At 62.8% G+C, this 55,522-nt stretch carries 53 protein-coding genes and 2 tRNA genes (2 of these 55 running past the window's edge); 35 read left to right on the top strand and 20 right to left on the bottom strand.

The annotated features are described in order from the left end of the window. The 3 genes in view from MK745_RS10540 to MK745_RS10530 are tightly spaced (at most 19 nt apart) and all read left to right on the top strand, a layout consistent with a single transcriptional unit that may run on beyond the window. A protein-coding gene (locus MK745_RS10540; RefSeq protein ID WP_243613252.1) for a DUF2061 domain-containing protein crosses the window boundary here: on the top strand, window positions 1–60 show its 3' portion. The gene continues 147 nt to the left of window position 1, outside the view; 60 of the gene's 207 nt are visible here — the last part of the coding sequence; its start codon lies off the left edge, out of view; the stop codon is at window positions 58–60. Then, on the top strand, window positions 53–970 hold the full coding sequence (locus MK745_RS10535; RefSeq protein ID WP_243613251.1) for a fatty acid desaturase: 918 nt from the start codon (window positions 53–55) through the stop codon (window positions 968–970). The genes MK745_RS10540 and MK745_RS10535 overlap by 8 nt, the downstream gene beginning before the upstream one ends. 19 nt (window positions 971–989) lie before the next feature. Further along, window positions 990–1,889, top strand: coding sequence for a DMT family transporter (locus MK745_RS10530; RefSeq protein ID WP_243613250.1), 900 nt, complete (start codon window positions 990–992; stop codon window positions 1,887–1,889). Between the two features lie 65 nt (window positions 1,890–1,954). Here the strand turns inward: MK745_RS10530 and MK745_RS10525 are convergent, their stop codons facing one another. Both MK745_RS10525 and MK745_RS10520 read right to left on the bottom strand, forming a co-directional pair. Beyond that, window positions 1,955–2,659, bottom strand: a complete 705-nt coding sequence (locus tag MK745_RS10525; RefSeq protein WP_243613249.1) for an NUDIX hydrolase — start codon at window positions 2,657–2,659, stop codon at window positions 1,955–1,957. A gap of 41 nt (window positions 2,660–2,700) precedes the next feature. After that, window positions 2,701–3,087: a DUF983 domain-containing protein gene (locus MK745_RS10520; RefSeq protein ID WP_243613248.1), complete on the bottom strand. Its 387-nt coding sequence runs from the start codon at window positions 3,085–3,087 to the stop codon at window positions 2,701–2,703. A gap of 248 nt (window positions 3,088–3,335) precedes the next feature. On the opposite strand from MK745_RS10520, the gene MK745_RS10515 reads away from it, so the two are divergent. The 4 genes from MK745_RS10515 (at window position 3,336) to MK745_RS10500 (ending at window position 5,437) form a co-directional block, all read left to right on the top strand. Further along, complete coding sequence (locus tag MK745_RS10515; RefSeq protein ID WP_243613247.1) at window positions 3,336–3,899, top strand: EF-hand domain-containing protein; 564 nt, start codon at window positions 3,336–3,338, stop codon at window positions 3,897–3,899. Window positions 3,900–3,976: 77 nt separating this feature from the next. Then, window positions 3,977–4,561 carry an RNA polymerase sigma factor gene (locus tag MK745_RS10510; RefSeq protein ID WP_243613246.1) on the top strand — a complete coding sequence of 195 codons (585 nt, stop codon included), beginning with the start codon at window positions 3,977–3,979 and terminating at the stop codon, window positions 4,559–4,561. Beyond that, complete coding sequence (locus MK745_RS10505; protein WP_243613245.1) at window positions 4,554–4,931, top strand: dihydroorotate dehydrogenase; 378 nt, start codon at window positions 4,554–4,556, stop codon at window positions 4,929–4,931. Before MK745_RS10510 ends, MK745_RS10505 begins: the two co-directional genes overlap by 8 nt. Beyond that, window positions 4,928–5,437 (top strand): periplasmic heavy metal sensor, encoded by a 510-nt coding sequence (locus MK745_RS10500; RefSeq protein WP_243613244.1) that lies wholly within the window; start codon window positions 4,928–4,930, stop codon window positions 5,435–5,437. The genes MK745_RS10505 and MK745_RS10500 overlap by 4 nt, the downstream gene beginning before the upstream one ends. Before the next feature lie 22 nt (window positions 5,438–5,459). On the opposite strand, the gene MK745_RS10495 is transcribed toward MK745_RS10500, so the two are convergent. After that, window positions 5,460–6,872 (bottom strand): diguanylate cyclase, encoded by a 1,413-nt coding sequence (locus MK745_RS10495; RefSeq protein WP_243613243.1) that lies wholly within the window; start codon window positions 6,870–6,872, stop codon window positions 5,460–5,462. An 81-nt stretch (window positions 6,873–6,953) separates the two neighbouring features. Between MK745_RS10495 and MK745_RS10490 the strand changes: the two genes are divergently transcribed. The 6 genes from MK745_RS10490 to MK745_RS10465 all read left to right on the top strand — a co-directional run bounded on the left by MK745_RS10490 (window position 6,954) and on the right by MK745_RS10465 (window position 13,227). Further along, window positions 6,954–7,238 (top strand): DUF3572 domain-containing protein, encoded by a 285-nt coding sequence (locus tag MK745_RS10490; RefSeq protein ID WP_243613242.1) that lies wholly within the window; start codon window positions 6,954–6,956, stop codon window positions 7,236–7,238. A gap of 57 nt (window positions 7,239–7,295) precedes the next feature. Continuing rightward, entirely contained in the window at window positions 7,296–7,985 is a 690-nt protein-coding gene (locus tag MK745_RS10485) for an HAD-IA family hydrolase (protein WP_243613241.1), read from the top strand. A 208-nt stretch (window positions 7,986–8,193) separates the two neighbouring features. Continuing rightward, window positions 8,194–9,756 carry a trimethylamine methyltransferase family protein gene (locus tag MK745_RS10480; RefSeq protein WP_243613240.1) on the top strand — a complete coding sequence of 521 codons (1,563 nt, stop codon included), beginning with the start codon at window positions 8,194–8,196 and terminating at the stop codon, window positions 9,754–9,756. Between the two features lie 66 nt (window positions 9,757–9,822). Beyond that, window positions 9,823–11,583 carry a DUF4153 domain-containing protein gene (locus tag MK745_RS10475; protein ID WP_243613239.1) on the top strand — a complete coding sequence of 587 codons (1,761 nt, stop codon included), beginning with the start codon at window positions 9,823–9,825 and terminating at the stop codon, window positions 11,581–11,583. Window positions 11,584–11,644: 61 nt separating this feature from the next. After that, a complete protein-coding gene (locus MK745_RS10470; RefSeq protein WP_243613238.1) occupies window positions 11,645–12,253 on the top strand; it encodes a heme NO-binding domain-containing protein in 609 nt (202 codons plus the stop codon). Then, entirely contained in the window at window positions 12,250–13,227 is a 978-nt protein-coding gene (locus tag MK745_RS10465; RefSeq protein ID WP_243613237.1) for a GGDEF domain-containing protein, read from the top strand. The genes MK745_RS10470 and MK745_RS10465 overlap by 4 nt, the downstream gene beginning before the upstream one ends. Here MK745_RS10465 and MK745_RS10460 read toward each other — a convergent pair. After that, a complete protein-coding gene (locus MK745_RS10460) occupies window positions 13,224–14,129 on the bottom strand; it encodes a LysR family transcriptional regulator (RefSeq protein WP_243613236.1) in 906 nt (301 codons plus the stop codon). The genes MK745_RS10465 and MK745_RS10460 overlap by 4 nt on opposite strands. Window positions 14,130–14,296: 167 nt before the next feature. Here MK745_RS10460 and xdhA point away from each other — a divergent pair, with 167 nt between their 5' ends. The 4 genes from xdhA to MK745_RS10440 all read left to right on the top strand — a co-directional run bounded on the left by xdhA (window position 14,297) and on the right by MK745_RS10440 (window position 20,563). Continuing rightward, complete coding sequence (xdhA, locus tag MK745_RS10455; RefSeq protein ID WP_243613235.1) at window positions 14,297–15,739, top strand: xanthine dehydrogenase small subunit; 1,443 nt, start codon at window positions 14,297–14,299, stop codon at window positions 15,737–15,739. After that, window positions 15,736–18,036 (top strand): xanthine dehydrogenase molybdopterin binding subunit, encoded by a 2,301-nt coding sequence (xdhB, locus tag MK745_RS10450; protein ID WP_243613234.1) that lies wholly within the window; start codon window positions 15,736–15,738, stop codon window positions 18,034–18,036. The genes xdhA and xdhB overlap by 4 nt, the downstream gene beginning before the upstream one ends. After that, a complete protein-coding gene (xdhC, locus tag MK745_RS10445) occupies window positions 18,033–18,836 on the top strand; it encodes a xanthine dehydrogenase accessory protein XdhC (RefSeq protein ID WP_243613233.1) in 804 nt (267 codons plus the stop codon). Before xdhB ends, xdhC begins: the two co-directional genes overlap by 4 nt. A gap of 62 nt (window positions 18,837–18,898) precedes the next feature. After that, window positions 18,899–20,563: a thiamine pyrophosphate-binding protein gene (locus tag MK745_RS10440; protein ID WP_243613232.1), complete on the top strand. Its 1,665-nt coding sequence runs from the start codon at window positions 18,899–18,901 to the stop codon at window positions 20,561–20,563. A 3-nt stretch (window positions 20,564–20,566) separates the two neighbouring features. Here MK745_RS10440 and MK745_RS10435 read toward each other — a convergent pair whose 3' ends face one another. Beyond that, complete coding sequence (locus MK745_RS10435; RefSeq protein WP_279391778.1) at window positions 20,567–21,448, bottom strand: LysR family transcriptional regulator; 882 nt, start codon at window positions 21,446–21,448, stop codon at window positions 20,567–20,569. A 120-nt stretch (window positions 21,449–21,568) separates the two neighbouring features. Here MK745_RS10435 and MK745_RS10430 point away from each other — a divergent pair, with 120 nt between their 5' ends. The 9 genes from MK745_RS10430 (at window position 21,569) to glpK (ending at window position 31,239) form a co-directional block, all read left to right on the top strand. After that, window positions 21,569–21,967, top strand: a complete 399-nt coding sequence (locus MK745_RS10430) for a (R)-mandelonitrile lyase (protein WP_243613230.1) — start codon at window positions 21,569–21,571, stop codon at window positions 21,965–21,967. Further along, a complete protein-coding gene (locus tag MK745_RS10425; protein ID WP_243613229.1) occupies window positions 21,957–22,406 on the top strand; it encodes a cyclophilin-like fold protein in 450 nt (149 codons plus the stop codon). The genes MK745_RS10430 and MK745_RS10425 overlap by 11 nt, the downstream gene beginning before the upstream one ends. Window positions 22,407–22,523: 117 nt before the next feature. Further along, window positions 22,524–23,264: an SDR family oxidoreductase gene (locus MK745_RS10420; RefSeq protein ID WP_243613228.1), complete on the top strand. Its 741-nt coding sequence runs from the start codon at window positions 22,524–22,526 to the stop codon at window positions 23,262–23,264. A gap of 116 nt (window positions 23,265–23,380) precedes the next feature. Further along, a tRNA-Gly gene (locus MK745_RS10415) sits at window positions 23,381–23,454 on the top strand. Window positions 23,455–23,544: 90 nt separating this feature from the next. After that, window positions 23,545–25,344, top strand: coding sequence for an ABC transporter transmembrane domain-containing protein (locus tag MK745_RS10410; protein WP_243613227.1), 1,800 nt, complete (start codon window positions 23,545–23,547; stop codon window positions 25,342–25,344). A 66-nt stretch (window positions 25,345–25,410) separates the two neighbouring features. Further along, a complete protein-coding gene (gene lysM / locus MK745_RS10405; protein WP_243613226.1) occupies window positions 25,411–25,830 on the top strand; it encodes a peptidoglycan-binding protein LysM in 420 nt (139 codons plus the stop codon). Between the two features lie 243 nt (window positions 25,831–26,073). Beyond that, a complete protein-coding gene (locus tag MK745_RS10400; protein ID WP_243613225.1) occupies window positions 26,074–27,969 on the top strand; it encodes an acyl-CoA synthetase in 1,896 nt (631 codons plus the stop codon). A gap of 170 nt (window positions 27,970–28,139) precedes the next feature. Then, window positions 28,140–29,687: a glycerol-3-phosphate dehydrogenase gene (glpD, locus tag MK745_RS10395; RefSeq protein ID WP_243613224.1), complete on the top strand. Its 1,548-nt coding sequence runs from the start codon at window positions 28,140–28,142 to the stop codon at window positions 29,685–29,687. A gap of 73 nt (window positions 29,688–29,760) precedes the next feature. Next, entirely contained in the window at window positions 29,761–31,239 is a 1,479-nt protein-coding gene (gene glpK / locus MK745_RS10390; protein WP_243613223.1) for a glycerol kinase GlpK, read from the top strand. Between the two features lie 32 nt (window positions 31,240–31,271). Here the strand turns inward: glpK and MK745_RS10385 are convergent, their stop codons facing one another. After that, window positions 31,272–32,390 carry a glycerate kinase type-2 family protein gene (locus MK745_RS10385; protein ID WP_243613222.1) on the bottom strand — a complete coding sequence of 373 codons (1,119 nt, stop codon included), beginning with the start codon at window positions 32,388–32,390 and terminating at the stop codon, window positions 31,272–31,274. Between the two features lie 135 nt (window positions 32,391–32,525). Between MK745_RS10385 and MK745_RS10380 the strand changes: the two genes are divergently transcribed. Beyond that, a complete protein-coding gene (locus MK745_RS10380; RefSeq protein ID WP_243613221.1) occupies window positions 32,526–33,047 on the top strand; it encodes an alkylphosphonate utilization protein in 522 nt (173 codons plus the stop codon). 6 nt (window positions 33,048–33,053) lie between these two features. Here MK745_RS10380 and dtd read toward each other — a convergent pair whose 3' ends face one another. The 4 genes from dtd to metF form a co-directional block, all read right to left on the bottom strand. Next, the gene (gene dtd / locus MK745_RS10375; protein WP_243613220.1) at window positions 33,054–33,494 is read right to left on the bottom strand and encodes a D-aminoacyl-tRNA deacylase; all 441 of its coding nucleotides are present in this window, start codon (window positions 33,492–33,494) and stop codon (window positions 33,054–33,056) included. Beyond that, window positions 33,482–34,399, bottom strand: a complete 918-nt coding sequence (locus MK745_RS10370) for a carbohydrate kinase family protein (RefSeq protein ID WP_243613219.1) — start codon at window positions 34,397–34,399, stop codon at window positions 33,482–33,484. The genes dtd and MK745_RS10370 overlap by 13 nt, the downstream gene beginning before the upstream one ends. A 68-nt stretch (window positions 34,400–34,467) precedes the next feature. Then, window positions 34,468–34,953 carry a PaaI family thioesterase gene (locus MK745_RS10365; RefSeq protein WP_243613271.1) on the bottom strand — a complete coding sequence of 162 codons (486 nt, stop codon included), beginning with the start codon at window positions 34,951–34,953 and terminating at the stop codon, window positions 34,468–34,470. Window positions 34,954–35,034: 81 nt separating this feature from the next. Next, complete coding sequence (gene metF / locus MK745_RS10360; protein WP_243613218.1) at window positions 35,035–35,901, bottom strand: methylenetetrahydrofolate reductase [NAD(P)H]; 867 nt, start codon at window positions 35,899–35,901, stop codon at window positions 35,035–35,037. Between the two features lie 97 nt (window positions 35,902–35,998). Here metF and MK745_RS10355 point away from each other — a divergent pair, with 97 nt between their 5' ends. Continuing rightward, entirely contained in the window at window positions 35,999–36,904 is a 906-nt protein-coding gene (locus MK745_RS10355; RefSeq protein WP_243613270.1) for a LysR family transcriptional regulator, read from the top strand. Window positions 36,905–36,907: 3 nt separating this feature from the next. Here MK745_RS10355 and MK745_RS10350 read toward each other — a convergent pair whose 3' ends face one another. Beyond that, window positions 36,908–37,948 carry an NADP-dependent oxidoreductase gene (locus MK745_RS10350; RefSeq protein WP_243613217.1) on the bottom strand — a complete coding sequence of 347 codons (1,041 nt, stop codon included), beginning with the start codon at window positions 37,946–37,948 and terminating at the stop codon, window positions 36,908–36,910. Window positions 37,949–38,101: 153 nt separating this feature from the next. On the opposite strand from MK745_RS10350, the gene MK745_RS10345 reads away from it, so the two are divergent. Continuing rightward, window positions 38,102–38,893 (top strand): inositol monophosphatase family protein, encoded by a 792-nt coding sequence (locus MK745_RS10345; RefSeq protein WP_243613216.1) that lies wholly within the window; start codon window positions 38,102–38,104, stop codon window positions 38,891–38,893. Between the two features lie 92 nt (window positions 38,894–38,985). Here the strand turns inward: MK745_RS10345 and MK745_RS10340 are convergent, their stop codons facing one another. The 3 genes from MK745_RS10340 to putA are packed head-to-tail and all read right to left on the bottom strand — an operon-like array spanning window position 38,986 to window position 43,535. Beyond that, the gene (locus tag MK745_RS10340; RefSeq protein ID WP_243613215.1) at window positions 38,986–39,351 is read right to left on the bottom strand and encodes a GFA family protein; all 366 of its coding nucleotides are present in this window, start codon (window positions 39,349–39,351) and stop codon (window positions 38,986–38,988) included. Next, window positions 39,348–40,088: a rhomboid family intramembrane serine protease gene (locus MK745_RS10335; protein ID WP_243613214.1), complete on the bottom strand. Its 741-nt coding sequence runs from the start codon at window positions 40,086–40,088 to the stop codon at window positions 39,348–39,350. The genes MK745_RS10340 and MK745_RS10335 overlap by 4 nt, the downstream gene beginning before the upstream one ends. Window positions 40,089–40,118: 30 nt before the next feature. Next, the gene (gene putA, locus MK745_RS10330; RefSeq protein WP_243613213.1) at window positions 40,119–43,535 is read right to left on the bottom strand and encodes a bifunctional proline dehydrogenase/L-glutamate gamma-semialdehyde dehydrogenase PutA; all 3,417 of its coding nucleotides are present in this window, start codon (window positions 43,533–43,535) and stop codon (window positions 40,119–40,121) included. A 105-nt stretch (window positions 43,536–43,640) separates the two neighbouring features. On the opposite strand from putA, the gene MK745_RS10325 reads away from it, so the two are divergent. Further along, a complete protein-coding gene (locus MK745_RS10325) occupies window positions 43,641–44,117 on the top strand; it encodes an Lrp/AsnC ligand binding domain-containing protein (protein ID WP_243613212.1) in 477 nt (158 codons plus the stop codon). Between the two features lie 98 nt (window positions 44,118–44,215). Beyond that, window positions 44,216–44,301, top strand: a tRNA-Leu gene (locus tag MK745_RS10320). A gap of 14 nt (window positions 44,302–44,315) precedes the next feature. Here MK745_RS10320 and MK745_RS10315 read toward each other — a convergent pair. The 3 genes from MK745_RS10315 to MK745_RS10305 all read right to left on the bottom strand — a co-directional run bounded on the left by MK745_RS10315 (window position 44,316) and on the right by MK745_RS10305 (window position 48,631). Continuing rightward, window positions 44,316–45,536, bottom strand: coding sequence for an amidohydrolase (locus MK745_RS10315; protein ID WP_243613211.1), 1,221 nt, complete (start codon window positions 45,534–45,536; stop codon window positions 44,316–44,318). Next, window positions 45,517–47,229 (bottom strand): methionine--tRNA ligase, encoded by a 1,713-nt coding sequence (gene metG, locus MK745_RS10310; protein ID WP_243613210.1) that lies wholly within the window; start codon window positions 47,227–47,229, stop codon window positions 45,517–45,519. The genes MK745_RS10315 and metG overlap by 20 nt, the downstream gene beginning before the upstream one ends. 175 nt (window positions 47,230–47,404) lie before the next feature. Next, window positions 47,405–48,631, bottom strand: coding sequence for an MFS transporter (locus MK745_RS10305; protein WP_243613209.1), 1,227 nt, complete (start codon window positions 48,629–48,631; stop codon window positions 47,405–47,407). Window positions 48,632–48,861: 230 nt separating this feature from the next. Here MK745_RS10305 and speB point away from each other — a divergent pair, with 230 nt between their 5' ends. Genes speB through MK745_RS10290 form a run of 3 tightly spaced genes read left to right on the top strand, consistent with a single transcriptional unit; the run spans window position 48,862 to window position 51,424 of the window. Continuing rightward, window positions 48,862–49,821: an agmatinase gene (gene speB / locus MK745_RS10300; protein ID WP_243613208.1), complete on the top strand. Its 960-nt coding sequence runs from the start codon at window positions 48,862–48,864 to the stop codon at window positions 49,819–49,821. 26 nt (window positions 49,822–49,847) lie between these two features. Beyond that, complete coding sequence (locus MK745_RS10295; protein WP_243613207.1) at window positions 49,848–50,891, top strand: aldo/keto reductase; 1,044 nt, start codon at window positions 49,848–49,850, stop codon at window positions 50,889–50,891. A gap of 50 nt (window positions 50,892–50,941) precedes the next feature. Beyond that, on the top strand, window positions 50,942–51,424 hold the full coding sequence (locus MK745_RS10290) for a hypothetical protein (protein ID WP_243613206.1): 483 nt from the start codon (window positions 50,942–50,944) through the stop codon (window positions 51,422–51,424). On the opposite strand, the gene MK745_RS10285 is transcribed toward MK745_RS10290, so the two are convergent. The 3 genes from MK745_RS10285 to MK745_RS10275 are packed head-to-tail and all read right to left on the bottom strand — an operon-like array spanning window position 51,421 to window position 54,358. Beyond that, window positions 51,421–51,984, bottom strand: a complete 564-nt coding sequence (locus tag MK745_RS10285) for a TadE/TadG family type IV pilus assembly protein (RefSeq protein ID WP_243613205.1) — start codon at window positions 51,982–51,984, stop codon at window positions 51,421–51,423. The two genes, MK745_RS10290 and MK745_RS10285, sit on opposite strands and share 4 nt — an antisense overlap. A gap of 5 nt (window positions 51,985–51,989) precedes the next feature. Beyond that, window positions 51,990–52,514: a TadE/TadG family type IV pilus assembly protein gene (locus tag MK745_RS10280; RefSeq protein WP_243613204.1), complete on the bottom strand. Its 525-nt coding sequence runs from the start codon at window positions 52,512–52,514 to the stop codon at window positions 51,990–51,992. Further along, window positions 52,511–54,358: a TadE/TadG family type IV pilus assembly protein gene (locus MK745_RS10275; protein ID WP_243613203.1), complete on the bottom strand. Its 1,848-nt coding sequence runs from the start codon at window positions 54,356–54,358 to the stop codon at window positions 52,511–52,513. Before MK745_RS10275 ends, MK745_RS10280 begins: the two co-directional genes overlap by 4 nt. A gap of 326 nt (window positions 54,359–54,684) precedes the next feature. Here MK745_RS10275 and MK745_RS10270 point away from each other — a divergent pair, with 326 nt between their 5' ends. Beyond that, window positions 54,685–55,522: the 5' portion of a Glu/Leu/Phe/Val family dehydrogenase gene (locus tag MK745_RS10270; RefSeq protein ID WP_243613202.1), read on the top strand. It continues 593 nt past the right edge of the window; only the first 838 of its 1,431 coding nucleotides appear in the window; the start codon lies at window positions 54,685–54,687; its stop codon lies off the right edge, out of view.

The raw sequence follows: 55,522 nt of genomic DNA, 5'->3' as shown, positions 1-55,522 counted from the left end.
TGCTACGTCCTTTATGAGCGCGTCTGGGCCGGGATCGGCTGGGGGCGGCGGCATGTCTGATACCCGCGCCCTGCGCCACGCGCGCCCTTTGGTGGAATGGCCGACCGTGGCGATGCTCTTGCTGTGCTATGCACTCTTCGCGCTCGGCACGATTTGGGCGGCGGCGTGGTTCCTGCCGCTTGGCATGGCGATCACGATCCTTGGCATTGCCCTGCAATCCTCGCTCAGCCACGAAGTCCTGCATGGCCATCCGTTCCGCGCCCAATGGCTCAACGATCTGATGGTGTTTCCGGCGCTGGGCCTCTTTGTGCCCTATTACCGGTTCCGTGACACGCATCTTGCGCATCATGACGACACGATCCTGACCGACCCTTATGACGACCCCGAGAGCAACTATCTCGACCCGGACATCTGGGCGAAATTGCCGGGGTGGCACAAGGCGCTTCTGCGGTTCAACAACCTGCTGATCGGACGGCTTCTTATTGGTCCGGCGCTTGGACAGGCGGCGTTCATGGCCGCGGATTGGCGTGCGATCCGGGGCGGGGATAAGGCGGTCCTGCATGCCTGGGTTTGGCATGTCCCGGCGCTGGCGCTGGCGCTTTGGTTCGTGCTGGCGGTCTCGGCGATGCCGCTCTGGGCCTATGTGATCTCGGCCTATGCGGCCTTCTCGGTCCTTAAGATCCGCACCTTCCTTGAGCATCAGGCGCATGAGCGCGCGCGGGGGCGCACCGTTATCATCGAGGATCACGGGCCGCTGGCGTGGATCTTCCTCTACAATAGCCTGCATGTCGTGCATCACATGCACCCGAAAGTGCCGTGGTATCACCTGCCCAAGCTCTTCGAGGCGCATCGCGAACGGTATCTTGCGCGCAACGAGGCCTATTATTTCCGCTCTTACCGCGAGATTTTCGCCAAGTTCTTCCTGCGCGCGAAAGACCCGGTGCCGCATCCGCTCTGGCCGAAAGAGTGAACCTGTGCTCTAAGAGCGCATGGATCTCTGGATTGTCATTTCCATCGCCGCCGCATTGTTCCAAACGGTGCGCTTCATGCTGCAGAAGCAGCTCAGCCTCGTGCAGCTCTCGGCGGCGGGGGCGACCTTCGCGCGGTTTGTCTATTCCGCGCCAATCCTGTGCGCTCTGCTGGCCGTTTGGCTCGGGTTGGGGGAGGCGCGTGTCGCGCTCCCGACGGCGGGGTTCTGGGCCTATGGCGCGATTGGTGGCGCGGCGCAGATTACGGCGACGGTCCTGACCGTCCTTCTTTTCAAGCGGCGCAATTTCGCGGTCGGCGTGACCTTTATCAAGGTCGAGGTGGTGATGACGGCGCTTGTCGGCATGGTGGTGCTTGGCGACAAGGTGAGCCTGCCGGGGCTTGCGGCGATCCTGATCGGTGTCGCGGGCGTGCTTGTCCTGTCGGGACCACAGGTCGAAGGCAACATCCTCAGCCGCCTGATCACGCCCTCGGCAGCGCTTGGTCTTGCGGCGGGGGCCCTTTTCGGGGTCTCTGCGGTGTCCTATCGCGGCGCGAGCCTTCTGGTTGCGGCGGAAGACCCGTTCCTGCGTGCGCTTGTGACCTTGGCGGCGGTGACGACGATGCAGACACTTGCCATGGCGGTCTGGCTCGTCTGGCGCGAGGCGGGCGAGATCGGCCGGGTTTTTGGCGCATGGACGCGGGCAGGGTGGATCGGCCTCACCTCGATGGCGGGGTCTTTCTGCTGGTTCACGGCCTTCACCTTGCAGAATGCGGCCTACGTCAAAGCTGTGGGGCAGGTGGAATTGATCTTTGCAGTGCTCGGATCGGTGTTGTTTTTCCGCGAGCGCATCACGCGCCGGGAATGGATCGGCATGACGCTCTTGAGCGCAAGTATTCTTGGGCTAGTACTTTTGCTTTGAACGCCCGCCATGGTTTCTTTTTGGCGAAAATACCTCGGGGGTTTGGGGGCAGCGCCCCCAACCTCTCAGTCGGCGCGCCAGTCGGGCATCTTGCCCTTCAACTGCAAGAAAAGGCTTTCTTCGTCACTGTTCTTGAAGAAGGGCACGGTTTGCGGCGGCTCGGTGCTATGGGCGCGGGCTTCGACCTCGGCGAGCACCACCTCGGTGATGAAAGGCAGGTCGAAATCGCGCGCTTTCTGAAGCGGGATCCATTGCAGGTGTGAGAGCTCGTCACAGGCAGAAGAGAAATCATCCGGGTCGCTGGCAAGCTCTTCTGCGTCGAGCAAGAAGAACCGCGCATCGAAGCGGCGCGGACGGCCCGGCGGGGTGATCGCACGAAAGACGAATTGCAGCCCGTGGGCGGCGGGCAGGTGGCCGGTTGCGGCGAAGGTGGCCCAATCATCGGGGGGCGTGCCGTCCCATGTGCCGGGTTGGCCGAGAATCTGGCCGGTTTCTTCCCAGAGCTCGCGCACGGCGGCAACGGCAAGCGGATGGGCGAGCGCCGGGTCGCTATCCTCGGTCAGGCGTTCGCGGCAAAGCGTCGGCATCGGTGCGGCAAGGGGAATCGTAGCATCGGCGGCATCGACAGCGCCGCCGGGAAATACGAACTTGTTGGGCATGAAGGCCGCCGAGGCGCCGCGTTGTCCCATGAGGATATGCGGGTCGCTCATGCGGTCGCGCAGCACGATCACCGTGGCTGCGTTGCGGATTGCGGTCTTGTCTATTGTCATGCCTCTCCCCCTCGGTCGGTCCAAAGGGGCCGGTCTTTGGCCTAGCTCTTGTCGAACCCGTGCATGCGCCGCGCCCATTGGAACGCGACCACCACCCCTTTTAGTCTGGGGAGAAGGTAGAGCGAGAGTGCGACGCAGCCAACCGCAAAAATGGTAAACATGATAAGCGGCTCGGGGCGGAACTGAACAAAGACGATATGCAGGAGCGGCGCCATCAGGTGGCCCACGATCAGGATCGTGAGATAGGCCGGGCCGTCATCGGCGCGCTGGGGGGTCAGGTCTTCGCGACAGACAGAGCAGCTTTCGCGGACCTTGAGATAGCCTTTGAGAAGCGGACCGTTGCCGCAGTTGGGGCATTTGCGTTGCCAGCCCTTGTAGAGAGCCGGGCCGAGGGGGCGCTCCGGCTGAGATGCAATCGTGTTCGACATGACGTGTCCTCGCTTGATCCGGAGAAAATGCGCCTCGTGGGCGCGCATTGAAAGGGGGCAAAAGCACCTTGCGTCCCGATGTCGCAAAAGATGTGGCTTAGTGCACCCTTTTTCTGACGGCTGCAAAGCGGGGCGGGGCCAGGGATGAAAAAAATGCGACGGAAAGGCGGGGGCGGCGCGTTTCATGGTCAGGAAGCAGGACGAAGAGGCCGGTTTCCGGCAGATGTAACACAATTGGAGATACTCCTATGAAACGTGCAAAGCTTATGAGTGGTGTTCTGGCAGCGGCGCTGATGATGGGCGGGGCTGCAGCCTATGCCGAAGGCAAGATGGGGCATGGTATGCATGGCCCGCGTCCGATGATGAATTTCGAAGAAATCGACGCCAATGCCGACGGCAAGATCACCAAGGAAGAGATCGCGGCCATCGGTGCGACACAGTTCGGCAAGGCCGATGCGGATGGCGACGGGTTCCTCAGCCTTGAAGAAATGAACGCCCGCGGCCTCGAGATGGCCAAGGCGCGCATCGAGGCGCGCTCGGCGAAGATGCTCGAGCGGATGGATGCCGACAAGGACGGCAAGCTCTCGATGGACGAGATGCAGGCCATGAAGGACAAAGGACCGCGCGGCAAGATGATGGACCGGATGTTTGATCGAGCCGATGCTGACGATGACGGCGCCATCAGCCAGGACGAGTTCGACGCAGCCCAGGCCCGCATGCAGGAGCGCATGCAGGACGGCAAGGGCGGTCACAAGGGATGGCACAAGAAAGACCGTGGCAATTGCGACGGCAGCGGCAAAGCCAACCAATAAGATATGGCTTCCGGCGCGGCAGGGGCTGTCGCGCCGGGATTGCCGGGCAGGGGGTTTCAGGCTAGGCCGATGGGATGATGACGATGCCGCTTGATGCAGAGACCGAAGTCGGAGACGACGCGCTATTGGTGCTCTATGCCAATGGCGATGCGCGTGCGGCGCGGCTTCTGACCCTGCGGTTGACGCCGCGGGTCTTTGCGCAGGCGTTCCGGATGCTTGGCGACCGGGCCGAGGCCGAGGACGTGGCACAAGAGGCGTTGATGCGGCTCTGGAAGATCGCGCCGGAGTGGCGGCAGGGCGAGGCGAAGGTCACGACATGGCTTTACCGCGTCACGGCCAATCTCTGCACCGACCGGCTACGGAAGCGGCGTTCGGTCGGGATCGACGAAATTCCCGAGCCGGAAGACGATGCGGTCGGGCCAGCAGAGGCGTTGCAGGACAAGGCGCGACTCGACGCATTGCAGGCGGCGCTCAACGATTTGCCGGAACGGCAGAGACAGGCCGTGATCCTGCGCCATATCGAGGGGTTGGGAAATCCCGAGATTGCGGAGATCATGGAGATCACCGTCGAGGCGGTGGAAAGCCTCACGGCACGGGGCAAGCGCGCGTTGGCCGCCGGATTGGCGGGACGCAAGGAAGAACTGGGGTATGAACATGGCTGATAAGAGCATGACGGAGCGCGATCTCGACGCCCTGCTTGCGGCGGCGGCGCAAGATACGGCGCAGGCGCCCTCGGCAGATTTCATGGCGCGGGTGCTGGCGGATGCGGAGGCGATGCAGCCGCAACCGGCGGCGATCGTGGCAGAGCCTGCGCCCCGGCGCGGGATGCTGGCGGGGATCGTGGCGGCGCTTGGCGGTTGGCCCTCGATTGGTGGGTTGGCCACGGCGACGGTGGCCGGTCTCTGGATCGGGTTCAGCGCGACACCGACAGTGCTTCCAAATGGGCTTGCCGGATTGGTGAGCGGTGGCAACACGGATTACCTGGCCTATCTCGACACGAGCTATGCCTTTCTCGAGGAGGACGCGCAATGAGCGAGGATAAGACGGCAAATCAAGCCCCCGAGACGGGCGGTGCAAAGCCCCGGATGCGGCGCGGTGTGCGGATCGTGTTGATCCTGTCGCTGGCCTTTAACCTGTTGATCCTTGGCCTTGCGGTTGGGGCGGTGCTTTCAGGCGGACCGAAAGGGCACCGGGACATGCGGATGCCAGCGCATGTGCGCGCGCTTGATCATGCGGATCGCCGGGCCATCGGCCGGGGCATTCGGGCCGCCTATCAGGAGGGACGGTTCGAGCACGGCTCAACCCGTAGCCAATCGCAAGCGCTTGCCGATTTGATCGCGGCGCCCGAGGTTGATCGCGCGGCGCTGGCGGGGCTTCTCAATGCGATGGAAACCGCCAAGCGGACCCGCTACGAGGTGGCGCGGGATGTCTGGCTTGACCGGGTCGAAGGCATGAGTGCGACGGATCGGGCGGCCTATGCCGCGCGGCTGCGTGCGGTGCTGGCCGAGACGCGCAAGGACAAGCCGAAGCGGGATTGAGGATCCCGCAGGACATGGCAAATCAAGCGGCGGGCGGGCTCAGGGTGACTTGATCCCGCCCGGTTGCCTTTGCACCGTAGAGCGCCTGATCGGCGCGGTCGAGCAGGGTGCGCACCATAGCGTCGCCGCGGTCCTCGCCGCTTACGGCGCAGCGGAAATCGCAGGACATGGCAAGGCCGATGCTGACCGTGACGGGGATACGCAGGTCGCGCGACTGGATGTGGATCGGATCCCGCCGCAGCGTGTCACAGAGCCGCGTCGCCATGGCGCGCGCGGTGGCGCGGTCGGTGGCAGGCATCACGACGAGGAACTCCTCGCCGCCGATCCGGGCGAGAAGATCGCCGGGGCGCAGACAGTCGCGCAGACGGTGGGCGACCTCGGACAGAACCGTATCACCAGCGGCGTGGCCATAGCGGTCATTCACCGTTTTGAAATGATCGAGATCGGCAACCATGACCGCGAAATCACGTTGATCGCGTTGGGAAATTTCGGCCACGCGGGCGAGGTGCGGCAAGGCATAGCGGCGGTTGAACAGCCCCGTGAGGGGATCGGTCACCGCCGCTTCGAGCCCGTCCTGCACGCGTTTCTGAAGCCGATCCGCAAGGCGCTTGCGCTCGACAAGTCGTTCGAGGCGCAGGGCAACCTCTTCGGCGTCGAAGCCATCGGCCATCACGTCGCCCGCGCCAAGGTCGAGCGCATCGGTAAAGAGATCGCGACAGGCGGGCGGCAGCACGACGAGCACTGCCGCGCGGCGGGTCGCGGCGCGGGCGCGCAACTCGGCCAGAAGGCGCAGCCCGTCCTCGGGTGCGTCGGGCGAGGGCGCGATGACGAGGGCATCGGGCGGCGTCTGTTGCGACAGAGCGCGCAGAAGATTGGCGATCGGCTCGGTGGCGACGGAATAGGGCAGGACCGGCTTCAGAAGTGCGTTCCAGCGCACGCCCGTCGCCGGATCCGCGGCGGCGAGAACGATGCGGGCATCGGGACGAAAGGGGATGGTTTCGGCCTCGGCAAAGCCAAGCGCGGCGGTGGCTTCTTCGCGCAGGTGCAGGCCCTCGACGCTATCGCGGGTGCGGATCAGGGCGCGGATGCGGGCCATCAGTTCGGCCTCGTCAGCGGGTTTGGCGACAAGATCGTCGGCGCCAGCCCGCAAGGCAGCCTTGCGCATCTCGGGGGTGGCGTGGGTGCTCATCATCAGGATCGGCACCGGCGCGCCGGACTGGGCCTTGCGCAGGGCGCGGCAGAGTGCGAGGCCCTTGCCGTCTTCGCTCCAATCGGCCCCGAGGAGGATCAGGTCCGGGCGATCTTCTTCGAGGCGCAGGAGCGCTTCGGGCAGGGCGGCGGCCTGAGACACGGTATAGAACGCGCTCGACAGCTTGACCTTGAGAACGATGCGCGTCGTGGGCAGCGACTCGACGATGAGAATTTTTCCGGGCATGGGGCACCCTGGCAACTTGCAAAGAGGTTGATTCACTTTGTATTCGCATTGGTTAAGAAAAGATTTCGAAAGTGGTAAGAAATGAACCTTTCAAAGGATGCGGCAGAGACGTTGGCGCTTCAGGCCTTGGGCTGGCTGGTCAACAATGACGAGTTGATGCCGGTTTTCCTTGGCGCGACGGGGGCGTCGGTCGATGATCTCAAGGATCAGGCGGGGGATCCGGATTTTCTTGCTTCGGTGCTCGAGTTTCTCACCATGGATGACGCTTGGGTTGTGGCCTTTTGCGACAGTGTGCGCGAGGATTACATGACCCCGATGATGGCGCGGCAAGTGCTGCTTGGGGAAAGCGGGCGGCATTGGACCTGACACGGGTCTGTTGCAATGGTGCGGTAGTCAGGACGACGGAATAAAGGGCAGAGCGCGATGCGAGTAGACGGACTCCTGTTTGATAAGGACGGCACGCTGTTCGATTTCGGCGCGACATGGAACTCGTGGGCGGCGGGCATGATCCGCGACTTTGCCGACGGGGACGCGGTGATGGCGGCACGGATTGCGGCAGAGCTTGATTTCGACCTCCCTTCAGAAAAGTTCCTGCCGGAAAGCGTCGTCATCGCCGGGACCAACCGCGAGGCGGCCGAGGCCGTGGCGCGGGCGGTGCCGGGGCAGGATGTCGAGGAAATGGAGCTCCGTCTGATGCATGCCGCGGCGGATGCGCCGTTGGCTCCGGCTGTGGCGCTGGCGCCGTTTCTCGACGGGCTTGCGGGGTTGGGGCTGCGGCTCGGCGTGATGACCAACGACACGGAATATGCCGCACGGGCGCATCTTGGCGAGGCGGGCGTGGCGGAGAAATTCCACTTCATTGCCGGGTTTGATAGCGGGTTTGGCGCCAAACCCGCGCCGGGGCCTTTGCTTGCCTTTGCCGACGCGGTGCAGATCGATCCGGCCCGTGTCGCCATGGTGGGCGACAGCACCCATGATCTGATCGCCGGGCGCGCGGCGGGGATGCAGACCATTGCCGTGCTCACAGGGGTTGCGGGCGCAGACGAACTCGCGCCCTTTGCCGACGTGGTGTTCCCCGATATCGGCCATATCGCGGGCTGGCTCGCGGAGTGATTTCCAGATAGCTCAGCGGTTTTCAAACCGCTTGGGACGGGATTTCGAAATCCTGTGTGCAAAGTCTTTCGAAAGGCTTTGGCCCTGTCGCGATGTGTGAAACCCGCCGCGTCATCACCCAAAAACGACGAGATGTGTCGTTGAGGGCAAACTTGCGTCGCGATTCGTGCTGTTTGCTGGAGGCCAGAGCACGAGAGGGATGCAGAGAATGACCGAAACGGGTGGACGCAGACGCCGCGGCGGAGGCCGGGCCGGAAACACCGCACGACGCACGAGCGCGGGTGTGATCGAGCAGATGCCATGGCGCCAGCCGGTCAACATCGACCGTCCAACGGAACCTCTGCGCGAAGAAGGGGTGCAGGCGATCCACGAGGGCGCGATGCGCATCCTCGAGGAGATCGGTATTGAGTTCTACAATGCCGAGGCGCGCGATATCCTTCGGGAGGCGGGCTGTATCGTCGAGGGCGACAACGTGCGCATGGGGCGCGATTTCGTCATGGAGATGATCGCAAAGGCGCCGTCTGAGTGGACGCTCACCCCGCGCAACCCGGATCGCAAGATCACCTTGGGCGGCAATCACATGGCCTTTGGCAATGTCTCGTCGCCGCCCAACTACTGGGACATGTCGATCGGCCGCAAGATGCCGGGCACCCGCGAGCAATGTGCGAACCTGCTGAAGCTGACGCAGTATTTCAACTGTATCCATTTCGCGGGCGGCTACCCGGTCGAGCCGCAGGATATCCATGCCAGCATCCGGCACCTCGACGTGCTTTATGACAAGCTCACACTCACGGACAAGGTTGCGCATACCTATTCGCTCGGCAAAGAGCGGGTCGAGGATGCGATGGAGATGGTGCGGATCGCGGGCGGGCTAAGCCACGAGGAGTTCGAGGCCACCCCGCGTATGTACACCAACATCAACTCCACCTCGCCGCTCAAGCATGACGAGCCGATGATGGATGGCTGGATGCGCCTTGCGCGGCGCGGGCAGGGCCTTGTGGTGACGCCGTTCACGCTCGCGGGTGCGATGGCGCCGGTGACCATGTCGGGCGCCGTGGCGCAGTCACTGGCCGAGGGGCTTTGTGCGGTGGCCCTAGCGCAGTATATCCGGCCCGGCGCGCCTTGTGCGATTGGCACTTTTACATCGAATGTGGACATGAAGAGCGGCGCGCCTGCCTTTGGTACGCCGGAATACATGCGCGCCACGCAGATGACCGGGCAGATGGCGCGGTTCTACGGCCTGCCGATGCGGGCCAGCGGTGTTTGCGCGGCGAACGTGCCGGACGGGCAGGCCATGTGGGAGACCTCCAACAGCCTTTGGAGCGCGGTGCAGTCGGGGGCCAACATGGTCTATCACGCAGCAGGCTGGCTTGAAGGAGGGCTGATCGCCAGCCCGGAGAAATTCATCATGGATTGCGAAGTCCTGCAGATGATCCAGCGCTATATGGACCCGACGCTTTGTGCCACAGGGCCGGACGAGATCGCCTTTGATGCGATCAAGGATGTGGGCAATGCGGGCCATTTCTTTGGCATCCAGCACACGCAGGACCGCTATACCACTGCCTTCTATCAACCGTTCGTGTCGGATTGGCGCAACTTCGAGGCCTGGGACGCGGCGGGCGCTGTCTGGACCCCGGAGCGCGCGCATCGTCTGTTCCGTGAGATCATCGAGTCGTTCGAGGCGCCGCCGATGGACGAGGCGATCCGCGAAGAGCTTGCCGCTTTCGTGGCGCGACGCAAGGAAGAGGGCGGTGCGCCGACCGATTTCTAAGAGCGGATTTACATTGCACCCGGCCCAATCCTTTCTAGACTGGGGCCACAGTCTGGGAGAGAGATCATGGCAGCAGCGACCAGCAACGGATTGAGCGGGCGGGCCATCATGGCAGGGGTCGGTGCCCTTGTCGGGATCGCCATGTGGTTCCTGTTCGAGGTGGCCGGCGAGGTGGTGAGCAACCCACAGGCCTTTGTCATTCTGGCCTCGTTCGTGGCCGGGGGCGCGGCGGTGCTTTTGGCGATGGCGGGGCCTTTGTCGCTTGGTCGGGCCGCCTTTGGCGCTATGCTCCTCGCGGCGCCATCGGCCTTGGCGCTTGGCTGGGCCAGTTCTGGGTTCGAGGAACTCGAGACCTTCATCCGCAACGGTCTTGCGCTTGTGGCTTGGGGCGTGATCCTGTTCGTGGGCACGCCGTTCCTGATTGTGGCGCTGCGCAAGGATGGTGATTGGCGCAGCTATCCCGAGCTTTTCGATTGTTCCTGGCGGATCGTGGTGCGCTATGCGGCGGCGTGGCTTTTCGTCGGGCTCTTCTGGGGCATTCTGCTCTTGTCGAATGCGCTCTTGGAGATCGTCGATATCACGGTGATCGACGACCTGATCGATATCGAGCCGATGCCGCATATCTTGACCGGCGCGATGCTCGGCCTTGCGATCCGCGTTGTGCACGAGATGCGCGATTATCTCTCGCCCTTCATGCTTTTGCGTCTCTTGCGGCTTCTGGTGCCGGTGGTCCTTGTGGTGGTGGGGATTTTCGTCGCGGCCCTGCCGTTCCGACCGTTTGACGGGCTTTTCGGGCAGCTTTCGCCTGCGGCGACGCTTCTTGTCGTGGCGCTGGGCGCGGTGTCGCTTGTCAGTGTGGCGGTGGACAAGGATGAGGACCACGCGGTGAAGCTTGGCTTTATGCGGCTGGCGACGGAGGGGCTTGCGCTCTTGCTGCCGATCATCGCGGGGCTGGCGGCCTATGCGGTCTGGCTGCGCGCGGCGCAATATGGCTGGACGCCGGAGCGGATCGCGGCGGCGCTCGCGTCGGGAATGGTGACGCTTTACGGGCTGCTTTATGCGGTCTCGGTCCTGTGGCGTGGGGCATGGATGCAGCATGTGCGGGTGGTGAACCTTGCCATGGCGCTTTTGGTGCTTTTGCTTGGCTTTGCCTGGCTCACGCCGCTGATCAATGCGGAACGGATTTCGACCCGCAATCAGGTCGCGCGGTATCTTGACGGCAAGGTGTCGGCGGCCGAGCTTGCGGTCTGGGAGATGCAGCATAGCTGGGGTCGGGCCGGGGTCGCGGGCATTGCAGAACTGAAGGCGCTGGAGGGTGAGGACCACGCCGATCTGCAGCGCGCCATCGAGCTATCCGAGACTTCGGAGTATCGTCACGTCTTTGAGCGGCGCACGACAGATACCGGGCGAGACGCGCGGATCGAACGGCTTGCCGGGCTTCTCACCGTGCTGCCCGAGGGGCGCGAAATCACGCCGCAGATGCTTGCCGAACTGCCCAATCACCGGCTCGAGGACTGGCTCATGGCCTGTGACCGCGAGCCGGAGCCGGGCTGTGTCGTGGTGCTTGGCGATTTCAGCACCCGTGCGCCGCAGACGGGCGGCATCGCCTTCTTGCCGGGGCGGAGTGATCGCTATGACGCGGTGGCGCTGCGCTTTGTGCAGGGGCAGGTCATGCTTGGCTCATACCTGCGCGACGCCGAAACCGGCATGGCGCTGCGCCTGACGCGCGAGGATGTGGCGCGGGTGCTCGAAGGGGGGTACCGGATCGCGCCGAGCAGCCGCAAGTCGCTCTGGATCGGGGACATGGAAATCAATCCCGACAATTGAAGATATAGAGGGATCCTTAACGCCCTGACCGTCATAGTGCCCCGCAGTTTTGGGGAGTGTCATGCACGGTCTGATCAACAAGGCGATAGAGGGGTTTGTCTGCGACAGCTTCGGCGCGGAACGCTGGCAGGCGATCTGCCGTGCGGCGCGGCTTGAGGAGTCCGAGTTCGAGGCAATGCTGCATTACGAGGATGCGGTGACGGGGCGTCTTCTCAACGCGACGGCGGCGGAGTTGGGGGTTTTGCGCGAAGCCGTGCTTGAGGATATCGGCACCTATCTCGTGTCGCATCCCAATGTCGAAGCCCTGCGCCGATTGCTGCGGTTCGGCGGCGAGAGCTTTGTCGAGTTCCTGCATTCTCTGGATGAACTGCCGGAACGTGCCCGGCTCGCGGTTGATGATCTAGGCTTGCCGACGTTGGAATTGCGCGACTTGGAAGAGGGGCGTTTCGCGCTTCTGAGTCGCTTTCCTTGGCCGGGGTTTGGCCATGTGATGATCGGTGTGCTTCGGACACTGGCGGATGACTATGGGGCGCTGGTCTTTCTTGAACATCGCGGCGTCGAAAAGGCGGGACCGGGCGAAACGCTCGAGACGATCGAGGTCACAGTGGTTGAAGCGGCCTTTGCCGCCGGGCGACGGTTCGACCTTGGCGCGCGGGCAGGATCGCCATGACCGTGCCCATGCAAGATATGCGCGCCGTGCTCGATCTTTTCTGTCCCATGCATGTGATGCTTGGGCCGCGGGGCGAGATCCTGCATATGGGCGCGACCTTTGCCAAGCTTGCGGGCGGGTCTGCGGCAGAGGGGCGCGGGTTTCTCGATCTGTTCGAGGTGTTGCGCCCGCGCGGGGCAGAGACCATGGAGGCCCTCCTGCGCCTTGGTGGGCAAAAGATGAGCCTGCGCCTGCGCGATGATGCGCGCGCGTCCTTCAAGGGGATTCTTGCGCCGGTCGGAGCGGGGGCAGCGATCAACCTGTCCTTTGGCATCTCGATCATGGACGGGGTGCGCGATTTCGGCCTGAGCGGGTCTGATTTTGCCGCCACGGACCTTGCCATCGAGATGCTCTACCTGATTGAGGCGAAATCGGTCGCAATGGGGGCCTCGCGAAAGCTCAACCAGCGGCTTCAAGGGGCCAAGATCGCGGCCGAGGAACAGGCCTTTACCGATACGCTCACCGGGCTAAAGAACCGCCGCGCGGTCGATCATGTTCTGGCCCGCCAGATCGAACGGGGCGGGGCCTTTGCCGTGATGCAGATCGACCTCGATTTCTTCAAGGCGGTGAATGACACCTACGGCCACCCGGCAGGCGATCACGTATTGCAACAGGTGGCGCGGATACTTGTCGATGAGACCCGGCGCGGCGATTGCGTGGCGCGCGTGGGCGGCGATGAGTTCGTGCTCATCTTTGACGGGGTGCGGGGGCGCGAGGAGCTTGCCAGTATCGCCAGGCGCCTTATCTCGCGCATCGAAGAACCTATCGCATGGCGCGAGGGGGCGAAGCTTGGCATTTCGGCCTCGGTCGGAATCGCCATTGGCCCCTACGCGAAGGAAAAGGCAGACACGGCGCTGTTTGACCGTGTCGACAAGGCGCTCTATGCCGCGAAACACGCCGGACGGGCGCAGTTCCGCTTTGCCGACGCCCCCTAGAGCGAGAGCGAGGCGCGCGCGCGGTCGGCGATAAAGTCGAGAAACAGGCGCATCTTGGGGTCTTGCAGGGTGCGATGCGCAAAGAGACATCCAAAGCGCGCAGGCAGGGGCGGGGTGTCGGGCAGCACCTCGACGAGATCCCCTGCGGCCAGCGCGGTGGCCACGTCAAAGCGCGGGCGGTTGGCAATGCCGCGCCCGTCGCGCGCCCAGTCGGTCAGCACGTCGCCATCATCGGCATCAAACCGCCCCCGCACGTCGAGCTTTTGTGGCCCGTCCTTGGTTTGCAGGGTCCAGAAGTACTCTGGCGAGCGCGGGTAGCGGAGCAGAAGGCAATTATGCGCATCCCTGAGAAGATCCTCAGGGTGCGCGGGCGTGCCGTGCTGCGCGAGGTAGCCGGGGCTTGCGACGAGGACACGGGGACAGTCGAGGATCAGCCGCAGCTTGAGGTCGCTATCGGGGAAGTCGCCAAGGTTGAAGGCAAGGTCGATACTGTCCTCGAACATGTCGATGCGCCGGTCGGTCAGGCGCAGGCGCACGTCGATGCCCGGGTAAAGGTCGGTGAAATCGGGGATATGGGGCGCGATGGCCCGCCGTCCGATGCCAAGCGGCGCGGCAACCCGGATCGTACCGCGCGGATTGTCGGAAAACCCCGCCGCGACGGCCTCTGCCTCGTCGAGCGCGGCAATGACGCGGCGGGCATGGGTATAGAATTCGCGGCCCACTTCCGTTGGCGAAAGGCGGCGTGTGGTGCGATTGAACAGGCGCACGCCAAGATGCGCCTCAAGCTCCTTGATCCGCTTACTCGCAACCGCGGGCGTCAGGCGCAGATCGCGCCCCCCCGCCGTGATCGAGCCAAGCTCGACAACACGCAGGAAAACCCGCAGACTTTCAAGATAAGGCATCAGCGACTCCTCTTGCCTCTTTTCGTGGCGTTTCGAGGATAGACGCGCTTCATTATCAATGAAACGTTGAAATTCATTCACCAATTCATCGCTACCCGTTTCCGGCGCGCTTAGGCTAGGCTTTCGTAGGTCAAAGACACGCACCCAGCGCGCGATAGCGAGGCATCATGACAGCACCGACACCACGCACCCACATCCGTTTCAGGCTGAACGACCGCGAGGTCCGCGAAGAGGCGGTCGCGGCAAGCGATACGCTACTTGATTTTCTGCGGCTCGAAAAGCGGCTCACCGGGACCAAGGAGGGTTGTGCCGAAGGTGATTGCGGGGCCTGCACGGTGTTGGTCGGGCGGCTTGTCGGCGGCGATCTCGTCTATGAGCCGGTCAATGCCTGTATCCGGTTCCTCGCCTCGCTCGATGGCTGTCACGTGGTGACGATCGAGCATTTGCGGGGGGCGAATGGCGCGTTGCATCCGGTTCAAAAGGCGATGGTCGATCACCACGGGAGCCAGTGCGGGTTCTGCACGCCGGGGATCGTCATGGCGCTCTATGCGCTTTGGATGCGGGTGCCTCGCCCGACGCGCCGCGAGGTCGAGGTCGCGCTTCAGGGGAACCTGTGTCGCTGCACCGGGTATCGTCCAATCATTGATGCGGCCATGTCGGTCGAGGCGGATGGCGAGGATTTCCTTGCCGCCGAGCGCGACGCGGTGACGGCAGAGCTTGAGGGATGGCACGAGGGGACACGGGTCGAAGTGGCGCGCGATGGAAGCCGAGCGATCCTGCCGGGCGACGTCGATGACCTTGCCGCGGTGCTTGAGGCAGAGCCAGAGGCGCGGGTGATCGCCGGGGCGACGGATGTGGGGCTTTGGGTGACAAAGCATCTGCGGGCGCTGCCTGTGGCGGTGTTCATCGGGCATCTCGAGGGGCTGAAAGAGATCGAGGAGAGCGATGCGGCGGTGCGTATCGGCTCCGGGGTGACATATGCGGAGGCCGAGGGCGCGATGGGCGCGGCCTTCCCGCATCTGGCGCCGTATTTCGAGCGGATCGCGGGCTGGCAGGTGCGCAGTATGGGCACGATTGGTGGCAATATCGCCAATGGCTCGCCCATCGGAGACATGCCGCCGGTGCTCATCGCCATGGGCGCGACGATCACCTTGCGCAAAGGCGCGGCGCGGCGCGAGATCGCGCTTGAGGATTTCTTTGTCGATTACGGCAAGCAGGACCGTGCGCCGGGCGAATTCGTCGAGGCGATCACGGTGCCGAAGACGCGCGGATTGCACGCGGCCTACAAGGTTTCGAAACGGCGGGATGAGGATATTTCCACGGTCGCGGCAGGTGTCTATGTGCACGTCGAAGACGGTCAGATCACGGCGGCGCGGATCGCCTATGGCGGTATGGCTGCAGTGCCGAAACGGGCGATGGCGGCAGAGGCGGCGCTCGTCGGACAGCCCTTTGGCGCGGCGGCGTTCGAGGCGGCGGCAGGTGCGCTCGCGGGCGAGTTCACACCGCTGAGCGATATGCGGGCGAGCGCGGAATACCGGATGCGGGTTGCAGAGAACCTCTTGCGCCGGTTCTGGATCGAACAAGGCACGGACGGGGAGGCGGCGGCATGAGCAACGTCAAGGGGATCGCCGGGCAAGACCTCCGGCACGAGTCGGCCATCAAACAGGTCACGGGCGGGGCGGACTATACCGATGATATCGCGCTGCCTGAGGGCGCGCTTCATGCCTATCTTGGCCTTTCGACAGTGGCGGCGGGGCGTATCGTGGCGATGGACCTCTCAGAAGTCGAGACCGCGCCGGGTGTGGTCGGCGTGCTGACCGCGAAGGACATTCCGGGCGTCAACGATATTAGCCCCACGGGGCGGCATGACGAGCCGGTTTTCGCAGAGGACCACGTCGAGTTCCATGGGCAGGCGCTCTTTGCTGTGGTCGCCACGAGCCGGGATGCGGCGCGCAAGGCGGCGGAGTTGGCCAAGGTCGACTATGCGCCAGAGCGCCACGTCACGGATGTCGGCGAAGCGGTCAAGGCAGGGTATCCGCATGTCACGGACCCGCTCACGCTTCGCATTGGTGAGGCGGCCAAGGCGCTCAAGGCCGCGCCGAACCGGATCAAGGGACAGGTCCGCATCGGCGGGCAGGATCACATGTATCTCGAAGGCCATATCGCGCTCGCGCTGCCGGGCGAGGATGAGGAGGTTGTGGTGTATTCCTCGACCCAGCACCCGAGCGAGGCGCAGCACATGGTGGCGCATGTGCTTGGCGTGCCGTCCAACGCGGTTGTCGTCAACGTGCGGCGCATGGGCGGCGGGTTTGGTGGCAAGGAAAGCCAGATGAACCTGTTTTGCGCGGTGGCGGCGATGGCGGCAAAACGCTGGGGCGTGGCGGTAAAGATACGGCCCGACCGGGATCAGGACATGATCGCGACCGGCAAGCGGCATGATTTCCTTGTCGATTACGACGTGGGCTTTGACGAGACGGGCCGGATTTTGGCCGTCGATGGCGAGTTCGCGGCGCGCTGTGGCTGGTCCTCGGACCTGTCGGGGCCGGTGACGGACCGGGCGCTTTTCCATGCGGACAATGCTTATTTCTACCCGGCGGCAGAGCTGCGCTCGCGTCCGATGAAGACGAATACCGTCTCCAACACGGCCTTCCGGGGTTTTGGTGGCCCGCAAGGCGTTGTTGCAGCGGAGCGGATGATTGAGGAAATCGCCTATGCGCTGGGTCGCGATCCTCTCGAAATCCGCAAAGCGAATTTCTATGGCGTGCACGGCGATGTGACGCCCTATCACCAGACGGTCGAGGACAATATCATGCCTCGGATCGTCGAGGAGCTTGAGGCGAGCGCCGATTACCAAGCACGGCGCGCGGCGGTGATCGCTCATAACGCCAAGGGCGGCATGATGCGCAAGGGCATTGCCCTCACACCGGTCAAGTTCGGAATCAGCTTTACCGCGACCTGGTACAATCAGGCCGGCGCGCTCTTGCATGTCTACAATGACGGCTCGCTCATGCTCAATCACGGCGGGACCGAGATGGGGCAGGGGCTCAACACCAAGGTGGCGCAGGTTGTGGCCGATGCGTTTCAGGTCGATGTGGACAAAATCCGCATCACCAAGACCACGACCGAGAAAGTGCCCAATACCTCTGCCACGGCGGCCTCGTCAGGGTCAGACCTGAACGGGATGGCGGCGCTTGATGCGGCGGCGCAGATCAAGGCGCGGCTTGTTGCGTGGGCGGCTGAAAAGTGGGGCGTCGCGGCGGACACGGTGCGTTTTGCGGACAATCAGGTGCATGTGGGCGATGGGGTCTTCGCTTTTGCGGATTTCATCAAGCAGGCCTATATGGCGCGGGTGCACCTCTCGGCGGCAGGGTTCTACAAGACCCCGAAAATCCATTGGAACCGCGACACCGGGCAGGGACGGCCTTTCTACTACTTTGCCTATGGCGCGGCAGTCTCGGAAGTCACGATTGATACGCTGACCGGGGAGTATACGGTCGAGCGGGTGGATGTGCTGCATGATGTGGGGCGCTCGCTCAACCCGGCGATCGACAAGGGACAGGTCGAGGGCGCGTTTGTGCAGGGCATGGGCTGGCTCACGACCGAGGAACTTTGGTGGGACGATGAGGGTCGGCTGCGCACCCATGCGCCATCGACCTATAAGATCCCGCTCGCCTCGGATATGCCGAAAGACTTCAACGTGCGGCTTGCCGAATGGTCGGAGAATGCCGAACGCACGATCAAACGTTCCAAGGCGGTGGGCGAGCCGCCCTTCATGCTTGGGATTTCGGTGTTCGAGGCGCTGTCGATGGCGGTTGCGTCGGTGGCAGACTATCGCGAATGCCCGCGCCTAGATGCGCCCGCAACACCCGAGCGTGTCTTGATGGCGGTGGAGCGGTTGCGCGGATGAGCGCGCTTGCGGCATATCTCGCGGCGCAGCCCGAAGTGATCCGTGTGCGCATTGTCCGCGTGCGGGGATCGTCGCCGCGCGATGAAGGGGCCGAGATGTTCGTCTCGCAAAGCGCCGTGCATGGCACGATTGGCGGCGGGCAGTTGGAGTATATGGCGATTGATGAGGCGCGCGCACTTCTTATTCGTGGCGCGCCGTGCGGCGAGATGGATGTGCCGCTTGGCCCGGAGATCGGCCAATGCTGTGGCGGGCGGGTCGAGATCGCGCTCGTTCGGATGGACGATGTGATGCGCACCGAGGCGATAAAGGCCGAAGACGCGGCGCAGGACGCGAGGCCGCATCTTTATATTCTCGGGGCCGGGCATGTGGGCCGGGCGCTGGCCGATCTGGCGCAGCATTTGCCGCTGCGCACGGTGCTTGTCGATGGGCGGGTGGCCGAGCTTGAGCTATGCGACGCAGAGGTCGAGACGGCGCTGACGCCCTTGCCCGAAGCTTTGGTGCGCGATGCGCCCGCAGGAAGCGCCTTTGTCATCCTGACCCATGACCATGCGCTTGATTTCCTCTTGGCGGACGAGGCGCTCGGGCGCGGGGACGGGGCCTATGTCGGGATGATCGGATCGGCTACGAAACGCGCCTCTTTCACAAGCTGGACCCGCGCGCGGGGAGGTTCGGCGGCGGGCCTCATCTGTCCGATCGGGGCGGGGCAGAGCGGCGACAAGCGGCCCGAGATGATCGCGGCGCTTGTCCTTGGTGAGGTGGTCGCAGCGCTTGGCGCCAAGGTGGCGGTTCCCGCCCGCTAGCCCTTGCAACTCGCGCCGCTTCGGGCAGAGTAGCGGCGATGAGCGAATAGGGGAGAGACATCATGCGCAACGGCGGACAGCTTCTTGTCGAGAGCCTCGTGGCCCTTGGGGCAACGAAGGGATTTGGCGTGCCGGGAGAAAGCTATCTCGCGGTGCTGGACGCGTTGCATGATACGCGCGGCAAACTGGATTTCGTGCTCTGCCGGAACGAGGGCGGCGCGGCTTTCATGGCGGCAGCGTGGGGGAAGCTCACCGGCAGTCCCGGCATCTGCTTCGTGACGCGCGGCCCCGGTGTCACCAATGCCTCGATCGGGATTCATACGGCGATGCAGGACAGCGCGCCGATGATCATCTTTGTCGGGCAGGTCGGCACGGATATGCGCGACCGCGAGGCGTTTCAGGAGATCGACTATCGCGCCATGTTCGGCACGGTGGCGAAATGGGCGGTCGAGATCGACCGGGTGGAGCGCGTGCCGGAACTGCTCGCGCGGGCCTGGACCACGGCGACAACGGGGCGGCCCGGTCCTGTGGTTGTGGCATTGCCAGAGGATATGCTGACGAGCCTCACGGATAAGGCGCCGCTGACCGGGCCTGCGGAGATTGCGGCCCCGATGCCGGACATGGGCGCGGTCGAAAAGGCGCGCGCGCTGCTCTCTGGGGCGGAGCGGCCGGTGATCCTCATGGGGGGCTGCAACTGGTCCGAGGCGGGGCAGAAGGCGATGCAGGATTTTGCGGAAAGCTCGGACATTCCGGTTCTCGCGGCGTTCCGCTATCAGGATCAGTTCGACAATTTCTCGCCCGTTTATGCGGGTGAGGCGGGGGTCGGGATGCCGCCGCATGTCAAACGCATCGTCAAGGAGGCGGATGTGATCCTCGCGATCAATGTGCGCTTCGGAGAGAACACGACGGATGGTTATACGTTGCTCGATGTGCCGGTGCCGACACAGACGCTCATCCATGTGCATGGCTCGGATCGCGAGATTGGCAAGATCTATCAACCGAGCCTCGGGATACATGCTGGCCCGGACGGGTTCGCCGCCGCGCTTGCCCCGGTGTCGGGCGGTTGGGGCGCGTGGCGGGCGCAGGCGCGGGCCGATTTCGAGGCCAGCATCGAGGCGCCTGCACAGCCCTCGCCGGTTGATATGGGCGTGGTGACCAAAGCCCTGCGCGAGAGCCTGCCGGAAGACGCGATTATCACCAACGGGGCAGGGAATTTCGCGGTCTGGCCGAACAAGTTTTACACCTTTGGGCCCAAGGCGCGGCTTCTTGCGCCGCAATCGGGCGCGATGGGCTATGGCGTGCCAGCGGCGATTGCCGCCAAGGTGGCACATCCCGAACGCACCGTGGTCTGTTTCGCGGGCGACGGGGATTTCCAGATGACCAGCGGCGAGTTGGCGACGGCGGTGCAGGCGGGGGCGTGTCCGATCATCCTTATCCTCAATAACGGGATCTACGGCACGATCCGCGCCCATCAAGAACGCACCTATCCCGCGCGGGTGTCTGGCACGACGATGCAAAGCCCGGATTTTGCGGCGCTTGCGCGGGCCTATGGCATGCATGGCGAGCGGGTCGAGACGACGGCCGATTTCGACGCGGCCTTCGAACGGGCGTTGGCGTCGGACACCGGGGCGGTGCTTGACCTTGTGACCTCGCCCGAGGCGCTTACCCCGCGTCAGACGCTTAGCAACATGCGCGCTGCGGCGCTTGCGGCGCAAGGCAAGGATTGACGGTTAGGGCGCGCGGTAGCGCAGTGCCTCGACAAGCCGCGTGAAGGCCGGAGAAGCGAGGCGGCGATTGGGGTAGTAGAGGTGATATCCCTGCACAGGCGGGCACCACTCGCGCAGCACGACCTCGAACTCGCCTGTGTCGATATAGGGGCGGGCAAGGTCTTCGGGCAGGAAAGCGAGGCCATGCCCGTCGCGTGTGGCGTGCAGGATCGGCAGTATACTGTCATAGGTTAGCTGGCCGCTGACGCGCACCTCGACCTCGCGCCCGTCGCGTTCAAATTCCCACGCATAGAGCCCCCCCGCCGAGGGCAGGCGTAGGTTGATACATTGGTGATTGGTCAACTCGCGCGGATGTTCGGGGGCCGAGCGGCGCGCGAAATAGGTGGGCGTCCCTACGACGAGAAAGCGCCAGTCGGGGCCAATACGCACCGCGATCATGTCCTTACTCACCGACTCGCCAAGGCGCACGCCCGCGTCGAAATGATCGCCGACGATGTCGACAAAGCCGTCGTTGATCGACACTTCGACGTTGATGTCGGGAAACTGCGGTAGGAAATCCGCGAGCCGGGGGCGCAGGATGGTTTGCGCAGCGTGAATGCCCGAGCTGATCCGTAGGGTGCCGGAGGGTTTGTCGCGCAACTCGCTCAGAGCATCGAGCTCGGCGCGGATTTGTTCGAAATGAGGGGCGAGCGTTTGAAACAGGCGTTCTCCAGCCTCGGTTGTCGAGACGCTGCGCGTGGTGCGGGTCAGGAGGCGCAGGCCGAGCCGGTCTTCCAAGGCGCGGATTGTGTGGCTCAGCGCAGAGGGCGAAAGGCCAAGCCGCGCCGCGGCACGGGTGAAACTCCGCTCTTCGGCCACAGCGACAAAGGCCTTGAGCTCGCTCATCTCATCTCGCGCCATTATTGAATACCATTCAGTAGTTCATGTGAATTATAGCATCTAATCGGATAGCGCAGTCTGGGCTAGATTACCAGCAAGGCCGAAGAGATAGGAAAGGACGCGCAGATGGAAATCACCCGCAGAGACAGCCTGACGACGATGCCGGGGCCGACCGATTGGTTTACTGGTGAGGTCGCGCTCGAAATGCTTTTCAATCCGCATGATGCGGCGCGGGTGCAAGGCGCGAACGTGACGTTTCAGCCCGGTGCGCGCACCGCATGGCATACCCACCCGCTTGGTCAGACGCTTATCGTTCTTTCCGGCAAGGGGCGGGTGCAGCGCTGGGGCGGTGAAGTCGTCGAGATCGGCCCCGGCGACGTGATCTGGTTCGCGCCCGGCGAAAAACACTGGCACGGGGCGGCGCCTGATAGCGCCATGACCCACACCGCCATTCAAGAAGTGCAGGACGGCAAAGCCGTCGACTGGATGGAGCAGGTCTCGGACGAGGCCTATAATGGGCAGTAGGGCGCGGATCGGGCGGCGTGGGCTCTTGAAGATGTCGCTTGCGGCGGGAGTCGTGCCGGGCGGCCTATTTGCAGAGAAATCGGAGGGTGCGATGCGGATCGCATGTCGTTTCGCGGACCAGATGTTTCATATCGGTCTTGCGCAGACGCCGGTGGGCGAAGCTCTCATGGCACAGCTGCCGCTTGACCTCACAATCGAGGACTATGGCAGCAATGAAAAGATCGCCTACCTGCCGCAGAAACTTTCCGGGGCAGTGTCCGAGCCGTTTGGAAACGAGGCACCGGGGGATTTCTGTTACTTCGCGCCCTGGGGCAACCTCGTCTTCTTCTATGAGGGCTACCACTATTCTCGCGGCTTGATACGGCTTGGCCGCATCGAGGGCGGCATCGCACCGCTGCTTCTGCGTGGGTCGTTCCCGCTTCGGATTTCATCGGCCTAAGGTCAAGTCAATCACATCCCTGAACCCGGTGGCACACGCCATGTCAGGGGGGCGTTTCGCGTCCCTCAAGGGGGAAGGTGCATTCAAATCCAACACCAAACACAAAGGACTAGAGACATGAAAGACAAGGTTATCATCATCACGGGCGCATCGTCGGGGATTGGCGAAGCGACGGCAAAGGATATCGCGGCCAAGGGCGGCAAGGTGGTCCTTGGAGCGCGGCGCGAAGACAAGCTCCGCCAGATCGCTGAAGACATTCGCGCGGCCGGCGGCGAGGCGGTCTACCAGAGCCTCGACGTGACCAAGCCCGAAGACAACGACGCACTCGTTGCGTTGGCCAAGGAGACCTATGGCCGGGTCGATGCGATCTTTCTCAATGCGGGGATCATGCCCGTGAGCAATGTCTCGGCGCTTAAGACCAGCGAGTGGAAGCGGATGGTCGATGTGAACATCAACGGCGTCCTGAACGGCGTTGCAGCGGTCATGCCGACCTTCACCGAGCAGAAATCCGGCCATATCCTCGCGGTGTCTTCGGTGGCGGGGCTCAAGGCCTATCCGGGTACTGCGATCTACGGCGGGACCAAGTGGTTCGTGCGTGATTTCATGGAATGCCTGCGGATGGAATCGGCGATGGAGGGCACGAATATCCGTACCGCGACGCTTTATCCTGCGGCGATCAATACCGAGCTGCTCGACACGATCACCGACGCGGGTGCGGCGCAGGGGATGTCCGATCTCTATGACGCGTTCGGCATCTCGCCCGAACGGATCGCGCGGGTTGTTTCCTTTGCGCTCGATATGCCTGAGGACACGACGATCAACGAGTTCACCATCGGTCCGGCGAACCAGCCCTGGTAAGACAAGACAGGCACGGGGCGGGCGAAATTGCCTGGCCCGTGTCGGCAATTTCCGGTTTGGCCGCTGCACCCTATTGACCCTCTTTCGCGCCTGAACTAGATAGGTCGAACCCTCGGGCGGGTATGGTGAAATGGTATCATAAGAGCCTTCCAAGCTTAAGGTGCGGGTTCGATTCCCGCTACCCGCTCCAACCTTCTCCTCTGATCGGGCCCCATTGTCGCCTTGACCCTGTGCGCAGGCTCGGCCAATACCGTCTGACACGACGGACAGGGAAGAGATCATGGCCAGACAACCGACGCCGCAGCCAAGCGAAGAAGACCGCGCCAAATCGCGCCGGATCGGGGCGTTGGCCGGGTTGAAACGCTTTATCATCCCCTATCGTTTCTGGGCGTTGGCGGCGGGTCTTGCGCTTGTTCTGACGGCGACGGTGTCGTTGGTCCTACCCATGGCAGTGCGTCGGGTGGTCGACAATTTCGGCACCGAAAGCGATGCGCTTCTGGATCAGTATTTCCTTGCCGCAATCGGTTTTGCTGCGCTTCTCGCGGTGGGCACGGCGCTGCGCTATTTGCTCGTGTCGCGGCTGGGCGAATTGGTTGTGGCCGATATTCGCAAGGCGGTCTTCGATCGGATGATCGGCATGAGCCCGGTGTTCTACGAAAAGATCATGACCGGCGAGGTTCTGAGCCGGATCACCACGGATACGACGGTGATCCAGACGGTTGTCGGTTCGTCGGTATCGATTGCATTGCGCAACGTGCTTTTGTTCTTCGGTGGGCTGGCGCTCATGCTGCTGACCTCGCCGAAGCTGACGGGATTGGTCCTTTTGGTGGTGCCTGTGGTGATTGTACCGATCCTTGTTCTGGGGCGGCGCCTGCGCAAGCTGAGCCGTGAGAACCAGGACTGGATCGCAGAGAGCTCTGGTAATGCGTCCGAGGCGCTCACCTCGGCGCAAACGGTGCAGGCCTTTACCGGCGAGGCCGCCGCGCGCAAGACCTTTGGGTCGGTTACCGACCTGTCGCTTGATGCGGCGATGCGGCGGATCAACACCCGTGCGGTGATGACGATGATCGTGATCTTCCTGATCTTCTCGGGTGTGGTGGGCGTCCTTTGGATGGGCGCGCGCGATGTGCGGGCGGGCGGCATGAGCATCGGGATGCTGGTGCAATTCGTGATCTACTCGGTGATGGTTGCGGGGGCCGTTGGGGCGCTTTCGGAGATCTGGGGCGAGTTGCAGCGCGCGGCGGGCGCCACAGAGCGGCTTGTGGAGTTGCTGCATGTGGAGGATGCGATCATTGATCCTGCCGTGCCCAAAGCCCTGCCCAACCCGGTCGAGGGGCGGATCCGCTTTGATGCGGTGCATTTCGCCTATCCTTCGCGCCCCGGTGTGCAGGCGCTCGACGGGGTGAGCTTTGAGATTGCGCCGGGCGAAACGGTGGCCGTTGTCGGCCCGTCGGGGGCCGGCAAGTCGACGATCATCCAGCTGATGCAGCGGTTCTATGATCCCGACAGCGGGCAGGTTTGTCTTGACGGCGTGTCCCTGAGCGACATGGAGCGGGCCACCTTCCGCAAGGAAATGGCCCTCGTGCCGCAAGACCCGGTGGTTTTCGCCGCATCGGCGCGCGAGAACATTCGCTTTGGTCGCCCGGATGCAAGCGATGCCGAGGTCGAAGCCGCAGCAAAGGCCGCGGCGGCGCATGATTTCATCATGGCGCTCCCTGAGGGGTATGACTCATACGTGGGCGAACGCGGTGTGATGCTCTCGGGCGGTCAGAAACAGCGTATCGCCATCGCCCGCGCGATCCTGCGCGATGCGCCGGTGCTTCTCTTGGACGAGGCGACCTCGGCCCTTGATGCCGAGAGCGAACGCGCGGTGCAAAACGCCGTGGATGAAATGGCGCGCTCGCGCACGACGATCATCGTCGCGCACCGCCTTGCCACGGTCAAAAAGGCCGATCGTATCCTCGTCATGGAAGAAGGGCGCATCGTGGCACAAGGGAGCCATGATGATCTGGTGGCCGAAGGCGGCCTATATGCGCGCCTTGCACGGCTTCAGTTTACGGACGGGGCCTTGGACCTGTGAATTCCCCCTTACCTTTTGGCGGGGATGGGGGCATGCTTTCCCCATCTGTCAAACGGGAGAATGAAGATGGGTCTTTGGAATTTCCTCAAAGGAGCGGGTAAATCGCTGATCGGTGGGGACGACACACCGGACGCCGAGGTGCTCAAGAAAGAAGTTGCTGATCTCGGGCTTGATGCCGAGGGTCTCGACATTACGGTCGAGGGCGACAAGGTGAAAGTATCCGGCGCGGCGGTCAGCCAAGAGATGCGCGAGAAGGTGATCCTTGCGGTCGGCAATGTCGAAGGCGTGGCCGCAGTCGAGGATGATGGCGGCGCAGAGCCGACGTTCCACACGGTTGAGAAGGGCGATACGCTTTGGGCGATCTCCAAAAAGGCGCTTGGCGATGGCAACCGCTATAACGAGATTTTCGAGGCCAACCGCCCGATGCTTAGCCATCCCGACAAGATTTATCCGGGTCAGGTTCTGCGTATTCCGCAAGACGGCTAATCGCGGCCAGAATTCGGTTTCAGTCCGGGGCGCCTTTCGGGGCGCCCTTTTTCCTTTGGTGAGCCACGGATTTCCCTGTTTTACAGGGGAAATGGGCAAAAATCGGTGGTCTGACGCAACGTTTTGGCCTTGCTTGACTTAGGGTCGACTCTGGCCAAGCCCTTGCGAGTTGGGGATTTAGATCGCATCTTGAATATAAGCCCGGTTTGGGAAACGGGCAGACGACGGGGAGGAGACCGGAAAATGTCATTTGCCACGCGCGAAGACCTGAAGAAGATCGAACAAGAAATGCCGTGGGAAGCGCGCCCGCTTCCAAAGACGATCTACAAGTTTCTGACCAGCACGAAAGAACGGTTCCCGGACCGTCCGGCGGTCAGCTATCAGCTTTTGTCGGGGGCGACGGACAAAGCCGAAACCCTGACCTGGACCGAGCTTCACACCAAGGCCGTGCAAGCCGCGAACATGTTCCGCGATCTCGGGATCGGCGAGAATGATACGGTCGCCTATGTCCTGCCGAACTGTAACGAGACGCTGGTGACGCTTCTGGGTGGTATGATCGCGGGCATCGTAAGCCCCATCAACCCGCTTCTCGAGCCGGAGCAGATCGGCTCGATCCTGCGCGAAACCGATGCCAAGGTCGTCGTCACGCTCAAGGCGTTTCCGAAGACCGACGTGGCGCAGAAAGTCGCCGAGGCCGTTCGCCACGCGCCGCATGTGCATACGGTGCTCGAGATCGACCTCAACCGCTACCTGACCCCGCCCAAAAGCTGGATCGTGCCGCTTGTACGGCCCAAGAACCCGGGCAACCACCACGCCGATGTAAAACCCTTCAATAAGGAACTGGCGAAACAGAACACCACGCTTGATTTCGAGGATTGCGCGGGCGATCGCGTCGGGGCCTATTTCCATACTGGCGGCACGACGGGGATGCCCAAGGTCGCGCAGCATCTCTATTCCGGCATGATCTACAATGGCTGGATCGGGCATGAGCTTCTCTTCACCGAAGAGGACAACATCATGTGCCCGCTGCCGCTTTTCCATGTGTTCGCGGTGCATGTCATCGTGCAGGCGGCGATTGCCTCGGGCGCGCACGTGGTCTTTCCGACGCCAGCGGGTTATCGCGGCGACGGGGTGTTTGATAACTTCTGGAAGCTCATCGAGCGCTGGAAGATCAGCTTTATCATCACCGTGCCGACCGCCGTGGCTGCGCTCATGCAGCGCCCGGTGGATGCGGATATCTCCTCGGTCAAAACGGCGTTCTCCGGCTCGGCTCCGATGCCGCTCGAACTGTTCAAACGGTTCGAGAAAACCTGTGGCGTCGATATCGTCGAGGGCTATGGTCTGACCGAGGCGACCTGTCTCGTCTCCTGCAACCCGCCGACCGGCGACAAGAAGGTCGGCTCGGTTGGCCTTCCGTTCCCTTACACGGATGTGCGCATCTTCAAGGATACGCCAGACGGGCCGGTGGAATGCGCGGTTGATGAGGTGGGCGAAATCTGCGTCGACAACCCCGGTGTCCACGAAGGCAATACCTATACCGAATCCGAGAAGAACAAAGACCTGTTCTATCACCACAAGTTCCTGCGCACGGGCGACCTTGGGCGCATTGATGCGGATGGCTATGTCTGGATCACTGGGCGGGCCAAGGACCTCATCATCCGCGGGGGTCACAATATCGACCCTGCCGAGATCGAAGAGGCCATGCTGGCGCATCATGACGTGTCCTTCGCGGGTGCGATCGGCCAACCTGATGCCTATGCAGGTGAGGTGCCGTGCGTCTATGTCGAGCTTGTCGAGGGGGCGAGCGTGTCGCTCGAGGAGCTGCGCAAGCACGCCAAGGTGCATATCCACGAACGCGCGGCCCTGCCCAAACATGTGGAGATCATGGACGAGCTGCCGAAAACGGCGGTGGGCAAGATTTTCAAACCTGACCTGCGCAAGGCGGCGATCACGCGTATCTACAATGCGGCTCTGGAAGAGGCAGGCGTCGCGGCACGCGTCACGTCTGTGCTTGACGACAAGAAGCGCGGCCTTGTTGCTCAGCTTGAAAGCAACGGATCGAGCGACGAAGAGGTCGGCAAGGTTCTTGGCGATTTCGTCCGGCCTTGGGAATGGGCCAAAGATCACGTCGACGCCTAAGATGTGACAGGTTGATGAAATTTTGCCGGGCGGTGGGGTCTCCTGCCGCCCGGCTGCTGTTTGGGCCTTCCCCGGCGATGTGGGCGGGGCTAGAGCGGGGCAAACCATTTCGAAATCACGCCCAAGGCTTTTCGAAAAGCCTTGGGCGCGGCGCAGGAGACGGGGGCAAGATGTCTGAGACGACAGTGGACCTTTTGGTGATCGGTGGCGGCGTCAACGGCGCAGGCATCGCGCGCGATGCGGCGGGGCGCGGCCTTTCGGTGCTTCTTGCCGAGAAGGGCGATCTTGCGTCGGCAACCTCTTCCGGCTCGACCAAACTTTTCCACGGCGGTTTGCGCTATCTCGAATATGGCAAGGTGCGACTTGTCCGTGAGAGCCTCATCGAGCGCGAGGTTCTTCTCAAGGCCATGCCGCATATCTCGTGGCCAATGCGCTTTGTTCTGCCGCTTCATCCCGACATGCGGTTCGAGGGCGGCACACCGATCTCGCGTCTCCTGGGTGTCACCATGCCGTGGCTGCGCGGGCGCCGGCCGGGATGGATCATCCGGCTTGGCCTTTTCCTCTATGACCATCTTGGGGGGCGGAAGATCCTGCCGGGGACGCGTCGCATCGACCTGCGGAAAGACGCGGCAGGAGACCCTTTGCGCCCGGTGATGACGCGGGCGTTCGAGTATTCCGATTGTTGGGTCGATGATGCGCGGCTTGTCGTGTTGAACGCGCGCGATGCGGCGGCGCGCGGGGCGGATATCCGGGTTCGCTCTGAGGTCACGGACGCGCGGCGCGAGGGCGATCTTTGGCGCGTATTCCTGCGCGGTCCGCAAGGCACTATGGACGTCACTACGCGCGCCCTTGTCAACGCGGCAGGGCCGTGGGTTGGCGAGGTGATCCGCGACGTGGTGCATACCGAAAGCCGCGAAGGCGTTACCCTTGTGCGTGGCAGCCATATCATCGTGCCACGCCTCTATGACCATGACCGCGCCTATTTCCTGCAAGGGTCGGATGGACGCATCATCTTTGCCATCCCCTATGAGGGTAAGTTTACCCTGATCGGCACCACGGACGCGCCCCAAGAGGATCCGTCTGAACCACCCCGCTGTAGCGATGAGGAGCGCGATTATCTCATCGCTTTTGCCAACCGGTATTTCGCCAAGGAGATCCGCGCCGAGGATGTGGTCTGGACCTACTCCGGCGTGCGGCCGCTCTATGATGATGGGGCGCGTTCCGCGAGTGCGGCGACGCGGGACTATGTTCTGACGCTCGACGCAGAGGGTGCGCCGCTGCTCAATGTGTTTGGCGGCAAGATCACGACCTACCGTCGACTGGCCGAGGCGGCGCTGGCCAAGCTCACCCCGCATTTTCCGGCGGCGGGCAGGGAATGGACAGCGGGCGTCGCGCTTCCGGGTGGGGATTTCGATCTGGGCGACAAGGGCGCTCTGATCGAAGAGCTTTGTGGCGACTATCCGTTCATTACAGGCGGATGGGCAGGACGGCTTGTGCGGCTTTATGGTCGCGAGGCATGGGACATGCTTGGCGATGCCACACAGCGCGAAGACCTTGGCAAGGATTTCGGCGCGACCCTGACCGAGGCGGAACTGCGCTGGATGCGGGACAGAGAATATGCGCACACGGGCGAGGACGCGCTCTGGCGGCGCTCCAAGCTCGGGCTGCACATGAGTGCCGCTCAGCGCGCGGCGGTCGAGGCGTGGTTCGCGGACTGAGGCTTGGCGCGGGGGGCGAAATCGTCCAATCTGCACCGACGTGATACAGACGCAATACCGACGGGATACCGACATGACTTTCGTGCTTGCCATCGATCAGGGCACCACCTCTTCGCGCGCCATTGTGTTCGACGCCAAGATGCAGATTGCGGGACTCGCACAAGAGGAATTTACCCAGCATTTCCCGGCCTCTGGATGGGTCGAGCATGACGCGGAAGAGATCTTTGACACGGTCGTGGCGACCTGCCGCGTGGCGCTTGAGAAAGCCGGGGTCACGGCAGCGGAGATCGCCGCCATCGGCATCACCAACCAGCGTGAAACCACCGTGGTCTGGGACAAGAAGTCGGGGCGGCCCGTGCATCGCGCGATCGTCTGGCAAGATCGGCGTACCGCAGATTTTTGCAGCGAATTGAAAGGCTTGGGGCATGAGGCAGAGATCAGCGCCAAGACCGGTCTGCTGCTTGATCCCTATTTTTCGGGAACCAAGCTGCGCTGGATCTTGAACGAGGTCGAAGGGGCACGCGCGCGGACCGGAGAGCTTCTTTTCGGCACGATTGACAGCTACCTGATTTGGCGCCTCACCGGCGGTAAGGTCCATGCGACCGACGCCACCAATGCCTCGCGCACCTTGCTTTATGATATCCACCAGAACGCTTGGAGCGAGGACATCTGCGCGCTGCTCGACGTGCCGATGGAGATGCTCCCCGAGGTGCGCGATTGCGCCGATGATTACGGCGAAACCGACCCCGCCCTCTTCGGCACATCCATCCCCATCCGCGGCGTCGCCGGCGACCAGCAGGCCGCGACCATCGGGCAGGCCTGTTTCACGCGGGGGATGATGAAATCGACCTATGGCACGGGCTGTTTTGCGCTCTTGAACACTGGCACGGAGGCCGTCGCGTCGCAGAACCGCCTCCTCACCACGATCGCCTATCGCCTTGATGGGCAAACAACTTATGCGCTCGAAGGAGCGATCTTTATTGCTGGTGCCGTGGTGCAGTGGCTGCGGGACGGTCTTGGGATCATCGACACGGCCTCGGTCACACAAGGCTTGGCCGAGAAGGCCGATCCAAGTCAGGAGGTGATCCTCGTGCCTGCCTTTACCGGGCTTGGTGCGCCGTACTGGGCGCCAGACTGTCGCGGGGCGGTCTATGGGCTGACGCGCAATTCAGGGCCGAAGGAGTTCGCTCGCGCCGCGCTTGAGAGTGTCGGGTTTCAGACCCGCGATCTGATCGAGGCGATGCAGGCAGATATGGGCGGGCCGGGCGAGACGGTCTTGCGAGTTGATGGCGGGATGACGGCGAGTGATTGGACGATGCAGTTCCTCTCTGACATCCTTGCGGCCCCGGTGGATCGGCCACGTATCCTTGAGAGCACGGCGGTCGGGGCGGCGTGGCTCGCGGGGATGGCCGTTGGGGTTTATCCGGACAAGGAGGGCTTTGCCGAGACCTGGGCGCTTGAGCGGCGGTTCGAGCCGGCGATGGACGAAGCGACGCGGGAGGCGCGCTATGGCGCCTGGCAGCGTGCGATCAAGGCGACGCTTTCGGTCTGATCGGGTAAGCCGTTTCGGAAAACCTTGGCGGCTCAGGTTTTCAGCGCAACAAGCAAATCCATGACGTTGGTGCCGGTGGGGCCGGTGACAAAGAGCGCGTCATGCGTCTCGAGAAAGAGGCCGCTTTCGGCGCGCTTGAGGGCGCGGGTGCCTTCTTCGCGCCATGTCGCGCCGCCGACGATCCCGCCTGCGGCCTCGGTCGGCCCGTCCGTGCCATCCGTTCCGCCGACAAGCACCGTGAGGTTCAGCATGCCCGAGATTTCACGCGAAAGCGCCAGCGCCAGCGCCTGATTGCGGCCCCCCTGGCCCGGATCGGGCGGAAGGATGACTGTCGGCTCTCCGCCAAGAATATGCACGCCGGGCGGCGCATGGCGCAGCATCTCGCCAACAGAGCGGGCGAGGTCTTCGACATCTCCGTAGAGCGTCTCGGTGTCGGTCATCACGTTGAGGCCAAGCGCGGTGGCGCGTTCTGCAGCGGCGGCGCGTGCGATGTGGTTCGATGCGACGATGAAGGGATCGAAGGAAAACGCCGCATCGTCGGGCGCGTTGCCGATCCCAGAGCCGATCACAGAGAGGGCGTCGCCCTCGACATCGGAGATTGCGCAGGTGGTCACAAGCTCGCCCTTGAACCCGGCGAGAAGCTTGCCGCCTTTGATCTGCGAGAGTTCCTTGCGGCGCGCGTTCATGGCGTGAATGTCGAGCCCTTCGGCGAGCATGCGGGCGTTCTCGGCCTGCAGGCTTGCGAGGGTTGTGCCCGGTTCGGGCAATTCGGCGAGCGCCGAGGCCCCGCCAGAGACCAGCATCAGGAGATGGGTGCCGGGGGACATGTGCTGAACCTGTTGGAACAGGGCGTGGCCCGCGATCAGGGTATTCTCATCAGGCACGGGATGAGCGGCTTCGATCACCTCGCAGCAGGGGGGAAGATCGCCCGCATGGCCGTATTTCGTTACAACAAGCGCGGGGATGTCGGCCCCGAAGACCTCATGCGCGCCTTCTACCATCGCAGCGGCGGCCTTGCCGATGGCGAGGATGCGGTCGGGGCGGGCGACCTGTTCGTCGCGCAGCGCGCGCGCCACACATGCGCGCCCCTGCACGGCGCGCACACCGTGCCACCAGATATCCTCGACCGTCTTGCGCATCTGTGGGTCCACGGGGGGCGTCCTTTCGTCTTTGCGACAGACTGTCCGAACGGGCGACGGAAGACCAGTCAAAACAACGCAGGGCGATGGGCTGGACGAGAGGGACGGTGAGCGTCATAAGCGAGGCATTACTCGAAAGGAAAGCCGATGTCCGTCCCCTGTGCGATCTGTGGCGCCGAAGGTGCGACCACTGCCTATACCGTGACTCCGAAGACCGATGAGATCGCCCTGTGCGAAACCTGTCTTCAAGGTGTGGAGAACGGCCCCGAGGATGCGCCGCATTGGCAATGTCTGCACGAAGCGATTTGGAGCACAGAGCCTGCGGTGCAGGTTGTGGCCTATCGTCTGCTGAACGGGCTTGGCGGGGCGATCTGGGCGCGGGATTTGCTCGACATTGCCTATCTCGAGGATGAGGTGAAAGACTGGGCCGAGGCGGGAATGGCCGATCCGGACGCAGTTGTACATCGCGATAGCAATGGCGCGGTGCTCGCGGCAGGCGACGCGGTTGTCCTGATCAAGGACTTGCCCGTGAAGGGCGCGGGCTTTACCGCCAAACGGGGCACGGCTGTGCGCAATATCTCTCTTGTGCCGGACAATGCCGAGCATATCGAGGGACGCGTCGAGGGCCAGCGGATCGTGATCCTGACGAAGTTCGTCAAGAAGTCCTAAGGCTCTTCAGACTTCCATCCAGATCGTAACTGGCCCGTCATTGAGGAGCCGGACCTTCATGTCTGCGCCAAAGCGGCCGCGCTCTGTTGGCAGGGCCTCGGCACCCGCCATGCGGTCGGCGAAATAGGTGTAGAGCCGTTCGCCTTCGGCGGGCGGTGCAGCGGTGGAAAAGCCGGGGCGGTTGCCGCTACGGTTATCGGCGGCGAGGGTGAACTGCGACACGACGAGGACCGCGCCACCCATGTCACGGACCGAGCGGTTCATCTTGCCCGCGTCATCCTCGAAAATGCGCAGCTTTGCGATCTTCGCGGCAAGCTTGTCGGCCTCGGCTTCTGTGTCGCCCTGCATGGCACAGACAAGGACGAGGAGGCCATGGTTGATTTCGCCGATGATCTCGCCATCGACTGTCACAGTGGCCTCGGTAACACGTTGGATCAGGGCGCGCATGAAAGCTCCCTGTCGGTGGGGGGATTGGCGCCGGGACGTGTTGTCGAGAGCGTTGCGGCACGGGTTGCGAACCGGGCCGCGCTCTCGAGTATTTCAGCATCGGCAAGACCAACGGCGCGCGGCGTGAGGGGGAGCGTCTCGGCGAGAGCGGCGAGAAAGGCGGCGTTGAACGTATCGCCCGCGCCAACGGTGTCGATCACCTCCGCCTCGGGGGCCGGGACATGCAGCGTGCCGTGGCGGGAATGTAGTGTGACACCGTCCGGCCCGTGGGTGTGCAAGACTAGGCAAGCGCGGCCTGAGAGCAGGTCCTCTGGCGAGACAGGGCCGAGCCAGGCGGCGTCCTCATCAGAGAGTTTCACGATATCGGCCATCGGGAGCATGCGGTCGAGGCGTTTGCGGTAGTCTTCTTCCGCGTCTTCGATCAGGGCCGGGCGGATGTTGGGATCGAGAAGGATCAGGCGATCCGCTCCGGCCATCTTCATCAAGGCCTCGAAGGCTCCGGCGGCGGGGCGGTGGATCAGGCTGATGCCGCCGAAGACGAGGGCTTTGATCCCGTCGAGCGGCGGTAGGGACATGGCCGTGAGCTGACGGCCCGCGCTTTCGCGATCGTAGAAGGAAAACCCCTGAGTGCCGTCTCCGGGATGAATGAAGGCGAGTGTTGTCGGCGCATCGAAGAGGGGTGCGCGGGAGAGATCAACGCCTTCGGCCTGCATCGCCTCAATGAGGATTTTGCCGAAGGCATCACGTGAGAGACCGCCGAAAAAGCCGGTTGCCTGTCCGAGGCGGGCGAGCGCGATGGCGGTATTGAGCGCCGCGCCGCCGGTCACGGGGCGAAAGGCGGGCGCGTCATCGGGGGCTGTCGCCGGCAACATGTCGATCACGGCTTCGCCGCAGCACAGGATCATGGCGCGTGTGTCTCGCTCAGGGGTCAACGTGGCCGAAATCTGCGCCAGTTCGGCAAGGAAAACAACCTCTAGCCCTTGGGGCCCTGCATGACGATGCAGGTCGTGGAGCCAGTGGCGTAGAGCTTGCCATCCTCCACACCGACGATTTCTCCATCCGCGATCCCTGTCGAGCGGCCCGCGTGATGCACCTTGCCGATGGCGTGGACGGTGGTGCCGGTCGGTATCGGGCGAATGATGTTAATCTTGTATTCGAGGGTGGTATAAATCTGGCCCTTCTTGAGCTTGGTCTGCACGGCGCAGGCCATACAGCTGTCGAGGATCGTGCCATACCAGCCGCCATGCACGGTTCCGAGCGGGTTCAGAACCTTGAATTCCGGCGTGCCTTCGAAGACGACCTTGCCCTCTTCGGCGAGGATCGGACGAAAGCCAAGCGTCGCGCCGATGGGCGGGCCGGGGATTTTGCCTGCGACGATATCCTGCATGAGTTCGAGCCCGCTGCGGGACAGGACATAGTCGAGGTCCGGCAGGTCTTTGGGGGATTGAGCGATCAGCATATCTGACATGAAAAGGCCTCCTGAGGGGTCTCCTCAGAAGGCCGCAATTTGTCGGGGGCGTCCAGCCCGTCGGCGGGCTTGTTACGCCACGTTTTCGAGCACGACCTGCGGCGTCACGCCAAGCGCGTGGCAAACATCGCGGGTCAGGTCGGGGCGGTTCAGCGTGTAGAAGTGCAGCGAGTCGACGCCCTCGTCGATCAGGTCCGAGCAGAGCTCGGTGCAGATCGCGGTGGCGAGAAGGTCGGTGCGCCCGTCGCGTTCGGCCTTGGTAAAGGCATCGTCGAGCCAGGCGGGAATCTCGGTGCCGCAGCGCAGGGCGAAGTTGCGTGCGCCTTTCCAGTTTTCGATCGGCAGGATGCCCGGCACGATCGGCGCGTCGATCCCGGCCTTCTCACAACGGTCCCGGAAGCGCAGGAAGGTGTCGGCCTCGAAGAAGAACTGGGTCAGGGCCTCGGAGGCGCCAGCATCGATTTTGCGCTTGAGCCAGTCGATATCTGCCTGCGAATCCGCTGCTTCGGGGTGTTTGTCGGGATAGGCGCCGACGCGGATCGTGAAGTCGCCAGTCTGCGAGAGCGCCTCGATCAGTTCGACCGAGTTGGCAAACCCGTCGGGATGCACTTCGAACCCGTCGCTGCCTTTGGGCGGATCGCCACGCAGAGCAACAAGCTCGGAGACGCCTGCCTTGGCAAAGCCATTGGCGATCTCGAGGGTCTCTTCGCGGGTGGCGTTGACGCAGGTCAGATGCGCCGCGACGTTGAGGCCACTCGATTTATGCAGCGTGGCCACGGCGTCGCGGGTCAGATCACGGGTCGTGCCTCCAGCACCATAGGTCACCGAAACGAAACGCGGGCCAAGCGGCGCGAGGGTCTGGACCGTGTCCCACAGGCGGAACGACGCTTCGAGGTTCTGCGGCGGGAAGAATTCCAAGGAAATGTTAGGCACGGTCATGTTCTTCGATCCTATCTTGCGGTTGTCTTCATGTCGCATGTGTGAAACATGGTGACAACTGCATAATCCTCAAGAACAACATGAGTGCGACATGAAGATGCACCTCGAATTGCGCCACCTGCGCACCGTCCGGGCCATTCACGAAGCAGGCGGCCTCGCCAAGGCCGCGGACCTCCTGCACATCACGCAATCGGCGCTTAGCCATCAGGTCAAAGGCCTTGAGGCCCAGACCGGGGTCGAGTTGTTCGTGCGCAGATCAAAACCGATGAAGCTCTCGGCTGCAGGGATGCGGCTCTTGCGGTTGGCCAACAAGGTGCTGCCGGAGATCGAGGCACTCGAAGCGGAGTTCAATGGCTTGCGCGACGGGAGTTCGGGGCGGCTTCATATCGCGATCGAATGTCATGCCTGTTTTGAATGGCTTTTCCCGGTGCTCGAGAAGTTCCGCAAGATTTGGCCGGATGTGGATGTCGATATCCGTCCGGGCCTTGCTTTTGAGGCGATGCCCGCGTTGCAGAAGGAGGATGTGGATCTCGTCGTGTCCTCGGACCCGGAAAGCCTGCCGGGGATCACCTTCTCGCACCTGTTCGACTATCAGCCGGTCTTTGTCGCCGCCTCAAACCATCCGCTCGCCGAGAAGCCCTTTATCGAGGCCGAGGACTTTCGCGGCCAGACTCTCATCACCTATCCGGTCGAGCGGGCGCGGCTCGATATCTTCTCGCAGCTCCTTAGCCCTGCCAAGGTCGAACCCGCGTCGATCCGACAGGCAGAGTTGACGGCAGTGATCCTTTTGTTGGTGGCGTCGAACCGGGGTGTGTCGGTTCTACCCGATTGGGTCGTGCGGGAGGTCAAGTATTCCTCGGACTACGTGACCCGTCCCCTGACCGAGACCGGGATCACGCGGCAGCTTTTTGCGGCGACGCGGGAGAGCGACCTTGAAAAGCCCTATATGCGCGACCTGATCCGCCTTGCAGGAGAAGAGGCAAGGCGGCTTCAGGAAGCCTGAGGTTCAGGCGATCTTGACGATCTGTTTGCCCTTGTTGCCGCCCTTGAGCATCGAGAAGAACGCGGCGGGCGCATTTTCGAGACCTTCGGCGATATCCTCGACAAAGGCGACTTCGCCCTTGGCGACGCGCGGGGCCACCTCCTTGAGGAACTCCGGGTAGCGATCAAAATGGTTTGAGATGATGAACCCGTTGACCGATAGGAAATTGACAAGAATCGAGCGCCAGATGCGCGGACCGGTAAGGCTCTCGCTTGCGGCGCCTGCGCCGAGGCCGCCGGCGTCGTACCATGCGATCATGCCGCAGATCGGGATGCGCCCGTGCGGATTCATCATCGGCAGAACCGCGTCGAGCACCTTGCCGCCGACATTCTCGAAATAAATGTCGATGCCATCCGGGCAGGCGCCCTTCAGCGCCTTCCTTAGGTCCGAGGCGGTGTCATAGGCGCGGTGATCGAGGCAATCGTCGAACCCGTAGACCTCCTTGGCCATGGCGCATTTCTCTGGCCCGCCCGCAATGCCGACGACGCGCAGCCCATGAAGACGTGCGATCTGACCGACCATGGAACCGACGGGGCCGGTTGCGGCGGCGACCACGAGGGTTTCGCCTTTCTTGGGACGACCATGTTCCATCAGGCCGAACCAACCGGTGAAACCGGGCATGCCAAGCACACCGAGCGCCGCCGTGACCGGACCTTGCGCGGGATCCAGCTTGCGCAGGAGTTTGGCGGGTTGCACGGCGTGGCTCGCCCAGCCGAACATGCCAAAGACCGTATCGCCGGGTTTGAGGCTGTCGCTGTTGGAGGCGATGACCTCGCCCACGGCGCCGCCTTCCATGGTGCCGCCGACGGGCACTGGCGCGGCGTAGGATTTCGCGTCATCCATGCGGCCGCGCATATAGGGGTCGAGCGAGAGATAGAGCACTTTGACAAGCACTTCGCCCTCGCCGGGCGTGGGCATGTCCACGGTCTCAAGTCGGAAATTCTCGTCTGTCGGGCTGCCCTCGGGGCGGCTTGCCAGTACGATGCGCTGCATCTGATCGGTCATGGTCTTGGTCCTCCTGTTTGGACCAGAGCCTGCGGGCACCGGCGGGGTTTGACAACCCTTCGGGAGATTGTGACGTGGCGGCGGGCTTCTGACTTGGCAAACGGGACTGGGGGGCGTATACGCGCGGCCTGAAACCCCGAAAGGAGCCATGCCATGCCAGGCAGCGCAAATCTCAACATCATGATGAAGGCCGCCCGCAAGGCCGGACGGTCGCTGGTCAAGGACTTCCGCGAAGTCGAGAACCTGCAGGTGTCGATGAAGGGCGCGGGCGACTTTGTAAGCCGGGCCGATCTGCGGGCCGAGGAAATTCTCAAGGAAGAGCTTATGACCGCGCGCCCGAGCTATGGCTGGCTCGCGGAAGAAGGCGGCGGAGAGGATGGCAAAGATCCGACCCGGCGCTGGATCGTGGACCCGCTCGACGGGACGACCAACTTTCTGCACGGTCTGCCGCATTGGGCGATCTCCATCGCGCTTGAGCATAAAGGCGAGATCGTTGCGGGGGTGATCTTTGACGCGGCCAAAGACGAGATGTTCTATGCCGAGAAAGGCGAGGGTGCGTGGCTTAACGACAGCCTGCGTTTGCGTGTCTCGGGGCGGTCGCGGATGATCGAATCGATTTTTGCCACGGGGCTGCCGTTCGGCGGTCGCGCGGACCTGCCGGAAACGCTTCAGGATCTGGCGCGGCTTCTGCCGGCGACGGCAGGCGTGCGGCGTTGGGGGTCGGCGGCGCTCGATCTGGCGTATGTGGCGGCTGGTCGCTACGAGGGCTTCTGGGAACGTCGTCTGAACGCATGGGACCTTGCGGCGGGCGTCATCATCGTCAAGGAAGCAGGGGGGTTCGTGCAGCCGCTGACGCCGGGCGGGGATATTCTCGAAGATGGCGAAGTGATCTGTGCCAACGAGCCTATTTTCGACCAGTTTGCCAAGACGATCCGCAACGGGTAAGGGGTTAGGGGCTTTGCCCCTCTTGGCCGCAAGGCGGCCAATTCACCCCGAGTATTGAGACAGAGAAGAAGAGCGCCCTCGTGGCGCTTTTTTCATGTCTGGTCGGAGGGGTGATTGACCCCGTCCACCCAGCCAATATCGCCAAGGTCGCGCGGGTTGACACCTTCGAGTGCGCCGAGATTGACGCCGTATTCATTCGGATTCGAGCGGCGGCGATGATGGGTGTAGATGCCGCAAGTCTTGCAAAAGTAGTGACGCGCAGTCCCTGTGCCCCACTGGTAGAGCGTCAGGTTCTCTTCGCCCTGCACAATGCGCAGACCGTCGAGGGGCACGCTCACGGCGGCGGCACCGCGGCGGCGGCAGAAGGAACAATCGCAGCGCCGGGCAGTTGCGAGGCCGTCGGACAAGTCAACGGCGAGTTCGATCGCGCCACAGTGGCATGTCAGTTTATGGCTCATCTGCGTCTCCGGACTTTGGGCACGGTGCTACGAGAATAGACCGCGTCGGGGTGGGGTGGCTTGCCATCGGTCTTTTGCCAGAACTGCGGACCGCCGCGCCGTTGCCAGAGCGGCAGCGTCAGAAGCAGGCCCGCGACAAAGCCGCCGGCATGGGCCCAATAGGCGACGCCGCCCGCACCAGCGGTGCTGGTTGCACCGTTAAAGAGCTGAAGAGCGAACCAGAGGCCGAGCATGACCCAAGCGGGCACCGTGAAGACCTTGAAGAAAATGATGATGATCAGGAGCACATCCACCCGCGCCTTGGGGAAGAGCAGGAGATAGCCGCCCATCACCCCAGCGATGGCCCCGGAGGCGCCGACGGTCGGGATTTGGGAGCCGGGATCGGAGATCACTTGCGCCAGCCCTGCGGCGATGCCGCTCAGGAGGTAGAAGAGGAGAAAACCGCCGTGGCCCATCTCGTCTTCGAGATTGTCACCGAAGATCCACAGGAAAAGCATGTTGCCCGCGAGGTGCAGGAAACCGCCATGCAGGAACATCGACGTCACGAGGCCGAAGGGTTTGCTCCCCATGCTGACCTCCGCGGGGATCAGGGCCCAATCCTGAAAGAAGGCGGCGATCCTGTAGGGTTCGCTCATGATCGGCCAATAGAGCAGGAAGATGCCAATATTGAGCGTCATCAGGATGTAGACGACATAGGGCGTGCGCCCGGACGGGTTGTGGTCACGGATCGGAAACATGCGCCCACTGTGGCGGAAACGGGCGGGGCGTCAAGCCACCCCGCCAAGAAGCGCCGCGTTGCCGCCCGCTGCGGTGGTATCGACGCAGACATGCCGTTCGCCGAGGACGCGCGCCGCGTCAGGCACGCCTGTCAGAAGCGGCAGGATCGGCCCCTTGCGCGCAGCGAGGGCGCCTTCATAGGCACGCGCCGTCTCTGCATCGCCCCACCAGAGCACACCAGAAAGGTCGGAGAGCGTTGTCAGTGCCTCGGGCGGAACGGAACCGGTGGCTTTGACAGCGATCCCGCCAAGGCTTTCGACGACGCGCGCCTGTTCGCTCGCAACCTCTGCGCCCGGCCCGAGACAAAGCACCGGCGGGCGCGCGGACATGGTCAGGCGGTTGGATTCGCCGGTTGGCCCCGGCAGGGTCAGGGTGGTGCTGGCCTGCGCTGGGGGAGCGGATTTGAGGGCGGTTTGTGCGGCTTCGTGGGACATCTCGCCAGACCACGTACCTGCGTCCACGCTTGCCGCAGCCGGGGTCGAGAACCGGGCGAGGTAGTGCGGACCGCCCGCCTTGGGGCCGGTGCCGGAAAGGCCCTCGCCACCGAAGGGCTGAGATCCGACAATGGCGCCGATCTGGTTGCGGTTGACGTAGATATTGCCTGCGTGGATGCGATCCGAGACATGCTGCACCCGATCGTCGATCCGTGTTTGCAGGCCGAACGTCAGGCCATAGCCCGTCGCGTTGATGGCGTCGATCACGGCGTCGAGTTCATCTGCCTTGAAGGTGGCCATGTGCAGGACCGGGCCAAAGATCTCGCGTTCAAGATCGGCGATGCCGGTCACGCGGATCAAGGTCGGGGCGATATAGGTGCCGGTTTGAGGCGCCTGCATCTGGAACAGCACGCGGCCCTGTGCTTCGGCTTCGGCGATATGCGCAGCGATACCAGATTGCGCTTCGGCGTCGATCACCGGGCCACTATCGGTTGAGAGGTGCCACGGGTTGTCGACCGAGAGTTCTTTCATCGCGCCGATCAGCATCTTGGAGAATTCTGCGGCGATGTCTTCCTGCACATAGAGGCAGCGCAGAGCGGAGCAGCGCTGGCCCGCGGATTGGAAGGCGCTCTCGACGATGGCGGTGACGGCCTGCTCGGGAAGGGCGGTTGAGTCGACGATCATGGCGTTGAGACCGCCGGTTTCAGCGATGAGCGGCGCGCCGGGAGCGAGGTTCTCGGCCATGCTGCGCCGGATCAGCAACGCTGTTTCAGTCGAGCCGGTGAAAGCAACGCCGCCGACGCGCGGATCGGAGGTCAGAGCCGCGCCCACATCGCCCGCACCGGGCAGGAGTTGCAGCGCGCTTGCCGGAACGCCCGCTTCGTGCAGGAGCGACACCGCGAAATGCGCGATCAGCGGGGTCTGCTCGGCCGGTTTGGCGAGGACAGCATTCCCGGCCGCGAGGGCGGCGGAAATCTGGCCAGTGAAGATCGCCAGCGGGAAGTTCCAAGGCGAAATGCAGGTAAACGTCCCTACAGGGGCGTCGGTCGGCGCGTTGGCTGCGTAGTAGCGCAGGAAATCCACCGCTTCGCGTAGTTCGGCCACGGCGTCGAGCGGCGTCTTGCCGGCTTCGCGGGCGAGGAGGGCGAAGATCTCGCCGAAATGCGCCTCGTAGAGGTCTGCCGCTTTGTTGAGGGTCGCGCTGCGGTCTGCCGGGCTGACTTGCCATGGGCGGGCGGACTTGAGCGCGGTTTCGACGTCTTGGGCGCTGGCGGTCGCGACAGTGCCGGGGCGGTCGCCGGGGAGAGCCGGGTTGGTCACCGGCTCTGGCGCGTTGGGTGCAGCCTTGGCCGCAAGACGCGGAGCGGCGTGCCACTCGGCCTCGCGAAATGGTGCGCGGGCCTCTTCAATCGCTTCGATCGTGGGGATGTCGCGCAGGTCGAAGCCTTTGGAGTTAATACGCTCGGGCTGGAACAGGTCTGGTCCGGTCGGTAGGGTTGTTTGTGCGTCCTCATAGGCGTCGAACGGATCGCGGGCGACGGTTTCGGGCGGCACGTCCTCGTCCACGATCTGGTTCACGAAGGAGGAGTTGGCGCCGTTCTCGAGGAGGCGGCGCACAAGATAGGCGAGGAGGTCACGATGCGCCCCGACCGGCGCGTAGATGCGGCAGCGCGCCTTGTCGGATTTGAGCACGATATCATGCAACGCCTCACCCATGCCATGCAGGCGCTGGAACTCAAAAGCACTCATGTCGTCGGCCATCTCGAGGATGGCTGCGACAGTGTGGGCGTTGTGCGTCGCGAATTGCGGATAGATACGATCCGTCATCGACAGGAGCTTGCGCGCGTTGGCGATGTAGGAAATGTCGGTGGCTGGCTTCGAGGTGAAGACTGGGAAGCCATCGACTCCAAGCACTTGTGATGCCTTGATTTCGGTATCCCAATAGGCGCCCTTCACAAGGCGGACCATGATCTTGCGGTCCAAGCGGCTGGCGAGGTCGTTGAGGTGGTCGAGCGTCGCGCCCGCGCGTTTGCCATAGGCCTGCACGACGATGCCAAAGCCGTCCCAGCCCGCCAGCGCCGGTTCGGAGAGGACAGTCTCGATCACGTCAATGGAAAGCGACAGGCGGTCGGCCTCTTCCGCGTCGATATTGAGGCCCATGTTGGCCGATTTCGCCAGAAGCGCGAGCGAGCGCAGGCGCGGGACCAATTCGTCCATGACGCGGGCGCGCTGGGCGACCTCGTAGCGTGGGTGCAGGGCCGAGAGTTTGACCGAGATACCGGGGTTATCGCGGATATCGTCATGGGTGCAGGCGGCGGCGATGGCCGAGATGGCGCGGGAATAGGCGAGGTGGTAGCGCATGGCGTCGGCGTCGGTCTTGGCGGCTTCGCCGAGCATGTCGTAGGAATAAGTATAGCCCTTCGCCTCCATTCCGGCAGCGCGTTTCATCGCGTTCTCAATGGTTTCGCCTAGGACGAACTGACGTCCCATCTCTTTCATTGCGCGGCCCACGGCGGTGCGGATCACCGGTTCGCCAAGGCGTTTGACAGCGCCGCGCAGCGTGCCGACGATCCCCGGTTCCTTGTCCTCAAGAACCTTGCCCGTCAGCATCAGTGCCCATGTCGAAGCGTTGACGAGCGATGAGGTCGAATGGCCCAGATGCTTGCCCCAGTCCGAAGGCGCGATCTTGTCTTCGATGAGGGCGTCGATTGTTTCTGCGTCCGGCACCCGCAAGAGCGCTTCGGCGAGGCACATGAGCGCGATGCCTTCGTCGGTCGAAAGACCGTATTCGGCGAGAAAGACCTCCATCATGCCCGGCTGCGTCGTGTTGCGGATTGCAGTGACAAGCGTCGCGGCGCGCGCCGAGATCTGGCGGCGATCCTCGGGCGAGAGGCCGGACTCGGCGATAAGCTCGGCCACGAGGGCTTTCTCGTCGCGGTAGGTCGTGGTGTCGATCAGGGCGCGGTTGGACATGGGGCTCTCCATCTGTTTGGGAGAGAATAGCAGCTCGGATATAGGCAGGTTGCCCAAATCATATTAACAATGTAGGCAATATGATCTTCAAAGGAGGGGGTTTTGATGCAGGATGGAGAGGTGGGGCTCGATCGATTTGATCGCGCGATTCTCGATGTGTTGTCGGGGGAGGGGAGGATCGCGGTCACGGACCTTGCTAAGCGGATCGGCCTGACCAAGACACCAACGCAGGCGCGGCTGCGCCGTCTTGAGGCGGAGGGGGTCATTACCGGCTATTCGGCGCAGATCAACCCGATCCGGCTTGGCCTCGATCACGTCGCCTTTGTCGAGGTGAAGCTGACCGACACGCGGGAGGCGGCGTTGAGGGCGTTCAACGCGGCGGTTCTCCTTGTACCGGAGATCGAGCAGGCACATATGATCGCCTCGCATTTCGACTACCTCCTGAAGGTGCGCACACGGGACATGGCCGCCTACCGCGTTGTTCTTGGGGAGAAAATTTCGGCCTTACCCTATGTGTCGAGCACCTCGACCTATGTCGGGATGGAGGCAGTCAAGGAAACGCCTTGGGCGGAAATCGGGTAAGCCCGGAAAAGAAGCGGACTGCGGGTCTTGGCAGGTCTTTACACGGACGTCACAGCCAGTATTTTCGCGGCCAACCCAAATGCATGGGGAGTGTGAGTGCCCGCGTGGTGGAATGGTAGACACAGGGGACTTAAAATCCCTAGGCCGAGAGGCCGTGCCGGTTCGAGTCCGGCCGCGGGTACCAATTTTCAAAGAGTATCAGGGCGTTGGCAGGCCCAAGAGATCGTCGAGCGCGGCCATGAAGACGGCTGTGCCGGTGGGGATCAGGCTATCCGGGAAATCGTAATCCGGGTTGTGGAGCGCAGGGCTGTCGAGGCCGCTGCCAAGTAGGAACATCGCCGATTTCGACACATCCGCGAAACGTCCGAAATCCTCGGAGGCGCGCATGGGCAGGTGGCCCTCTTCGCGCACCAGTCCAAGCCGCCGGATCGCCCGGTCAAGGACGGCGGTGGCGTCGGGGTCGTTGGTGCAGGCGCGGAAATAGTCGTGGTAGGCGAGCGAGGCCTGAAGCCCGTGCGTTTCAGCGAGATGCGCCACGGCGGTTTCGGCTTCACGGCAGAGGTGTTCCATGCCGGGATCGGTGAGGCTGCGCAGCGTGACCCAGAGGGTGCCGTCGCCGGGGGCGACCCCAAAGGCGGGCTCCCCGACGCGGATATGCGTGATGGTGGCCAGCGCGAAATCAGCGGGGTTTTCAGGGGCCGGGTTGCTCAGGGCTTGCAGGGTCGGGACAAGCGCGGCGATGGCCGGGGTCGGCGGCACGCCGGTTTCGGGCTGAGAGGCGTGGGCGGTGCGCCCCGAAAGGCGGATTTCGAGGCCGCAGGAGGCACAGTTGGCGGGGCCTTCCTGAAGCGCGACATGGCCGAGGGGCATTCCCGGCATGTTGTGGAGCGACAGGGCGTAATCAATTGAAAGTGCCGTGAAATCCGGCGACTCGAGCACTTTTTGCGCACCGGACCCATCCTCTTCGGCGGGTTGGAAAAGGAGGATGACGCGACCCTTCGAGGGGCGGAGGCGGGAGAGATGGTGCGCGACCCCCATGAGCATCGCCATATGACCGTCATGGCCGCAGAGATGGCCTTTGCCCGGCACGGTCGAGCGGTGATCGGCGTCGGACTTCTCCTCGATCGGGAGCGCGTCGAGTTCACAGCGCAAAAGGACGGTCGGCCCGGCCTCGGCCCCAGAATAGAGCGCGGCGATGCCATGCCCGCCAAGACCGGTCAGAATGTCATCAGGGTCGGTTTCGGCAAGCGCGGACTTGATCCGTGCGGCGGTCTCTGCCTCTTCGCCCGAAAGCTCGGGGTGGCGATGCAGATCGTAGCGCAGCGCGGTCAGCGCGGTGATGTCCGCGTCCGTCAGGGCAGGGAGGGCGTTGCTTTGGGCCGGGTGGTCCGTCATCGGATCAATCGCGCGTTCCCGCAAAACGCTCCTGCCAGTCCTCACGCTCGGTGTCTGTGATCTTGCGGAAAGTCACATCCGGCACGGTGAAGGCATGGCCGGGGGCCAGCGCGGAAAGCGCGGCGGGCACGTCATCGGGCCAGTCGGCGTTCTCGGTCTGCATCGCGGCGAGGAGTGTGTCCTTGGCGTCCGGGATGAAGGGGGCCGACAGGACGGCGTAGAAGCGGATCAGGTTCAGCGCGAGCCGAATCTGCGCGGCGGCCTTTTCCGGGTCTTCCTTGAAGGTCGACCACGGCGCGGCGGTTTGCAGGTACTCGTTGCCCGCAACCCAGATTGCACGCAGTTCTTGCGCCGATTTGCGCACCTCCATCGCCTCCATATGGGCCTCGTAGGCGCGGGTGCGGGTGGTGAGTTCTTCGATCAGGGCCGTCTCGGTCTCGCCGAATTCGCCGCCTGCGGGGACTTCTTCGCCGAATTTGGAGCGGCAGAACTTGGTCACGCGAGAGACGAAATTGCCAAGCACGTCGGCGAGGTCTTTGTTCACCGAAAGCTGGAAATTCTCCCAAGTGAATTCTGCATCCGAGCTTTCGGGGGCGTGGCTCAGGAGCCACCAGCGCCAGTAATCGGCGGGCAGGATTTCAAGCGCCTGATCCATGAAGACGCCGCGCCCACGCGAGGTTGAGAACTGGCCGCCGTCATAGTTCAAGTAGTTGAAAGACTTGATGTAATCGACGAGCTTCCACGGCTCCCCAGAGCCAAGGATGGTGGCCGGGAAGGTGAGTGTATGGAAGGGGACGTTATCCTTGCCCATGAACTGGGTGTAGGTCACGTCGTCGGCGCCTTTGTCGGTGCGCCACCAGCGTTGCCAGTCGGTGCCTTTGTTTGCTGCGACCCATTCCTGGGCGCAGGCGATATATTCGATGGGGGCGTCGAACCAGACGTAGAAGACCTTACCTTCCATGCCCGGCCAGTCCACGTCGCCTTTCTTGACCGGAATACCCCAGTCGAGATCGCGCGTGATGCCGCGGTCTTGAAGGCCGTCACCATCGTTGAGCCATTTCTTGGCGATCGAGGTGGTGAGGACGGGCCAGTCGGCCTTGGAATCGATCCATGCCTCGATCTCGTCCTTCATCTGCGACTGACAGAGATAGAGGTGTTTGGTCTCGCGCATCTCAAGGTCGGTCGAGCCGGAAATTGTCGAATGCGGGTTGATGAGATCGACCGGATCGAGCTGTTTGGTGCAGTTGTCGCACTGGTCGCCGCGCGCGGAGTCAAAGCCGCAGTTGGGGCAGGTGCCCTCAATGTAGCGGTCCGGAAGAAAGCGACCGTCGGCCTTGGAATACATTTGATTTTCAACAACTTCGCGGATCAGCCCGCGGTCAGCGAGGACACCTGCGAAGTGTTGTGTCAGGGCGTGGTTCTCGGGGCTCGAGGAGCGGCCAAAATGATCAAAGGAGAGGCGGAAGCCCTCGGCGATCTTGGATTGCACCTCGTGCATTTCGGCGCAGTAGTCGGCGACGGGTTGACCGGCCTTGGTGGCGGCGAGTTCGGCGGGCGTGCCGTGTTCGTCGGTGGCGCAGAGGAAGAGCACTTCGTTGCCCCGACCGCGTTGATACCGGGCGAAGAGGTCGGCGGGCAACTGGCTGCCGACGAGGTTCCCGAGGTGTTTGATGCCGTTGATATATGGAATGGCCGAAGTGATGAGGTGGCGCGCCATGAGGTCTCTTCCGTTGTCCCGCTAGTCTGGCCTTCCCTAGACCAAAGCGGCGCGCGTTTCCAGCGGATGTTTGGCGTGAAAAGTGTCGAAACCCAGTGTCGGTATCACGTCGGTATTGCGTCGGTATTGCGTATGTGCGGATTTCGGTCCGTTTTCTTTTATGGAAAACGGGGACTCAGGAGTTGCGGTCGCGCTGACGGCCCATGAGGCGGCCGATGGTGAAACTCGTGCGTGGGGCATAGACGTAGCGGGTGCGGTTCTCGACCGTGGGACGGATGCGCATGCGGGCGATGCCGAAGACGATCAGGACGGCATGACCGACAGCGATCATCACGAAGAGCGCGGCGGGGCCGAACCAGTTGATCAGGCCCGAAGCCACGGTCGGTGCGGCGATGGCCCCGAGCGCAAAGAAGAACATCAGCGCGGCTGAGAGTTCCACCCGTTCGTCGGCGCTTGCGAAGTCGTTGGCGTGGGCGGCGGCGACGGAATAGATCGGGAAGGCGGTGAGGCCGAAGAACACCGCATTGACCATGACCGTCGTCGTGCCAAGTCCACCCGAGAGCGCGGTCGAAGCGCAGGAGAGGATCGCGGCGCCAGAAAGCCAGATCAGAACCCAACGGCGGTCGAATTTGTCTGCGAGCCAGCCGACCGGGTATTGTGCCAGTGCGCCGCCAAAGACGAAGGCGGCGAGGAACCATGCGATCTGATCCGTGCCGAGGCCGACCTGCGTGCCATAGACCGGGCCGACCATACGGAAGGAGGCCGAGCTTAGCGCCGCCACCACCACGCCTGCAGCGGCGAGCGGCGAGCGGGCGACGGCCAGCATTGGACGCAGGCGCGGGGCGTCGGGGGTTTCGGGCTGGGCCGATTTGCTTAGCGTGATGGGCAAAAGCGCGGCGCAGCAGAGGATCGCGAGCAGGTTATAGGAGACGTAGGAGGCCGGTTCGAGGACCGAAATCACCATTTGCGCCGCAAGCGAGGCGCCCATATCGACGATCCGGTAGGTCCCCATAGCGCGGCCCCGGTTGGCATTGGTGACACGCGCCTGAAGCCAAGCTTCGATCACGGTATAGCAGCCCGCGACGCAAAGGCCCGAGGCGATCCGCATGAGCGCCCAGGCCATCGGGTCGATGACGAGGAAGTGGGCAATGAGGCCGATCGCGCCGGTCGCCGTAAAGGCGGCGAAGGCGCGGGAATGACCGATACTGCCCATGAGACGGGGCGCCCACCAGCAACCGATGAAGAAGCCGAGGAAATGCGCCGAGCCGAGGAGGCCGATCTGGTTCGTGGTAAAGCCGAGGGTCAGGCCGGAGAGCGCATCGAGCGGGCCAACGCCACCGGAGCTCAGCTGAAGCAGGATGACCGAGAGAAACAGGGCAGAAGAGGTAATCAGGAAGCGCATGTGTGTCAGCTTGGGGTGGCGCGGGCGGCGGGGTCTTGTGGATATTCGACAACCAGCGTCGTTTTCGAGCCCTTTGGGGAAGTGGTGTTCGCGTGGGCCATGCGAGCATGGCGGGGGACGAGAGTCCAGCCGCTTGACGAGTAGAGCGGGCGTTTTCCCCGAACGCCCCTTGCCGGGGGCGGGAAATCTGCGCAGGTTACCGGCAAAGACGACAGACCGGGGAGATGCAGATGGCGGGACATGGCTATGAGACGGGGCGGCTCGACTTGCCGTTCGTCGGAATTGCGACCTTTGGCAAGCGGCCTTACGTCAGCGATTGGGACGCGATCGAGGCGGATGTGGCCGTGATGGGCGCACCGTTTGATTTCGGCACGCAGTTTCGGGCGGGGGCGCGGTTTGGGCCGCGCGGTGTGCGCGAAGCCTCGACGCTTTTTTCCTTTGGCCATGCCGGGGCCTATGACCACGAGGACGATGCGACCTACCTCCCCGAGGAGGTGCGGATCGTGGATATTGGCGATGCCGATATCGTCCATACGGACACGATGAAGAGCCATGCCAATATCGAGGAAGGCGTGCGCAAGATCCTCGCGGCCGGCGCGCTTCCGGTGGTGATCGGGGGGGATCATTCAATCAATATCCCCTGCATCAATGCCTTTGATGGCGAGGGGGATATTCATATCCTGCAAATCGACGCGCATCTCGATTTCGTCGATGAGCGCCATGGGGTGCGCTATGGCCATGGCAACCCGATGCGGCGGGCGGCGGAAAAGCCCTATGTCACCGGGCTCACGCAGGTTGGTATCCGGAATGTGTCGTCCACGGCGAAGGAAGGCTATGACGCGGCGCGGTCGATGGGGAGCGATATCCTCTCGGTGCGTCAGGCGCGCAAGATCGGGCCGGAGGGCGTCATCGCGCGTATCCCGGAAGGCGCGCGGGTTTATGTGACGATTGATATCGATGGGTTCTGTCCGTCCATCGCGCCGGGCACGGGCACGCCGAGCCATGGGGGTTTCCTCTATTATGATGTGCTCGAGATGTTGCAGGCGCTTGCCAAGCGGCATGAGGTTGTGGGCATCGACCTTGTCGAGGTGGCGCCGGACTATGACACCACGGGATCAACCTCGATCCTTGCGGCACAGGTTTTGCTCAACATGCTGGGCTTTATCTTTCACGAGCGCGCCAAGCGCTGAATGAAACGGAAAAAGGAAACGCGACAATGAAAATGAAACCGCTTGGCCGGACGGGAATCGAGGTTTCGGAGCTTTGCCTTGGGACGATGACTTTTGGCACGCAGACACCCGAGGCCGAGGCCCATGCGCAGATGGAGATGGCGCGCGATCACGGCATCAATTTTTTCGATGCCGCCGAGATGTATCCGGTCAACCCGATCAGCGCCGAGACCGTGGGGCGGACAGAAGAGATCGTCGGCAACTGGTTTGAAAAGACCGGGCGGCGGGATGAGGTCGTGATGGCGACGAAACATTCCGGGGCGGGGTTCAAACATGCGCGCGACGGGGCGCCGATTTCGGCCAAGACGATCCCGGAGGCCATTGAAGGCTCGCTACGGCGGCTGAAGACGGATGTGATCGACCTTTATCAATTCCATTGGCCAAACCGCGGCTCTTACATGTTCCGCCAGAACTGGGCGTTTGATCCGTCGCAGCAGGACCGCGCGGCGACGCTCGCACATATGGAAGAGGCGCTCGAGGCGCTTCAGGCGCAGGTCGAGAAGGGCAATATCCGCGCCTTCGGCCTTTCGAACGAGAGCGCCTGGGGCACGGCGGAATGGCTTCGGATTGCCGGGGAAAAGGGCGGGCCGAGGGTGGCGTCGATCCAGAATGAATATTCGCTTCTCTGCCGTCTCTACGACACCGACCTTGCGGAGTTGAGCGTCAACGAGGATGTGGGGCTTTTGGCGTTTTCGCCGCTGGCGGCGGGGCTTTTGACCGGCAAGTATCAGCATGGCCGGGTGCCGGATGGGTCGCGCATGTCGATTGTCGAGAACCTTGGCGGGCGCAAGTCGGCGCGGGTCTTTGATGCGGTCGATGCCTATCTTGCCATTGCCCAGACCCATGGGATTGATCCGATCCATATGGCCATGGCCTTCACGCTTCAGCGCCCTTTCATGTGTTCCTCGATCTTCGGGGCAACGCGCATCGAGCAATTGGAGCATCTCCTGAAATGCACCGAGGTGACGCTTTCGGATGAGGTGATGAAAGACATCAATGACGCGCATCGCGCCCATCCGATGCCCTATTGAGCGCGCCCGCGCCTTGGGATAGGGCGGGGCGTCAGACGAAGGAACTTAAGATGTCGCAGGAAGTCCTTGCAGAATTGCGCGCCTCGGCGCCGCGCCGGTGGATCGGTGTGGCGATCATGGCCACGCTTGGCGGGTTGCTGATTTATATTGCGGTGGCCATTCCGCCTGCGACCGTGCTTTGGCAGGGGTTCTTGCTCTTGCTCGGTGGGCTGTCTCTCTGGCTGGCCGAGGCGACGCGGCGGGCGACTGAGCTGACGCTGACGCTGACAGAGGAAGGGATCGTCGATAGCACGGGCGAGACCGTGGCCGAGATCGCGCAGATCGATGCGGTGAGCCGGGGGACGTTTGCTTTTAAACCATCGAACGGGTTCGTTCTCAGCCTGAAGACACGTGGCGAGGGACGTTGGCGTCCGGGCCTATGGTGGCGCGCAGGCAAACGGGTCGGGATTGGCGGCGTGACGCCCGGGCCACAGGGTAAAATGATGGCGCAGATGATCGAGGCGTTGATTGCCGGGCGCCCTGTCGACGACTAGACGTTGTTGTCGCCATCGCTCCAGACAAGCTGGGGCGCGAAACGCGGGCGGGTGAAGATGAAGGTCTCGATCGTGTTGTCCCCGAGGCCGACATTCAGCGCCGGTTCATAAGTGGACAGGGTTTCCACCACGATGATGCTTTCTCCGGCCGCAATCGCCGGGAGACGGACGACGAAATCCGAGAGGTTCGGGGCTTGCAACTCGTCCATGTTGCCGATCGATTTCGACCATTCGAGCGAATGTTCCTGTGTCACTCCGCTATAGCTTACGACCGTGACACGAAGACCCGAGGGCGAGTCTGACTGTGCCAACAGGTCAAAGAGTTTGCGGGTGCTGCCGAGGTAGTAATCGTCAATCGCCGCGGTCTCGCGCGAGAGCATGTCGGAAATCGTGAAAGCGGCCTTTTCGGTCATGGAACGGGTCTTGTAGGCGTCGAAGAAGACGAACATCGCGACATAGGCCCACAGCAACATGGGCAGGATGATCGCCGCTTCGACGGCGACCGAGCCGCGGGTGTCATCGCGGAACTGCTTGAGGGCGGATATAAGCCTGATCCACATGTGTCTTACCTCGGTTCCTGCACGAAGGCGGAGAGCGCGAAGATCGCGACGTCGCCGTTGCTGTCTTTGTTGAGATAGGGGCCGATGCCCTGTTCCCCGAACATCGGTGTGATCTTGGCACAGGCGCGCAGGATCATCAGCTCGTTGTCCATGCCGTTCTCAAAGGTTGTCAGAGGCTGGGTTTCCTCAGCTTGGTTGGTGCAGGTCGTGCGACTGGGCAGGTCGCTCCAGGCGCGCATGTCGACGATTTGCATTTCGAGCATGAGGTTCTCGGTGCAGTCCTTCACCACGGCGTTTTCGGCGCAGATCCGGCGGCGGATCTCGTCATGGTCGGGGGCGGTGCCCGTTGATAGCCGGATGTCGCGCACAACCACATCGAGGGCGCGCTCAAGCAGTGCCGAACGCATTGTAATGATGCCGATGTCGATGGCCGAAACCATGATCCAGAAGAAGAGCGGGAACATGATCACGAATTCGATCGAGGCATGACCGCGATCGTCCCGGCGGAATATGGTCAGCAGGCGTTTCATTGGGTCAACTTCAGCTGGGCGATGGAAGAGGCGATGGCCGAGAAGGCATCGGAGATTTCAAGCCCGTCCACGTCGAAATAGTGCGCGTCGGTGCTGGCACAGTCTTTGAGCACGGCACGCCCGTTGGAGGGGGCTTCGAAACCGATGGTGAAGACCACGATGTTCTTGGCCTTGGCGGCGTCACAGATCGCCTTGGTGCGGGCGTTCTTGGTCGAGTTGCCGATGGATTTGCGCACGTCATAGAACCAGTCGTCCCAGGCGTCATTGTCATTCATCCAGGGCTCGTAGTGCTCTTCGACGTTCCACTCGAGAGAGGTATAGGCCCAGAGATCGGGGTATTGCAGCTGGATCGCTTCGCCGTTCTCGGAAACGGTTGTCGTGATCTCCTCATAGGAGGTCTGGTTGCCCCACTTCTTACATTGGCCCTTGCGCCAGCCCCGCGTGTAGTAGCGTTTACAATAGGTTTCGACATGCTCGATCCATTCGGTCGTCGTGATCTCGCCGTTGCCATAGGGGTGATCGTACCAGCCTTCCTGCCAGTCGCCATTCTGGTCGTTGTGACCGGGCCAGTAGTAGAGCTCGTCGGTGTAGTCGTCGTTGTCGTTGCTGTCGTAGATATCCGTGCCGACATAGACGGAATAGATCTCTTCCTGATCGTTCCACCAGATGTTGGACGCCCCCGAGCGGAAGTCATCGTGCACGTAGTATTGGCTCGTGTTCTGACCATCGGTCATGAGCACAATCACCTTGAGCGCGTCGCCATCCTCGTAGCGGGTTGGGCGGTCTACGAAATCATCAGAAATCACGTCCTCGTCGATCAGGTAGTCGATGATGTCCTGGGTCGAGGGGTCAAGCATCGCAACGCCCCATTTCATCCCGACGTCAATCGACGTATTGCCACCGGCCCAGAGGCCGTTGATGTAGTTCTTGAGCGTGGTCTTGTTCTTCTCCAGCGCCATGATCTCGCTGCCGCTATCGGTGCGGCATACCGGTGTCTGAACCAATTGTTTGGGATCATTGTCGCGCCCGTCATAATCGCTCCACGGGCTGAAATGCATGGCTTGGGTCCAGCGCTCGTCCGGGTCAAGCTCGGTCGTGTCGAAGTCTTCCGCGTCGAAATGGATGCAATGCGAATAGCCTTGCTGGTTCGCCGCTGCTTCCACACCGCTCGCGTTCGGATTGATGACGGTGTCCACGTCCATATTGCCGGAAATCGAGGCGTTGAGCGTATCGAAGAGCTTTTTCGAGGCGGACACCTGTGTCGCGTAGGGGACGATGGAGATCGAAAGTTTGCCGTCCTCGGTATTGGCATCCATCGTGTCGATGAAATCCTTGGCGGCGACCTTGAGGTTCGACAGGCGGCTGTTGCTGTTCATGGAGCCGGATACGTCGAGAACGAGGGAGATCTCGACGCCGCCGATCCGTTCCTCGGCGCGACCCGCAGCGACAGCGCTCAACGTGTCGATCCCGGCGAGTTTCATGAAGTTGGTCTTGGTGTCGCGCTTGGCGCGGGCGGTGACGACGCGGTAGTTCAGCCCGGTGTCATCGTCGAGATAGGTCAGTGTTTCGCTCAGGTTGGATTTGGCGAAATAGTCACGCACCACGGATTTGGGGTCGAGGGTCTGGCCCATATCGGCGGCGGCGAGCACGGCGCGGTCAAGCGTGTGCTGCATCCGGGTGCGGTTCATTTCCGAGCGCATAAGGTCGATGCCGATCCCGCCCACGAGCAGAATGATCAGAAAAAGGAATACTGAGAACCCGACGAGCACACCGCTTTCATCATGACGAAAACGGGAAAGCCGTTCGCGCACGGCGTTGATGGTCTTGGTTGTCTTGGTCGGCATTTTCTTCACCTGAGCTTCTTGACGCGAAGGTAAATCGAGCGACTCGACGCACTTCGGCCCTAGCTGAATATCCCTTTCAAATGGGGCGGAACTTGGGCTGAACTGGCGCGGGAATGGGGTTTTCGCACAAATTTTCCTCATATTTACAAGGGCGTGAGGACAATTGCCGGGTTTCTGATGTGATTGTTTCGAAATGGGGTTCTGCCAAAAATACAGGCAGTTTGTTGTTTTTCCCCCTCGCAATTCGGACGCAGGTCTTTGTAGGGTCGCAGGGAGGGGTGCGGCATCGAGTCGCGCAAATGACGTGGCTGAGGGAGGCCGTAGACATGACAATTCCAAAAGAGCCGAGTTTTCGCGAGAGCGTAGACCTCATGTTCAACCGCGCGGTGGCGTTGATGGACCTGTCGCCCGGGCTTGAAGAGAAAATCCGGGTCTGCAACGCGACATATACCGTTCGCTTTGGTGTGCGACTGCGTGGGGAAATCCATACGTTCACTGGCTATCGCTCGGTTCATTCCGAGCATAAGGAACCGGTCAAGGGCGGCATCCGCTATGCCAGCGCGGTGAACCAAGACGAGGTCGAGGCGCTGGCGGCGCTGATGACCTATAAGTGCGCCCTGGTCGAAGCGCCGTTCGGCGGCTCCAAGGGCGGGCTTTGCATCGACCCGCGCCAGTATGACGAGCACGAGCTTGAGCGGATCACCCGACGGTTCGCCTATGAGCTTGCCAAGCGTGACATGATCCATCCATCGCAGAACGTCCCGGCGCCGGACATGGGAACGGGCGAGCGCGAGATGGCGTGGATCGCTGACCAATATGCGCGGATGAACACGACCGACATCAACGCGGTCGCCTGTGTGACCGGCAAGCCGCTCAATGCGGGCGGCATCGCGGGACGTGTCGAGGCGACGGGGCGCGGCGTGCAATATGCGCTGCGCGAGTTCTTCCGTGACCCGCGCGACATGAAGAAAGCCGGTCTGACCGGGACGCTCGAGGGGAAGCGCATCATCGTGCAGGGCCTTGGCAACGTGGGCTTTCACGCGGCGAAGTTCCTGAGCGAAGAAGATGGTGCAATCATCACCGGGATCATTGAACATGATGGCGCCCTGTTCAGCGAAAAGGGTCTCGATGTTGAGGCGGTGCGGGCGTGGATCGTCAAACATG

It is taken from the genome of Shimia aestuarii (assembly GCF_022814865.1).
Lineage (GTDB): Bacteria > Pseudomonadota > Alphaproteobacteria > Rhodobacterales > Rhodobacteraceae > Shimia > Shimia aestuarii_A.
Note: the sequence above shows the minus strand (reverse complement) of the source record. Positions and strands in the feature narration are given on the sequence as shown.

Bases quoted from the DNA above. Each gene is read 5' to 3' on its own strand.
- speB (WP_243613208.1), top strand. From the start codon at position 48,862: ATGGCGGGACATGGCTATGAGACGGGGCGGCTCGACTTGCCGTTCGTC.
- MK745_RS10530 (WP_243613250.1), top strand. From the start codon at position 990: ATGGATCTCTGGATTGTCATTTCCATCGCCGCCGCATTGTTCCAAACG.
- xdhA (WP_243613235.1), top strand. From the start codon at position 14,297: ATGACAGCACCGACACCACGCACCCACATCCGTTTCAGGCTGAACGAC.
- MK745_RS10510 (WP_243613246.1), top strand. From the start codon at position 3,977: ATGACGATGCCGCTTGATGCAGAGACCGAAGTCGGAGACGACGCGCTA.
- MK745_RS10535 (WP_243613251.1), top strand. From the start codon at position 53: ATGTCTGATACCCGCGCCCTGCGCCACGCGCGCCCTTTGGTGGAATGG.
- MK745_RS10365 (WP_243613271.1), bottom strand. From the start codon at position 34,953: ATGCTGATCGCTCAATCCCCCAAAGACCTGCCGGACCTCGACTATGTC.
- MK745_RS10410 (WP_243613227.1), top strand. From the start codon at position 23,545: ATGGCCAGACAACCGACGCCGCAGCCAAGCGAAGAAGACCGCGCCAAA.
- MK745_RS10490 (WP_243613242.1), top strand. From the start codon at position 6,954: ATGAACCTTTCAAAGGATGCGGCAGAGACGTTGGCGCTTCAGGCCTTG.
- MK745_RS10425 (WP_243613229.1), top strand. From the start codon at position 21,957: ATGGGCAGTAGGGCGCGGATCGGGCGGCGTGGGCTCTTGAAGATGTCG.
- xdhB (WP_243613234.1), top strand. From the start codon at position 15,736: ATGAGCAACGTCAAGGGGATCGCCGGGCAAGACCTCCGGCACGAGTCG.
- MK745_RS10275 (WP_243613203.1), bottom strand. From the start codon at position 54,358: ATGCCGACCAAGACAACCAAGACCATCAACGCCGTGCGCGAACGGCTT.
- MK745_RS10515 (WP_243613247.1), top strand. From the start codon at position 3,336: ATGAAACGTGCAAAGCTTATGAGTGGTGTTCTGGCAGCGGCGCTGATG.
- MK745_RS10280 (WP_243613204.1), bottom strand. From the start codon at position 52,514: ATGAAACGCCTGCTGACCATATTCCGCCGGGACGATCGCGGTCATGCC.
- putA (WP_243613213.1), bottom strand. From the start codon at position 43,535: ATGTCCAACCGCGCCCTGATCGACACCACGACCTACCGCGACGAGAAA.
- MK745_RS10495 (WP_243613243.1), bottom strand. From the start codon at position 6,872: ATGCCCGGAAAAATTCTCATCGTCGAGTCGCTGCCCACGACGCGCATC.
- MK745_RS10345 (WP_243613216.1), top strand. From the start codon at position 38,102: ATGCCAGGCAGCGCAAATCTCAACATCATGATGAAGGCCGCCCGCAAG.
- MK745_RS10290 (WP_243613206.1), top strand. From the start codon at position 50,942: ATGTCGCAGGAAGTCCTTGCAGAATTGCGCGCCTCGGCGCCGCGCCGG.
- MK745_RS10400 (WP_243613225.1), top strand. From the start codon at position 26,074: ATGTCATTTGCCACGCGCGAAGACCTGAAGAAGATCGAACAAGAAATG.
- xdhC (WP_243613233.1), top strand. From the start codon at position 18,033: ATGAGCGCGCTTGCGGCATATCTCGCGGCGCAGCCCGAAGTGATCCGT.
- MK745_RS10470 (WP_243613238.1), top strand. From the start codon at position 11,645: ATGCACGGTCTGATCAACAAGGCGATAGAGGGGTTTGTCTGCGACAGC.
- glpK (WP_243613223.1), top strand. From the start codon at position 29,761: ATGACTTTCGTGCTTGCCATCGATCAGGGCACCACCTCTTCGCGCGCC.
- metF (WP_243613218.1), bottom strand. From the start codon at position 35,901: ATGACCGTGCCTAACATTTCCTTGGAATTCTTCCCGCCGCAGAACCTC.
- MK745_RS10350 (WP_243613217.1), bottom strand. From the start codon at position 37,948: ATGACCGATCAGATGCAGCGCATCGTACTGGCAAGCCGCCCCGAGGGC.
- MK745_RS10475 (WP_243613239.1), top strand. From the start codon at position 9,823: ATGGCAGCAGCGACCAGCAACGGATTGAGCGGGCGGGCCATCATGGCA.
- MK745_RS10380 (WP_243613221.1), top strand. From the start codon at position 32,526: ATGTCCGTCCCCTGTGCGATCTGTGGCGCCGAAGGTGCGACCACTGCC.
- MK745_RS10295 (WP_243613207.1), top strand. From the start codon at position 49,848: ATGAAAATGAAACCGCTTGGCCGGACGGGAATCGAGGTTTCGGAGCTT.
- MK745_RS10325 (WP_243613212.1), top strand. From the start codon at position 43,641: ATGCAGGATGGAGAGGTGGGGCTCGATCGATTTGATCGCGCGATTCTC.
- MK745_RS10505 (WP_243613245.1), top strand. From the start codon at position 4,554: ATGGCTGATAAGAGCATGACGGAGCGCGATCTCGACGCCCTGCTTGCG.
- MK745_RS10335 (WP_243613214.1), bottom strand. From the start codon at position 40,088: ATGTTTCCGATCCGTGACCACAACCCGTCCGGGCGCACGCCCTATGTC.
- MK745_RS10285 (WP_243613205.1), bottom strand. From the start codon at position 51,984: ATGTGGATCAGGCTTATATCCGCCCTCAAGCAGTTCCGCGATGACACC.
- MK745_RS10305 (WP_243613209.1), bottom strand. From the start codon at position 48,631: ATGCGCTTCCTGATTACCTCTTCTGCCCTGTTTCTCTCGGTCATCCTG.
- lysM (WP_243613226.1), top strand. From the start codon at position 25,411: ATGGGTCTTTGGAATTTCCTCAAAGGAGCGGGTAAATCGCTGATCGGT.
- dtd (WP_243613220.1), bottom strand. From the start codon at position 33,494: ATGCGCGCCCTGATCCAACGTGTTACCGAGGCCACTGTGACAGTCGAT.
- MK745_RS10500 (WP_243613244.1), top strand. From the start codon at position 4,928: ATGAGCGAGGATAAGACGGCAAATCAAGCCCCCGAGACGGGCGGTGCA.
- glpD (WP_243613224.1), top strand. From the start codon at position 28,140: ATGTCTGAGACGACAGTGGACCTTTTGGTGATCGGTGGCGGCGTCAAC.
- MK745_RS10480 (WP_243613240.1), top strand. From the start codon at position 8,194: ATGACCGAAACGGGTGGACGCAGACGCCGCGGCGGAGGCCGGGCCGGA.
- MK745_RS10420 (WP_243613228.1), top strand. From the start codon at position 22,524: ATGAAAGACAAGGTTATCATCATCACGGGCGCATCGTCGGGGATTGGC.
- MK745_RS10460 (WP_243613236.1), bottom strand. From the start codon at position 14,129: ATGCCTTATCTTGAAAGTCTGCGGGTTTTCCTGCGTGTTGTCGAGCTT.
- MK745_RS10340 (WP_243613215.1), bottom strand. From the start codon at position 39,351: ATGAGCCATAAACTGACATGCCACTGTGGCGCGATCGAACTCGCCGTT.
- MK745_RS10465 (WP_243613237.1), top strand. From the start codon at position 12,250: ATGACCGTGCCCATGCAAGATATGCGCGCCGTGCTCGATCTTTTCTGT.
- metG (WP_243613210.1), bottom strand. From the start codon at position 47,229: ATGGCGCGCCACCTCATCACTTCGGCCATTCCATATATCAACGGCATC.
- MK745_RS10520 (WP_243613248.1), bottom strand. From the start codon at position 3,087: ATGTCGAACACGATTGCATCTCAGCCGGAGCGCCCCCTCGGCCCGGCT.
- MK745_RS10430 (WP_243613230.1), top strand. From the start codon at position 21,569: ATGGAAATCACCCGCAGAGACAGCCTGACGACGATGCCGGGGCCGACC.
- MK745_RS10435 (WP_279391778.1), bottom strand. From the start codon at position 21,448: ATGAGCGAGCTCAAGGCCTTTGTCGCTGTGGCCGAAGAGCGGAGTTTC.
- MK745_RS10370 (WP_243613219.1), bottom strand. From the start codon at position 34,399: ATGATCCTGTGCTGCGGCGAAGCCGTGATCGACATGTTGCCGGCGACA.
- MK745_RS10440 (WP_243613232.1), top strand. From the start codon at position 18,899: ATGCGCAACGGCGGACAGCTTCTTGTCGAGAGCCTCGTGGCCCTTGGG.
- MK745_RS10485 (WP_243613241.1), top strand. From the start codon at position 7,296: ATGCGAGTAGACGGACTCCTGTTTGATAAGGACGGCACGCTGTTCGAT.
- MK745_RS10355 (WP_243613270.1), top strand. From the start codon at position 35,999: ATGCACCTCGAATTGCGCCACCTGCGCACCGTCCGGGCCATTCACGAA.
- MK745_RS10525 (WP_243613249.1), bottom strand. From the start codon at position 2,659: ATGACAATAGACAAGACCGCAATCCGCAACGCAGCCACGGTGATCGTG.